52 protein-coding genes (2 of these 52 only partly in view) are annotated in these 57,671 nt (G+C 60.5%); 30 read left to right on the top strand and 22 right to left on the bottom strand.

Translation table 11 applies throughout. The features are described from left to right. On the bottom strand, positions 1–3,321 hold the 5' end (the start) of the coding sequence (locus tag HKK53_RS30265; RefSeq protein WP_169373779.1) for a non-ribosomal peptide synthetase. The gene continues 9,663 nt to the left of window position 1, outside the view; only the first 3,321 of its 12,984 coding nucleotides appear in the window; its start codon is at positions 3,319–3,321; its stop codon lies off the left edge, out of view. Between the two features lie 370 nt (positions 3,322–3,691). On the opposite strand from HKK53_RS30265, the gene HKK53_RS30260 reads away from it, so the two are divergent. Then, a complete protein-coding gene (locus HKK53_RS30260) occupies positions 3,692–4,240 on the top strand; it encodes an RNA polymerase factor sigma-70 (RefSeq protein ID WP_133838209.1) in 549 nt (182 codons plus the stop codon). Positions 4,241–4,375: 135 nt separating this feature from the next. Here HKK53_RS30260 and HKK53_RS30255 read toward each other — a convergent pair whose 3' ends face one another. The 3 genes from HKK53_RS30255 to HKK53_RS30245 form a co-directional block, all read right to left on the bottom strand. Then, positions 4,376–5,389, bottom strand: coding sequence for a GNAT family N-acetyltransferase (locus HKK53_RS30255; protein WP_169373778.1), 1,014 nt, complete (start codon positions 5,387–5,389; stop codon positions 4,376–4,378). 100 nt (positions 5,390–5,489) lie between these two features. After that, positions 5,490–6,284 carry a substrate-binding periplasmic protein gene (locus HKK53_RS30250; RefSeq protein WP_178117471.1) on the bottom strand — a complete coding sequence of 265 codons (795 nt, stop codon included), beginning with the start codon at positions 6,282–6,284 and terminating at the stop codon, positions 5,490–5,492. A gap of 93 nt (positions 6,285–6,377) precedes the next feature. Beyond that, positions 6,378–7,004: a TetR/AcrR family transcriptional regulator gene (locus tag HKK53_RS30245; protein ID WP_202027614.1), complete on the bottom strand. Its 627-nt coding sequence runs from the start codon at positions 7,002–7,004 to the stop codon at positions 6,378–6,380. Between the two features lie 190 nt (positions 7,005–7,194). Here HKK53_RS30245 and HKK53_RS30240 point away from each other — a divergent pair, with 190 nt between their 5' ends. The 8 genes from HKK53_RS30240 (at position 7,195) to ppnP (ending at position 16,556) form a co-directional block, all read left to right on the top strand. Further along, complete coding sequence (locus HKK53_RS30240; RefSeq protein ID WP_169374317.1) at positions 7,195–8,985, top strand: acyclic terpene utilization AtuA family protein; 1,791 nt, start codon at positions 7,195–7,197, stop codon at positions 8,983–8,985. A gap of 12 nt (positions 8,986–8,997) precedes the next feature. After that, on the top strand, positions 8,998–9,867 hold the full coding sequence (locus HKK53_RS30235; protein ID WP_169373777.1) for an SDR family oxidoreductase: 870 nt from the start codon (positions 8,998–9,000) through the stop codon (positions 9,865–9,867). A gap of 3 nt (positions 9,868–9,870) precedes the next feature. Then, on the top strand, positions 9,871–11,487 hold the full coding sequence (gene atuC / locus HKK53_RS30230; protein ID WP_169373776.1) for a geranyl-CoA carboxylase subunit beta: 1,617 nt from the start codon (positions 9,871–9,873) through the stop codon (positions 11,485–11,487). A gap of 128 nt (positions 11,488–11,615) precedes the next feature. Further along, complete coding sequence (atuD, locus tag HKK53_RS30225) at positions 11,616–12,773, top strand: citronellyl-CoA dehydrogenase (RefSeq protein WP_169373775.1); 1,158 nt, start codon at positions 11,616–11,618, stop codon at positions 12,771–12,773. Continuing rightward, a complete protein-coding gene (locus HKK53_RS30220) occupies positions 12,770–13,567 on the top strand; it encodes an enoyl-CoA hydratase/isomerase family protein (protein ID WP_169373774.1) in 798 nt (265 codons plus the stop codon). The genes atuD and HKK53_RS30220 overlap by 4 nt, the downstream gene beginning before the upstream one ends. Positions 13,568–13,626: 59 nt before the next feature. Next, positions 13,627–15,588: an acetyl/propionyl/methylcrotonyl-CoA carboxylase subunit alpha gene (locus HKK53_RS30215; RefSeq protein WP_169373773.1), complete on the top strand. Its 1,962-nt coding sequence runs from the start codon at positions 13,627–13,629 to the stop codon at positions 15,586–15,588. A gap of 71 nt (positions 15,589–15,659) precedes the next feature. Then, complete coding sequence (locus tag HKK53_RS30210; protein WP_149661812.1) at positions 15,660–16,202, top strand: exonuclease domain-containing protein; 543 nt, start codon at positions 15,660–15,662, stop codon at positions 16,200–16,202. 69 nt (positions 16,203–16,271) lie between these two features. Further along, complete coding sequence (ppnP, locus tag HKK53_RS30205; RefSeq protein ID WP_054614024.1) at positions 16,272–16,556, top strand: pyrimidine/purine nucleoside phosphorylase; 285 nt, start codon at positions 16,272–16,274, stop codon at positions 16,554–16,556. A gap of 70 nt (positions 16,557–16,626) precedes the next feature. On the opposite strand, the gene HKK53_RS30200 is transcribed toward ppnP, so the two are convergent. Both HKK53_RS30200 and HKK53_RS30195 read right to left on the bottom strand, forming a co-directional pair. Then, positions 16,627–17,433, bottom strand: coding sequence for an MOSC domain-containing protein (locus HKK53_RS30200; RefSeq protein WP_169373772.1), 807 nt, complete (start codon positions 17,431–17,433; stop codon positions 16,627–16,629). 91 nt (positions 17,434–17,524) lie between these two features. Next, positions 17,525–18,460 (bottom strand): chemotaxis protein CheV, encoded by a 936-nt coding sequence (locus tag HKK53_RS30195; RefSeq protein ID WP_133838221.1) that lies wholly within the window; start codon positions 18,458–18,460, stop codon positions 17,525–17,527. Positions 18,461–18,901: 441 nt separating this feature from the next. On the opposite strand from HKK53_RS30195, the gene HKK53_RS30190 reads away from it, so the two are divergent. The 3 genes from HKK53_RS30190 (at position 18,902) to HKK53_RS30180 (ending at position 21,438) form a co-directional block, all read left to right on the top strand. Then, positions 18,902–19,372, top strand: coding sequence for a hypothetical protein (locus HKK53_RS30190; protein WP_169373771.1), 471 nt, complete (start codon positions 18,902–18,904; stop codon positions 19,370–19,372). 516 nt (positions 19,373–19,888) lie between these two features. Next, positions 19,889–20,782, top strand: a complete 894-nt coding sequence (locus HKK53_RS30185; RefSeq protein ID WP_169374316.1) for a sensor histidine kinase — start codon at positions 19,889–19,891, stop codon at positions 20,780–20,782. Beyond that, entirely contained in the window at positions 20,779–21,438 is a 660-nt protein-coding gene (locus HKK53_RS30180; RefSeq protein ID WP_169373770.1) for a response regulator, read from the top strand. Before HKK53_RS30185 ends, HKK53_RS30180 begins: the two co-directional genes overlap by 4 nt. Here HKK53_RS30180 and yegS read toward each other — a convergent pair. After that, entirely contained in the window at positions 21,422–22,339 is a 918-nt protein-coding gene (gene yegS / locus HKK53_RS30175) for a lipid kinase YegS (protein ID WP_169374315.1), read from the bottom strand. The genes HKK53_RS30180 and yegS overlap by 17 nt on opposite strands. Positions 22,340–22,572: 233 nt before the next feature. Here yegS and HKK53_RS30170 point away from each other — a divergent pair, with 233 nt between their 5' ends. Next, positions 22,573–22,839 carry a hypothetical protein gene (locus HKK53_RS30170; protein WP_237150815.1) on the top strand — a complete coding sequence of 89 codons (267 nt, stop codon included), beginning with the start codon at positions 22,573–22,575 and terminating at the stop codon, positions 22,837–22,839. Positions 22,840–22,903: 64 nt separating this feature from the next. Here HKK53_RS30170 and HKK53_RS30165 read toward each other — a convergent pair whose 3' ends face one another. Next, positions 22,904–24,091: a molybdopterin molybdotransferase MoeA gene (locus HKK53_RS30165; protein WP_169374313.1), complete on the bottom strand. Its 1,188-nt coding sequence runs from the start codon at positions 24,089–24,091 to the stop codon at positions 22,904–22,906. A gap of 22 nt (positions 24,092–24,113) precedes the next feature. Beyond that, positions 24,114–24,653 (bottom strand): molybdenum cofactor biosynthesis protein B, encoded by a 540-nt coding sequence (gene moaB / locus HKK53_RS30160; protein ID WP_133838225.1) that lies wholly within the window; start codon positions 24,651–24,653, stop codon positions 24,114–24,116. Positions 24,654–24,734: 81 nt separating this feature from the next. Between moaB and mobA the strand changes: the two genes are divergently transcribed. Then, complete coding sequence (gene mobA, locus HKK53_RS30155; protein WP_169373769.1) at positions 24,735–25,337, top strand: molybdenum cofactor guanylyltransferase MobA; 603 nt, start codon at positions 24,735–24,737, stop codon at positions 25,335–25,337. A 76-nt stretch (positions 25,338–25,413) separates the two neighbouring features. Beyond that, on the top strand, positions 25,414–25,635 hold the full coding sequence (locus tag HKK53_RS30150; RefSeq protein WP_169373768.1) for a YgdI/YgdR family lipoprotein: 222 nt from the start codon (positions 25,414–25,416) through the stop codon (positions 25,633–25,635). A gap of 80 nt (positions 25,636–25,715) precedes the next feature. Here the strand turns inward: HKK53_RS30150 and HKK53_RS30145 are convergent, their stop codons facing one another. The 3 genes from HKK53_RS30145 to HKK53_RS30135 form a co-directional block, all read right to left on the bottom strand. Next, positions 25,716–26,606 (bottom strand): pseudouridine synthase, encoded by an 891-nt coding sequence (locus tag HKK53_RS30145; protein WP_169373767.1) that lies wholly within the window; start codon positions 26,604–26,606, stop codon positions 25,716–25,718. Positions 26,607–26,678: 72 nt separating this feature from the next. Next, positions 26,679–26,999 (bottom strand): transcriptional regulator, encoded by a 321-nt coding sequence (locus HKK53_RS30140; protein WP_149660152.1) that lies wholly within the window; start codon positions 26,997–26,999, stop codon positions 26,679–26,681. A gap of 132 nt (positions 27,000–27,131) precedes the next feature. Then, positions 27,132–27,389 carry a glutaredoxin family protein gene (locus HKK53_RS30135; protein WP_169373766.1) on the bottom strand — a complete coding sequence of 86 codons (258 nt, stop codon included), beginning with the start codon at positions 27,387–27,389 and terminating at the stop codon, positions 27,132–27,134. Positions 27,390–27,601: 212 nt separating this feature from the next. Between HKK53_RS30135 and HKK53_RS30130 the strand changes: the two genes are divergently transcribed. Then, positions 27,602–29,314: a cation:proton antiporter gene (locus HKK53_RS30130; RefSeq protein ID WP_169373765.1), complete on the top strand. Its 1,713-nt coding sequence runs from the start codon at positions 27,602–27,604 to the stop codon at positions 29,312–29,314. On the opposite strand, the gene HKK53_RS30125 is transcribed toward HKK53_RS30130, so the two are convergent. Further along, positions 29,311–30,519, bottom strand: a complete 1,209-nt coding sequence (locus tag HKK53_RS30125; RefSeq protein WP_169373764.1) for an ammonium transporter — start codon at positions 30,517–30,519, stop codon at positions 29,311–29,313. The two genes, HKK53_RS30130 and HKK53_RS30125, sit on opposite strands and share 4 nt — an antisense overlap. Positions 30,520–30,825: 306 nt before the next feature. Between HKK53_RS30125 and HKK53_RS30120 the strand changes: the two genes are divergently transcribed. The 8 genes from HKK53_RS30120 to HKK53_RS30085 all read left to right on the top strand — a co-directional run bounded on the left by HKK53_RS30120 (position 30,826) and on the right by HKK53_RS30085 (position 42,330). Beyond that, positions 30,826–31,140, top strand: a complete 315-nt coding sequence (locus HKK53_RS30120; RefSeq protein ID WP_169373763.1) for a DUF883 family protein — start codon at positions 30,826–30,828, stop codon at positions 31,138–31,140. Position 31,141: 1 nt separating this feature from the next. Beyond that, positions 31,142–31,531 carry a phage holin family protein gene (locus HKK53_RS30115; RefSeq protein ID WP_133838234.1) on the top strand — a complete coding sequence of 130 codons (390 nt, stop codon included), beginning with the start codon at positions 31,142–31,144 and terminating at the stop codon, positions 31,529–31,531. Further along, a complete protein-coding gene (locus tag HKK53_RS30110; protein WP_149660148.1) occupies positions 31,528–31,869 on the top strand; it encodes a hypothetical protein in 342 nt (113 codons plus the stop codon). Before HKK53_RS30115 ends, HKK53_RS30110 begins: the two co-directional genes overlap by 4 nt. Before the next feature lie 125 nt (positions 31,870–31,994). Continuing rightward, the gene (locus HKK53_RS30105; RefSeq protein WP_169373762.1) at positions 31,995–33,158 is read left to right on the top strand and encodes an EAL domain-containing protein; all 1,164 of its coding nucleotides are present in this window, start codon (positions 31,995–31,997) and stop codon (positions 33,156–33,158) included. A gap of 68 nt (positions 33,159–33,226) precedes the next feature. Beyond that, positions 33,227–34,558: a deoxyguanosinetriphosphate triphosphohydrolase gene (locus HKK53_RS30100; protein WP_169373761.1), complete on the top strand. Its 1,332-nt coding sequence runs from the start codon at positions 33,227–33,229 to the stop codon at positions 34,556–34,558. Positions 34,559–35,052: 494 nt separating this feature from the next. After that, positions 35,053–35,679, top strand: a complete 627-nt coding sequence (locus tag HKK53_RS30095; protein ID WP_169374312.1) for a response regulator transcription factor — start codon at positions 35,053–35,055, stop codon at positions 35,677–35,679. 8 nt (positions 35,680–35,687) lie between these two features. Then, on the top strand, positions 35,688–39,332 hold the full coding sequence (locus HKK53_RS30090; protein WP_169373760.1) for a transporter substrate-binding domain-containing protein: 3,645 nt from the start codon (positions 35,688–35,690) through the stop codon (positions 39,330–39,332). A 49-nt stretch (positions 39,333–39,381) separates the two neighbouring features. Further along, positions 39,382–42,330 carry an HD domain-containing phosphohydrolase gene (locus HKK53_RS30085; RefSeq protein ID WP_169373759.1) on the top strand — a complete coding sequence of 983 codons (2,949 nt, stop codon included), beginning with the start codon at positions 39,382–39,384 and terminating at the stop codon, positions 42,328–42,330. Here the strand turns inward: HKK53_RS30085 and HKK53_RS30080 are convergent, their stop codons facing one another. Next, positions 42,331–42,813: a GAF domain-containing protein gene (locus HKK53_RS30080; RefSeq protein WP_169373758.1), complete on the bottom strand. Its 483-nt coding sequence runs from the start codon at positions 42,811–42,813 to the stop codon at positions 42,331–42,333. Continuing rightward, positions 42,810–43,700 carry an ATP-binding protein gene (locus HKK53_RS30075; RefSeq protein WP_169373757.1) on the bottom strand — a complete coding sequence of 297 codons (891 nt, stop codon included), beginning with the start codon at positions 43,698–43,700 and terminating at the stop codon, positions 42,810–42,812. Before HKK53_RS30075 ends, HKK53_RS30080 begins: the two co-directional genes overlap by 4 nt. Positions 43,701–43,854: 154 nt before the next feature. On the opposite strand from HKK53_RS30075, the gene HKK53_RS30070 reads away from it, so the two are divergent. After that, positions 43,855–46,176, top strand: coding sequence for a hybrid sensor histidine kinase/response regulator (locus HKK53_RS30070; protein WP_169373756.1), 2,322 nt, complete (start codon positions 43,855–43,857; stop codon positions 46,174–46,176). Here HKK53_RS30070 and HKK53_RS30065 read toward each other — a convergent pair. The 3 genes from HKK53_RS30065 to msrB form a co-directional block, all read right to left on the bottom strand. Further along, positions 46,160–46,621 (bottom strand): MarR family winged helix-turn-helix transcriptional regulator, encoded by a 462-nt coding sequence (locus HKK53_RS30065; RefSeq protein WP_169373755.1) that lies wholly within the window; start codon positions 46,619–46,621, stop codon positions 46,160–46,162. The two genes, HKK53_RS30070 and HKK53_RS30065, sit on opposite strands and share 17 nt — an antisense overlap. Beyond that, positions 46,618–47,103: a glutathione peroxidase gene (locus tag HKK53_RS30060; RefSeq protein WP_149660139.1), complete on the bottom strand. Its 486-nt coding sequence runs from the start codon at positions 47,101–47,103 to the stop codon at positions 46,618–46,620. Before HKK53_RS30060 ends, HKK53_RS30065 begins: the two co-directional genes overlap by 4 nt. Positions 47,104–47,300: 197 nt before the next feature. Then, the gene (gene msrB, locus HKK53_RS30055; RefSeq protein ID WP_169373754.1) at positions 47,301–47,696 is read right to left on the bottom strand and encodes a peptide-methionine (R)-S-oxide reductase MsrB; all 396 of its coding nucleotides are present in this window, start codon (positions 47,694–47,696) and stop codon (positions 47,301–47,303) included. A 225-nt stretch (positions 47,697–47,921) separates the two neighbouring features. Here msrB and HKK53_RS30050 point away from each other — a divergent pair, with 225 nt between their 5' ends. Both HKK53_RS30050 and htpX read left to right on the top strand, forming a co-directional pair. Further along, the gene (locus tag HKK53_RS30050; protein ID WP_054052048.1) at positions 47,922–49,133 is read left to right on the top strand and encodes a pyridoxal phosphate-dependent aminotransferase; all 1,212 of its coding nucleotides are present in this window, start codon (positions 47,922–47,924) and stop codon (positions 49,131–49,133) included. Positions 49,134–49,449: 316 nt separating this feature from the next. Continuing rightward, positions 49,450–50,337 (top strand): protease HtpX, encoded by an 888-nt coding sequence (gene htpX, locus HKK53_RS30045; RefSeq protein WP_169373753.1) that lies wholly within the window; start codon positions 49,450–49,452, stop codon positions 50,335–50,337. A 67-nt stretch (positions 50,338–50,404) separates the two neighbouring features. Here the strand turns inward: htpX and HKK53_RS30040 are convergent, their stop codons facing one another. After that, entirely contained in the window at positions 50,405–51,058 is a 654-nt protein-coding gene (locus tag HKK53_RS30040; RefSeq protein WP_169373752.1) for a thiopurine S-methyltransferase, read from the bottom strand. A gap of 103 nt (positions 51,059–51,161) precedes the next feature. On the opposite strand from HKK53_RS30040, the gene HKK53_RS30035 reads away from it, so the two are divergent. After that, positions 51,162–51,929 (top strand): DODA-type extradiol aromatic ring-opening family dioxygenase, encoded by a 768-nt coding sequence (locus HKK53_RS30035; RefSeq protein WP_169373751.1) that lies wholly within the window; start codon positions 51,162–51,164, stop codon positions 51,927–51,929. A 178-nt stretch (positions 51,930–52,107) separates the two neighbouring features. Here the strand turns inward: HKK53_RS30035 and HKK53_RS30030 are convergent, their stop codons facing one another. Continuing rightward, positions 52,108–53,781, bottom strand: coding sequence for a DEAD/DEAH box helicase (locus HKK53_RS30030; RefSeq protein WP_123510266.1), 1,674 nt, complete (start codon positions 53,779–53,781; stop codon positions 52,108–52,110). A gap of 421 nt (positions 53,782–54,202) precedes the next feature. Between HKK53_RS30030 and HKK53_RS30025 the strand changes: the two genes are divergently transcribed. Next, the gene (locus HKK53_RS30025) at positions 54,203–54,994 is read left to right on the top strand and encodes a crotonase/enoyl-CoA hydratase family protein (RefSeq protein WP_169373750.1); all 792 of its coding nucleotides are present in this window, start codon (positions 54,203–54,205) and stop codon (positions 54,992–54,994) included. 137 nt (positions 54,995–55,131) lie between these two features. Here HKK53_RS30025 and HKK53_RS30020 read toward each other — a convergent pair whose 3' ends face one another. Beyond that, positions 55,132–55,887 (bottom strand): spermidine synthase, encoded by a 756-nt coding sequence (locus HKK53_RS30020; RefSeq protein ID WP_169373749.1) that lies wholly within the window; start codon positions 55,885–55,887, stop codon positions 55,132–55,134. A gap of 162 nt (positions 55,888–56,049) precedes the next feature. Between HKK53_RS30020 and HKK53_RS30015 the strand changes: the two genes are divergently transcribed. Further along, positions 56,050–57,396: a class II 3-deoxy-7-phosphoheptulonate synthase gene (locus HKK53_RS30015; protein ID WP_092279550.1), complete on the top strand. Its 1,347-nt coding sequence runs from the start codon at positions 56,050–56,052 to the stop codon at positions 57,394–57,396. A gap of 51 nt (positions 57,397–57,447) precedes the next feature. Here HKK53_RS30015 and HKK53_RS30010 read toward each other — a convergent pair whose 3' ends face one another. After that, positions 57,448–57,671: the 3' end of a winged helix-turn-helix domain-containing protein gene (locus HKK53_RS30010; RefSeq protein ID WP_169373748.1), read on the bottom strand. 1,000 nt of this gene lie beyond the right edge of the window; the window shows 224 of its 1,224 coding nt (coding positions 1,001–1,224); the start codon falls outside the window, past its right edge; its stop codon occupies positions 57,448–57,450.

The raw sequence follows: 57,671 nt of genomic DNA, 5'->3' as shown, positions 1-57,671 counted from the left end.
GCCCGAAGTCAGCAGTTGCAGGTCGCCGATAGCCTGTTGTGGACGCTCGCAGACGTCGCGCAGCAGGTTGATGTAGTGCTCGGCCAGACGCTCGATCGTCGCTTTTTCAAACAACTCGTCGGCGTAGTCGAAGGACAGGCTCAGGCGACCATTTCGGTCTTCCTCACTGTGCAATTGCAGGTCGAACTTGGCTTCGCGGCTGTGCCATGGCAGCTCTTCGGCGAGCAGCCCGGGCAAGCGGCGCAGCGCGCTCAAGTCCCGTTGCTGGTGGTTGAACATGACCTGGAACAAACCCGACTCGCGGGCTTGCGGGAAGGCTTCCAGCAGTTGCTCGAACGGCAGGTCCTGATGGGCTTGCGCGCCCAGTGCGGCTTGCCGGGTTTGGGCCAACAGCTGCACAAATGGCAGACGCGAATCGACGTCGGCGCGCAGCACTTGGGTGTTGATGAAGAAGCCGATCAGCCCCTGGGTTTCCAGGCGCGGACGGTTGGCGTTCGGCACGCCAATGCGAATGTCGCGCTGGCCGCTGTAGCGGTGCAGCAGGCTTTGGAATGCCGCGAGCAACAGCATGAACGGCGTCGCTTCATGGGTTTGGGCCGTCTGGCGGATCGCTTCGCTCAAGCTCACGCCCAACCGCACGGTGTGGCGGGCCGCGCTGTGGATCTGTTGCGCGGCGCGTGGGTGATCGGTGGCCAGGCTCAACACCGGATGCTCATCGCCCAGCTGGTTTTTCCAATAGGCCAGTTGCCGCTCGCCCTCGCCTTGCGCCAGCCATTGGCGCTGCCAGCTGCCGTAATCGGCGTACTGGGTCGGCAATGCCGCCAACGTGGCTTTCTGGCCTTGGGAAGCAGCGGCGTACAGGCGCGAGAACTCGTCGATCAACACATTCAGCGACCAGCCGTCGGCGATGATGTGGTGCATCGTCACCAGCAGTTGATGGTCCTCGTCGTCGAGGCGCACCAGGGTCACCCACAGCAGCGGGCCTTTTTCCAGATCGAACTGGGTGCGGGCTTCGTCCTCACGGATTTGTTGCGCACGGACTTCACGCTTGTCGACGGGCAAGTCACTGATGTCGATCAGTTGCAGGTTGAAATCACCGGCCGCATCGACCTGCTGCAGAGCTACACCGTCACGTTCGAAGAAGCGCGTGCGCAGGGATTCGTGGCGTTCGATCAACTGTTGAAAACTGGCGCGCAATGCGTCTTCGTCCAGTTCGCCGCGCAAACGCAAGGCGCCGGGAATGTTGTAGGCGCTGCTCTGCGGGTCGAGTTGCCAGGTGATCCACAAACGGTTTTGGGCCAGGGATTGCGGGATCGCTTCAGTGCGCGACAACGCGATGATCGCGCCTTGGGCCAGGCCGCCATCTTGTTGCTGTTGCGCGACTGCTGCGGCGAAGGCACCAAGGGTCGGCGCTTCGAACAGCAGGCGCAGGTTCAGCTCCAGGCCCAGCTCTTCACGCAACCGCGCGACCACTTGCGTGGCGGCGATGGAGTTGCCGCCGAGCAGGAAGAAGTGATCGTCGGTGTTGACCTGTTTGACGTTGAGTTGCTCGCGCCAGATCGTGGCGATCAGGGTTTGCAGCTCGGAAGCGGATTGCGCGGTGGTTTCAGTTTCCACGTCTGCCGACGGGAACAGCGCATAGCTGTCGAGGCTGCCGTCCGCCAGGCGATTGCGGCACGCCGAGCGTTGCAGTTTGCCGCTGGAAGTCTTCGGCAACGCACCGGGATTGAGCAATACAACAACGCTCGGCGCTTCCTGATACGCCTCGGCCACCGCTTGGCGGATGGCTTTGATCAGGGCGTCAGGCGGCAGGATTTTCTGCACGCTGCGGCTGATTTCCGCCGCGATGCCGATGCCTTCCTGACCGTCGATATTGACCGCGAACGCCGCGACGCGACCTTTGCGCACCACTTCCACTTCGCGCTCGACGGTTTGCTCGATGTCTTGCGGGTAAAGGTTGTGGCCGCGCACGATCAGCATGTCTTTCAGGCGCCCGGTGATGAAGAATTCACCGTCACGTTTGAAGCCCAGGTCACCGGTACGCAGCCAGGTGCGCCCGTCGTGCTGGACGAAGGTCTTGGCGCTGGCCTCGGGGTTGCGCCAGTAGCCGTGGGCGATGCTCGGCCCGGTAGCCCAGACTTCGCCGACGAGGTTGTCGGCCAGTTCCGTGAGTGCATTTGGCTCGACAATCAGCACCGCATGATCCGGCTGGCTGATGCCGCAGCTCATGATCGCCGCGCCCTCGCCCGCTTCGGCACGGTTTTGTGCCAAGGCCTGATCGTCGACCCGCAGGTTGCCGATCCCCTGGCCACGAGGCGTGCCAGCGACAAACAGCGTGGCTTCCGCCAGACCGTAAGACGCCATGAAACTGTCCGCGGTAAAACCGCACGGGGCGAACTTGTCGGTGAAGCGCTCGAGGGTGTCGAGGCGAATCGGCTCCGAGCCGGAATAGGCCACGCGCCAACCGCTCAGATCGAGGCGTTCCAGCGCCGAATCACTGACCCGCTCGCTGCACAAGCGATAAGCGAAGTCCGGCCCGCCGCTGATGGTGCCGCCGTATTCGCTGATCGCTTCGAGCCAGCGTAACGGCCGGCCGAGGAAGTAAGCCGGCGACATCAACACGCACGGCACACCGCTGAAAATCGGTTGCAACAGGCCGCCGATCAAACCCATGTCGTGGTACAGCGGCAACCAGCTGACGATCACGTCGTCCGGGTTCAGATCAATGCCGAAGCCGTGACGGATGAGCAACTCATTGGCCACCAGGTTGCCGTGGCTGACTTGCACGCCTTTGGGCAATGCGGTGGAGCCGGAGGTGTATTGCAGGAAGGCGATGTGGTCGTCTTTCAGATCCGGCAACACCCAACTGTCCGCCAGCGCGCTGTCGAGGGTATCGACGCAGAGCAACGGCGGCGCGCCTTCGATTTGCTGCAAGGCGTCGCGCAGGCCGGCGCTGGTCAGCAGCAGACGCGGTTCGGCATCGCTGATGATCGACAGAAGACGTTCCTGATGATGACGCTTGGTCGATTCCGGCGGGTAAGCCGGCACCGCGATCACACCGGCATACAGGCAACCGAAAAACGCCGCGACGTAATCCGGGCCGCTGGGAAACAGCAGCACCGCACGATCGCCGAATGCGGCCTGAGCCTGCAACGCGCCGGCAATGGTCCGCGCGCGCCGATCCAGATCGCGATAACTGAGCACCACCGTTTGATCCGCGGTCTCGGCGAGAAAACGCAAAGCCACTCGGTCCGGCGTCAGGGCCGCGCGGCGCTGGAGGGCTTGGACCAGTGTGCTGGGGAGTTCGAACGCGTCGGTCATGAGGTTTCCTGCCTGAATTCGGCTTACAAGTTGGAATCGGTTTTCCTACGTCACGCTCATAAAAATGGCGTGCAGGGCGCGGTCTTCGCCGACCGCGCAAGGCTTGGGAATGCGGTTATGGCCGGGTCGTGTCCGGAACCATTCACCAATGAGAACGATTGATGTCTTGAAATAATTAGTCGGCAAGCTCCAACCCCAACAGGGCCGGGCGCGACAGCGTGTCGCAGTTCACACGCTGCACTTTTGTGGCGCATTAATTCTCTTTCTCAATTGACAATCATTATCATTCAACATAATTTGTCGCTCGATGTGTAGGACGGCTCCCAAACGCTTGTCGTCCCGCAACCCTATTTGCAGCAAGGTGATTTCCATGACGGAACAAGTATCCACAAGCAGGTGCGATTCACCGCTACTTCAGGCCTTTGTCGACAATCGACTGATTCTGGTCAAAATTGCAGCCCGCATTACGGGCTGCCGGTCGCGGGCTGAGGACGTGGTGCAAGATGCGTTTTTCCGGCTGCAATCGGCGCCGCAGATCACGTCGTCGTTCAAGGCTCAGCTCAGCTATCTGTTCCAGATCGTGCGCAACCTGGCGATCGACCACTACCGCAAACAGGCGCTGGAGCTGAAGTATTCCGGCCCTGAAGAGGAAGGCCTGAACGTGGTGATCCAGGGCGCTTCACCGGAAACCTCGCACATCAATTTCTCGACCCTGGAGCACATCGCCGACGCGCTGACCGAGCTGCCGAGCCGCACGCGCTACGCGTTCGAGATGTACCGTTTGCACGGCGTGCCGCAAAAGGACATCGCCAAGGAACTTGGCGTCTCGCCGACCCTGGTGAACTTCATGATTCGCGATGCGCTGGTGCATTGCCGCAAAGTGTCGGGCAGTCGCGCGGATACATTTGCCCGTCGTTAAGAGTTGAATTTTTCGTCGCCCCCGTTCGCGGGCAAGCCTCGCTCCTACAGGTTTTGCGCCAACCGCACACCTGTAGGAGCGAGGCTTGCCCGCGAAGGCTGGCTCAAGACCGCAACGGATCTTGCGCCTTACACCTCACGCCAACGTGCACCGATCAAAAAACCGCTCACGCCCCAACACCATCAACGCCGCGCGCTTGTGCGGGAAGTCGAATTCTTTCTCGCAGTGGAAACACTGGTTGTGCATGTGCCCGATCATCTTCGCGTTATCAGCGCGCGGCTCGGCCACCACGCGCTGGGTGCGCGGATCATCCAGAAACAGGTAATGCACCAGCGCCGATAACCAGCTCGCCACCTTGTGCGGGCCACGGTGCGCTTCTTCACCCACCAGCATGTGAATGCCGCGGTCGTAATCGCCGGCGTCGTAGAACGGCGCGATGCGATCTTCCTTGGCCCAGTAGGCTTCGAAGTAAGCGAACGGCTGATCATCGAAACAACCAATCAGCGTCAGGGTGTGCGGGTCGGCGTCGAGCTTGCTCAGGTATTCGCGATGCTTTTCGAGACTGCCCTCTTCCTGCCAGAAACTGGCCACCCGCGGGCTGTTCTGCCAGCGATTGAAACGCGTCAGGTCCTGTTCGATTTCTACCGTGCGCAACGACACCCACGCGCCGAGACGCGCGTCGAAACGTCGATAGACTTCGCCGCGCGGCTTGGCCGGGCGCAACGGATGACGCTTGCCGCCGCTGATGACCATCTGCTGCGGATAGCTGCCGGTCAGCGATTCGCCGAGCCACGGCTGTGGCAATTGCCAGAACAGCGTGCGTTCGCAGCGGTACTCGCCCGCCGTTTCGGTCGGGATCAGCAAACCGCTGAACAGGGCTTCGGTGGGCGCCTCGTCCAGGCGCCAGGTCAGGCGCTGGCAAGCCGGATCCCGGGCAAACAACCAATAGCAAGACGCCCAGAAGGCTTGACCGGCGGGCAAGCCGAAGCGTTCGTCGACTTCGATGTGCAACTCGGGTTCGCGGCTCAGGCGCAAGCGGATCAGCGGCTGGCCTTCGAGGCTGAGGCTCAGGCGGCTTTCGGTTTCATCGGCTACAAGACTGCGCCCTGACGGCAAGGCCAGGGCAGTCAGGTCATTCAGATTGGACATGGGTCGGGCTCACAGTAATCGTCGACAGTTCAACGATGTGACGTGAGCCGGGGCGGGAAATTTAAGCGAACTCGTTAAATCCGCGACCTGCGGCAGGTTTTCAGGACTTTGGCACCGGCACCACCGCGATCTTGTACGGCTCAAAAATCTTCAACAGTTGGCCGTTGTCGCGCAAGCCTTGCAGCAATTTGCTGAATGCCGGGCCGCTGATCGGCGCGGCCGGGCTGAGCAGCGCGTAGTGGTGATAGACCTGATCGATGCGCTGGGACACCAGCAACTGATCAGCGACTTGCTCGTTGCGCAGCAGGTAATCACTCAGATAGGAGCGCGTAACCAGGGCGATATCGGCGCGATCCCGCAAGACCATCAGCAAATTGCTGTCATGAGAATAGGTCAGCGTGGCATTGAAATTCTGCGCGAGGAATTTCGGGTCGGCATTGAAGTTGGCGAATTCGTAGTGGTACCCACTGAACAAGGCCAGACGCTTGCCCGCGAGGTCGGCAAAATAACTCTCGCGGCGCTCGGGCTTGCGTTGCGCGACAAAAATCTCGGCGTCTTCCAGGCCCATGTCAACGGTGGTGTGAGGAATGTCCTTCCAACCCCAATCCGGGTTTTCGAAGATGGCCATGTCCACTCGACCTTGCTTGAAATCGCCGAAACGCCGGGGAATCGAGGTGGGCACCAGCACGAACTGGTAATCGGTTTGCAACTGGTTCAGGGCTTCCACCAGTTGCGGCAACAGGCCAGTATCGGCGCCGGACTCCGGGCGCACGGTGTAAGGCGGGAAATGCGCGGCACCGACCCGTACCTGTTGCGCCGCCTGGGACGGCAACACCCATAGCACCGCAAATGCCGCCAGCAAAAGCCGCGACACCGTCCACATTGGCGAAGACATCAAAACAACCCACTCCCCAAATAAAATACGCATCAATGCATTCAAGCTAGGCGGTTTCGCCTACTTAGCCAGTTTATCGTCGAGATAGACGGCTCATGGCTTCTCTTCAAGCACCAGAATCAACGCCTCTTCGGCCAATTGCTCCAGGCTCATGCTGCCGCCGGCGCGAAACCAGGTGGTGGTCCAGGACAAGGCGCCCGTCAGGAACCGCCGGGTGATGAACACATCACCCCGGATAAAACCGGCGTTCTTGGCCTCCCCCAGCACCTGCAGCCAGATCGCTTCATAAATGTCTCGCAGCGCCAGCACCTGCACCTGCCCGTCTTCGGACAGCGAACGCCATTCGTAGACCAGCACCGCCATGGCTTCGCCGCTACCGCCCATGATCGACTGCAATTCGCAGCGAATCAGCGCCAGCACCCGTTCGCGCACGCTGTCGGCCTCGGCCAGGGCGGCGTGCATCAACGCGGTGTTGTAGCGAATGGTTTCCTCCATCACCGCGCGCAGGATTTCGTCCTTGCTTTTGAAGTGGTGGAAAATACTGCCCGACTGAATGCCCACCGCACTGGCCAGGTCGCGCACCGTGGTGCGTTCATAGCCTTTATTGCGGAACAGGTGAGCCGCCACTTGCAGCAGTTTGCCGCGGGCGCTGTCCGGGTCGGTCAATTGGCCGTTGTCGACCAATTCGCGCATCACCCCCAGGGCTTTTTGCTCGTCCACCCGTTCTCTCCTACAGTCGTTCAGTCAAATGCGCCCTTCGCCGCTAAAACAGCGGGGTTGCGCGGGCAATTTAAGCTGGCGAGAGCGACCAAGCAAGCGCTTGGGGCGAAGATATTTCAGGCGTTTACAAACCAAGCGCTTGCTTGGTAGTCTCGAGCCACTTCTGTCGGAGCTGAGCATGGGGTTGACTGTGCCAAAAACAATCCGCATCGGTTGCGCCAGCGCCTTCTGGGGCGACACCTGCACCGCCGCCGCGCAACTGGTGCAAGGCGGGCGCCTGGACTATCTGGTGTTCGATTACCTGGCCGAAATTACGATGTCGATCATGGCCGGCGCGCGGATGAAAGATCCCCAGGCCGGCTACGCCAGCGACTTCATCGAAGTCCTCAGTCCTTTGTTGTCGCAACTCGCCGAACAGAAGATTCGCGTCATCAGCAACGCCGGCGGGGTCAACCCGCAGGCTTGTGCCGCCGCCCTGCAAACGGCGTGCGACAAGGCCGGGGTGGCACTGAAGATTGCCGTGCTGCTGGGCGACGACCTGCAACCGCAATTCAAACCACTCGGTAGCCAGGGCATCCGCGAAATGTTCAGCGGCGCGCCGTTGCCGCCGCTGTGTGTGTCCACAAATGCTTATCTCGGTGCGCCGGGCATCGTCGAAGCCCTGCGCCTGGGAGCGGACATCGTCATCACCGGCCGGGTGGTTGATAGCGCCGTGGTCAGCGCCGCGCTGGTGCATGAGTTCGGCTGGTCGTGGCACGACTACGACAAACTGGCCCAGGCTGCATTGGCTGGGCACATCATCGAATGCGGCGCCCAGTGCACCGGCGGCAACTTCACCGACTGGCGCGAGGTGCCCGACTACGAGCACATCGGTTTCCCCATCGTCGAAGTCAGTGCCGACAGCCAGTTCCTCGTCAGCAAACCCGAAGGCTCCGGTGGGCTGGTCACGCCACTGACCGTCGGCGAGCAGATGCTCTATGAAATCGGCGATCCGCAGGCCTATCTGTTGCCGGACGTGGTCTGCGATTTCAGTCAGGTCAAACTTCAGCAACAGGGCAAGAATGTAGTGCAAGTCCACGGCGCCAAAGGCCTGCCGCCGACCGATCAATACAAAGTCAGCGCCACCTACCCCGACGGTTTCCGCTGCACCGCCAGTTGCCTGATCGCCGGCATTGACGCGGTGGACAAGGCGCGACGGGTCAGCGAAGCGATCATCAACAAGACGTCGCAGATTTTCAGCCAGCGCGGCTGGGCGCCCTACAGCGAAGTGAACATCGAGCTGCTCGGCAGCGAGGCCACCTACGGTGCCCACGGCCAACGCCAGGACAGCCGCGAAGTGGTGATCAAACTTGCCGTGCGCCACCCGAGTAAACAGGCGTTGATCGTGTTCTCCCGGGAAATCGCCCAGGCCGCCACTGGCATGGCCCCGGGATTGACCGGGATCGTCGGTGGACGACCGACCGTGTATCCGTTGATCCGGCTGTTCTCGTTCCTGATCGACAAAACGGCCTGCACGCTGGAAATTGACCTGAACGGCCAGCGCCATCCCTGCACCCTGCCCGCCCTCGATACACTCGATCCCGCTGATCTGCCCGTGCCGATTGAACCACCCCAACCCACCGAGCGGGCCGACGCCAGCGTGGCACTGATCAAACTCGCGGTGGCGCGCTCCGGTGACAAGGGCAATCACAGCAACATCGGGGTCATGGCACGGCAGCCGCAATTCCTGCCATGGATCGCCGAAGCACTGACGCCGGAGGTGATCGTCGACTGGATGAGCCATGTGCTCGACCCGGTCCACGGCCGTGTCGAGCGCTGGTACCTGCCCGGCACCCACAGCTTGAATTTCCTCCTGGAAAACGCCCTCGGCGGTGGCGGCGTGGCCAGCCTGCGGATCGATCCGCAAGGCAAGGCCTTCGCCCAACAACTGCTGGAGATCCAGATTCCGGTGCCCCAGGGCATCGCCGACCAGGTCAACTAGAGGACCGCTGCCATGGCTTACGACTCGATTTTCAAAGCCGATCTGTTTGCCGGCCAAACCATCATCGTCACCGGCGGCGGCAGCGGCATCGGCCGTTGCACCGCCCACGAACTGGCGGCCCTCGGCGCCCATGTGCTGCTGGTGGGGCGCAACGCCGACAAACTGCGCAACGTCGCCACCGAGATCGCCGAGGACGGCGGCAAGGCTGACTGGAAGACCTGCGATATTCGTGAGGAAGAAGCGGTCAAGCATCTGGTCAGCGAGTTGATCCGCCTGTTCGGACCGATTCATGGCCTCGTCAACAATGCCGGCGGCCAGTTCCCGTCGCCGTTGGCCTCGATCAACCAGAAGGGTTTCGAAACCGTGATGCGCACCAACCTGGTCGGCGGTTTTCTGATGGCCCGGGAAGTGTTCAATCAATCCATGAGCAAGCACGGCGGGGCCATCGTCAACATGCTCGCCGACATGTGGGGCGGTATGCCCGGCATGGGCCATTCGGGGGCGTCACGCTCTGGCATGGACAACCTGACCAAGACCGCCGCGTTCGAATGGGGTTATGCCGGGGTGCGGGTCAATGCCGTGGCGCCGGGCTGGATTGCCTCCAGTGGCATGGACACCTACGAAGGCGCGTTCAAAGCGGTGATCCCTACGTTGCGCGAACACGTGCCGCTCAAGCGTATCGGCACCGAATCGGAAGTGAGCGCGGCGATTGTGTTCCTGCTCAGCCCGGCGGCGGCATTTGTCAGCGGCAGTACGTTGCGCATTGATGGGGCCGCGAGCCTGGGCGGTCGGGCGTGGCCGATTCACAAAGCGCAAAACAGTGAGTCGTTCAATGGTTTTCATCGCGCGTACTTGCCCGATGTATTGAAAGACAAGGAATAAGCCATGCCGGTGATCCAGTCGCAAATCGACCCTTTCAGCGAACAGTTCGCGCAAAACCGTGCGGCGATGCTGGTGGGTATCGAGCAGGTCCGTGAGCTTGAACAGAACCTGCTGAACAAGGCCGCCGAAGCCAAGGCCAAATTCGACAAGCGCGGCCAACTGCTGCCCCGTGAACGCCTTAATTTGCTGCTCGACCCCGGCGCACCGTTCCTCGAACTGGCGAGCCTGGCCGGCTACAAGCTGCACGACGACAAGGACGGCAGTTCGGCCGGCGGCGGGCTGATTGCCGGGATCGGTTACGTGTCCGGCGTGCGGGTACTGGTGGTGGCGAACAACAGCGCGATCAAGGGCGGGACCATTTCCCCCAGCGGTTTGAAAAAATCCCTGCGCCTGCAACAGATCGCCCTGGAAAACAAACTGCCGGTGATCACCCTTGCCGAGAGCGGCGGCGCCAACCTCAATTACGCCGCCGAGATTTTCATTGAGGGTGCGCGCAGCTTTGCCAATCAGGCGCGGATGTCGGCCATGGGCTTGCCGCAGATCACCGTGGTACATGGCTCGGCTACGGCGGGCGGCGCCTATCAGCCGGGGTTGTCGGATTACGTGGTGGTGGTGCGCGGCAAGGCCAAGCTGTTTCTCGCCGGCCCGCCGTTGCTGAAAGCCGCCACGGGTGAAGTGGCCACCGATGAAGAACTGGGTGGCGCCGAAATGCACGCACAAACCGCTGGCACTGCGGAATACCTGGCTGAAAACGATGCCGACGGCGTGCGCCTGGTGCGGGAGATTGTCAGCCTGTTGTCATGGAACGAGCAGTTGCCCTGGCTACCCGAACCGCAGTGGAAGGAACCGCTCTACCCCATCGATGAGCTGCTGGGGCTGATCCCGGATGACCCGAAAAAACCCTACGACGTGCGCGAAATCATCGCCCGGATTGCCGACGCTTCGAACTTCCTTGAATTCAAGGGCGAGTTCGATCAGCAGACGATCTGCGGCCACCTGAAAATCCAGGGTCGCGCCTGCGGCTTCATTGGCAACAACGGCCCGATCACGCCGAAGGGCGCGAGCAAGGCGGCGCAGTTTATCCAGCTGTGCGACCAGAGCCAGACGCCGTTGCTGTTTTTCCACAACACCACCGGGTTCATGGTCGGCACCGAGTCAGAGCAGCAAGGGGTGATCAAGCATGGCGCGAAGATGATCCAGGCGGTGGCCAACGCCAGGGTGGCGAAACTGACCATCGTCGTCGGCGGTTCCTACGGGGCCGGCAACTACGCGATGTGCGGTCGCGGTCTCGATCCACGCTTCATCTTCGCCTGGCCCAACAGCCGCACCGCCGTGATGGGCGGTGCGCAGGCCGGCAAAGTGCTGCGGATCGTCACCGAGGCCAAGCAGCTCAAGGACGGCTTGGTGCCGGACCCGAAAATGCTCGACATGCTGGAGCAGGTCACCGCACAGAAACTCGACAGCCAGTCCACCGCGCTCTACGGCAGCGCCAGTTTGTGGGACGACGGGCTGATCGATCCGCGGGATACCCGGACATTACTCGGCTATTTGCTGGACATTTGCCACGAGGCCGAAATGCGGTCGCTGCAAGCCAACAGTTTTGGTGTAGCCAGATTTTGATCGTTCCCACGCTCTGCGTGGGAATGCAGCCCGGGACGCTCCGCGTCCCAAAGCGGACGCAGAGCGTCCATAGAGGCGTTCCCACGCTGAGCGTGGGAACGATCATGGATATAAGGAGAACAATAAAAATGATCTTCACCCAGGAACACGAAGCACTGCGCCGTACCGTTCGCCAATTCGTCGATCACGAGATCAACCCGCACGTCGAGGAATGGGAAAAGGCCGGACGTTTTCCGATCCATGAGATTTTCCGCAAGGCCGGCGACCTCGGTTTGCTCGGCATCTCCAAACCAGAGAAGTTTGGCGGCATGGGCCTCGACTACAGCTATTCGATCGTCGCCGCCGAAGAGTTCGGCACCATTCATTGTGGTGGGATTCCGATGTCCATCGGCGTGCAGACCGACATGTGTACCCCGGCCCTCGCCCGCTTCGGCTCCGATGAACTGCGTGAAGAATTCCTGCGCCCGGCGATCAGCGGCGAGCAAGTCGGTTGCATCGGCGTCTCGGAAGTCGGCGCAGGCTCCGATGTCGCCGGACTGAAAACCACCGCGCGCAAGGACGGCGACGACTACGTGATCAACGGCAGCAAGATGTGGATCACCAACTCTCCAAGCGCCGATTTTATCTGCCTGCTGGCCAATACCTCGGACGACAAACCCCACGTCAACAAGTCGCTGATCATGGTGCCGATGAACACGCCAGGCATCAGCCTGAGTTCGCACCTGGACAAGCTCGGCATGCGCAGTTCGGAAACTGCCCAGGTGTTTTTCGACAACGTGCGCGTGCCCCAGCGCAATCGCATCGGCCATGAAGGCGCGGGGTTCATGATGCAGATGTTGCAGTTCCAGGAGGAACGCCTGTTCGGCGCGGCGAACATGATCAAGGGCCTGGAGTACTGCATCGACAGCACCATCGAGTACTGCAAGGAACGCAAGACTTTCGGCAATGCACTGATCGACAACCAAGTGATTCACTTCCGTCTGGCCGAGCTGCAAACCGAAATCGAATGCCTGCGGGCGCTGGTCTATCAGGCCACCGAGCAGTACATCAAAGGCCAGGACGTCACGCGCCTGGCGTCGATGGCCAAACTGAAGGCCGGTCGTCTGGGGCGGGAAGTCAGCGACAGTTGCCTGCAATATTGGGGCGGCATGGGCTTCATGTGGGACAACCCGGTGGCCCGGGCCTATCGCGATGTGCGGCTGGTATCGATTGGCGGCGGCGCCGACGAAATCATGCTGGGGATCATCTGCAAACTCATGGGCACCCTGCCGGGGAAAAAGAAATGAATAGCCTGCCGGTTTGCCAGACGCTGTTGCTCGAACTGCACAACGGCGTGCTGCACATCACCCTCAATCGCCCGGAAAGCCGCAATGCCATGAGCCTGCAGATGGTCGCCGAATTGCGAGAAGTGCTGGCGACGGTACGCGATGACCAGGCCGTTCGGGCCTTGGTGATCGGAGGTGCCGGCGGGCACTTCTGCGCCGGCGGCGACATCAAGGACATGGCCAACGCCCGAGCTCAAGGGCCGGAAGCTTATCGCGACTTGAACCGCGCGTTTGGTGCGCTGCTGCAAGAGGTACAACACGCGCCGCAAGTGGTCATCACCGTGCTGCAAGGCGCAGTGCTCGGCGGTGGTTTCGGCCTCGCTTGCGTCAGCGACGTCGCGCTGGCCGATCATCTGGCGCAATTCGGTTTGCCAGAAACCAGCCTCGGCCTGCTGCCGGCGCAGATCGCGCCCTTTGTGGTCCAGCGCATCGGCCTGACCCAGGCTCGACGGCTGGCCCTGACGGCGGCGCGGTTCGACGGCACCCAGGCAAAACGCCTGGGTCTGGTGCATTTTGTCGAACACGATCCGCAAGCCTTGGCCGAGCGCCTCGAAGAGGTGTTGGCCCATGTATTGTGCTGCGCACCAGGGGCAAATGCATTGACGAAAAAACTGTTGCTGGCGAGTGCCGGGCAACCTGCCGATGCGTTGCTGGATCAGGCGGCGCAGTGGTTCAGTGAAGCGGTGACCGGGGTTGAAGGGGTCGAGGGGACGATGGCCTTCGTGCAAAAGCGTAAACCGGGGTGGGCTTTGTAGGAGCAAGGCTTGCCCGCGAAGAGGCCATCACATCCACCGCAAAAACAAGGGAGTAAAACATGCCCGGACTGAGCAAAATCCTGATCGCCAACCGCGGAGAAATCGCCTGCCGCATCCAGCGCACCGCCCAGGCCCTGGGTTACCGCACCGTCGCCGTCTTCAGCGATGCCGACGCCGATGCCCTGCACGTACAAATGGCCGACGAAGCCGTCAACATCGGTCCGGCCCCGGTGCAGCAGTCGTACCTGAACATCCCGGCCATCATCGATGCCGCCCGCCGCACCGGCGCTGATGCAATCCACCCCGGCTACGGTTTTCTCTCGGAAAACGCCGGCTTCGCCCTCGCCTGCCGAGAGGCCGATATCACCTTCATCGGCCCCAGCCCCGACGCCATCGAGTTGATGGGCAGCAAGCGCCTGTCGAAACTCGCCATGCTCGCGGCCGGTGTACCTTGCATCAAAGGCTATCAGGACGCTGAACAGGACGACGCCACCCTGAGTCGCGAAGCCGAACGCATCGGCTATCCGCTGATGATCAAGGCCAGTGCCGGGGGTGGCGGGCGCGGCATGCGCCTGGTACACGACGCCAGTGATTTGCTGGCGCAACTGCGCACCGCGCGATCTGAAGCCCTGCACGGGTTTGGCAGCGATGAACTGATCCTCGAACAGGCGCTGATCGATCCCCGCCACGTCGAAATTCAAGTGTTCGGCGACCAGCATGGCAACCTGATCTACCTCGGCGAACGCGACTGTTCGATCCAGCGCCGGCACCAGAAAATCATCGAGGAAGCGCCCTGCCCGGTGATGACCGCCGAACTGCGCCAGGCCATGGGCGAAGCGGCGCTCAAGGCGGGCCGCGCGGTGAACTACGTCGGCGCCGGCACGGTGGAGTTCCTGCTCGATGCGCGCGGGCAGTTTTACTTTCTGGAGATGAACACCCGGCTGCAAGTGGAACACCCGGTGACCGAACTGATCACCGGCCTCGACCTGGTGGCCTGGCAGCTCCATGTTGCCGAAGGCCTGCCGCTGCCGCTACGCCAGGAGGAGGTGCAGCTCAACGGACATGCCCTGGAAGTGCGCCTGTACGCCGAGGACCCGGCGCAGGGTTTCCTGCCGCAGACCGGGCAGATCAGTGCCTGGGAACCGGCGTTGCACGGTGACGTGCGCATCGACCATGGCCTGATCGAAGGCCAGCACATCAGTCCTTTCTACGACCCGCTGCTCGGCAAGCTTATCGCCCACGGCGCCACCCGCGAAGAAGCCCGGCGCAAATTGTTGCGGGCGGTGCAAGACAGCGTGCTGTTGGGCGTGCAAAGCAATCAACGTCTGCTCGCCAGCCTGCTGCAACACCCGCAATTTATCAGTGGCGAGTTCAGCACCGGGTTTATCCCGACGCACTTTGTCGACCATCCTTGCCTGCAAGCCCACGTCCCGAGCGCCGAAGAACTGGCCATCGCGGCGGCGCTGCTCTATCAGGCCTCAGCGCAACATCACCCTGCTCCGCTGGCAGGGTGGCGAAACAACGCCAGCGTGCCGCTGCACTATCGCCTCGGCATGGAAGATCAGGACTGGACAGTGGAGCTGAACGCGATACCGGGCGAGCCCTACCGGCTTCAGGTGGGCGCACGGACGCTCGAACTGAAGCTCATCCACTGCGACACAAGCCAGGCCACCCTGGAAATCGACGGCATTCGTCAGTGTCATGCCTATCGCCTCGACGCCGGGCAACTGTGGTTGTTCACCCGACCTGGCAGCCTGCGACTGGAAGATCGCACTCAGGCGCCGGTCAGCAGCCAGGCCAGCGTCAGCTCCGGCACGCTCAAGGCGCCGATGGACGGGGCGATCGTCGATGTGCTGGTCAGTGAGGGCAGCCCGGTCAGCAAGGGTCAGCTCTTGGTGGTGCTGGAGGCGATGAAAATGGAGCATCCGCTCAAAGCCGGCATCGACGGCGTGCTTAAACGGTTGCAGGTCCGGGTCGGCGATCAGGTAAAAAATCGTCAGATTTTGTTGGAGGTCGAATAAGGCGCTAGGCGGATCCGCCGGGTTTGGCTACGCTCAAGCCCTATCAGCACGCGGATACCAGGAACCCTGCGATGCCTCACTGGTTGGTCATTGATCTGGAAGCCACCACCGATGAGGGCGGCTGGCCAGTTACAGAAATGGAAATCATCGAAATCGGCGCCACCCTGGTGGACCGAAAAGGTCGAGAGCTGGACCAGTTCCAGCGCTTCGTACGCCCGACGCGCCGGCCTCTGCTGACGCCGTTTTGTCGGGAGCTGACCCACATCACCCAGGCCAATATCGATACCGCGCAGCCCTTGACCGAGGTCTGGCCGGCGTTCGAACGCTGGCTCGGCCAGCATCATTCGCGCCTGGAAGGCTGGGCCAGTTGGGGCGATTACGATCGCAAACAACTGCTACAGGAATGGCAACGCCTGCAACTCGACAGCTTCCTGAGCCAGGTGCCGCACATGAACCTCAAGCAGCGTTTCGCCAAGGCGCGACGGCTGGAGCGCCCGCTGGGGCTCAACGGTGCGCTGCAACTGGCGGGCATGCAATTCAATGGGCAACAGCATCGAGCGCTGGAAGATGCGCGCAATACCGCGCGGCTATTACCGCTGGTGCTGCCCCTCTAGGAAGGTGACGGCGCCAGGGGTGTTGTGCATACTGGCCGGCCCTTTTCAGCCCTTTTCGAGGAATCGCCCATGTTTAAAGTCAACGAGTACTTCGACGGCACCGTCAAGTCGATCGCTTTCGGCACCGCTGAAGGTCCGGCGACCATCGGCGTCATGGCCCCGGGCGAATACGAATTCGGTACCAGCCAGCGTGAAATCATGCACGTGGTGACCGGCGCGCTGACCGTCAAACTGCCGGACAGCAGCGACTGGGAAACCTTCGCCGCCGGCAGCCAGTTCAACGTGCCGGCCAACAGCAAATTCCAGCTGAAAGTGGCCGTCGACACCGCTTACCTGTGCGAATACCGCGGCTAAACCCCCGGGTTTCACAGCGACAAAAAAATGCCCGTGTCCAATGACACGGGCATTTTTCATTCAGGGACGGCTATTCGAGGATCGTCACCGGCATGCCGACTGCCAGTCGACCATTGCTGTCGTTGACCAGGTTTTGGCCGAACATCGCACCGTCCGCCTCGGCCCGATACTTTTGCAGCGTGGCCAGGGGCTCACGATCATCGCTACGCACGCCGGTCTGCGGATCGATGGTGGTCAGGATGCATCGCGAACACGACTTGACCACGCGGAACTCGACATCACCGATGCGAATGCGTTTCCAGCCATCCTCCGCGTAGGCTTCGCTGCCCTCAATCACCAGGTTCGGCCGGAAGCGCAGCATTTCCAATGGTCGCCCAACCTTCTGCGACAGGTCTTCCAGTGACGCCTGGCCGATCAACAACAGCGGAAAGCCATCGGCGAAGGCCACCTGATCGTCTTCCTTGCCGTAGCCTGACTGGGTGGTGCGCGCGCGATCCAGCGGCACTTGCACCAATCGCGTCGGCTTGCCGATGAACTCACTGACCCACGCCCCCGCCGCGTCGCCAGCATCGGGCACGCGCAAGGTGTCGCGCCAAATGGTCACGCCGCGCAGTTCGGCGTCGCTGCCGGGCAAGGCGATATCAATCGGTGAATGGCCTGGGGCGTTGAGGGTCAAGCCTCCGTCGGCATTCCACAGCGCCGACAGCTGGCTCATCTGCGCCACCGCGCGTTGGGTCAGGAAGCGCCCGCTGGCTTCGTCCACCAGCATCCAGCGTCGATCCCCGTCCAGACCCAGTTTGTCGAGGCTGACCTGTTGCAGGGGCTCGCCCTTGCCGGATTTCAACGGATAACGGTAAAGCGCGCTCAGACGCAACATGGCCAGCTCCCTGGTGGGCAAAAAACGCCACCCTATACGAGCTTGATCGCTGAATCAAAGGCTGACGCGATGCCAGCCTTCGGCGTCGGGATCAGGCCGGCACTTCGTCGAGCATCAGGCGCTGGCGCACCACGTCGACGAGTTTGTCCGGCTGGAACTTGGAGAGGAAGTTGTCGCAGCCGACCTTCTTCACCATCGAGTCGTTGAAACTGCCGGACAACGAGGTGTGCAGGACCACGTAGAGACCTCGCAGACGCGGGTCGTTACGGATCTCGGTGGTCAGGCGGTAGCCGTCCATTTCCGGCATTTCGGCGTCGGTGAAAATCATCAGCAGTTTGTCGGTCATGACCACGCCGGTATCGGCCCAGGCCTTGAGCATGTTCAGGGCCTTCAGGCCGTCGCTGGCGATGTGCATCTTCACGCCCAACTGACCGAGGGTGTCGCGCAATTGCGAGAGCGCCACGTTCGAGTCGTCCACCAGCAGCACTTCACGGCCACGGGCGCGTTCCAGCACCGGGTCATCCAGTTTTTCCTTGGACACCTTGGCGTTGTACGGGACGATTTCGGCGAGGACTTTTTCCACGTCGATGATTTCCACCAACTGGTCATCGACCTTGCTGATGGCGGTCAGGTAGTGCTGGCGACCGGCGCTGGTCGGCGGCGGCAGAATGGCTTCCCAGTTCATGTTGACGATGCGGTCCACGCCACCGACCAGGAACGCCTGCACCGAGCGGTTGTACTCGGTAACGATGATGGTGCTGGTGGGGCTGGGCACCAACGGACGCATGCCGATGGCCTGGGACAGGTCGATCACCGGCAGCGTCTGGCCACGCAGGTTGACCACACCGCAGACAAACGGATGGCGCTGGGGCATCAGGGTCAGCTTCGGCAGTTGCAGCACTTCCTGGACTTTGAAAACGTTGATCGCGAACAATTGCCGCCCGGCCAGCCGGAACATGAGAATTTCCAGGCGATTCTCACCCACCAGTTGCGTGCGTTGGTCTACCGTGTCGAGAATGCCGGCCATCAATGACTCCTGGGCTTGTTCTGATGAATTCACTAAAGAGGGTTATCGGCTGTTATTGCTAGAGCTTGACCCCCAGACAAAATGCCACGCTCAGGCATTGATGTCACATTAACATCATGCTTTACTGGCCTCGTGATTTCATCTGCTTCATTCCCTGTCGCGCGACCTCGGTTTGCACGTTAGGTTCCCCTGTGTAAGGGATTCCCCTAGTAACAATCAGGCCCAACCTGATATTCGCAATATCCAATAGCCATTAATGTGACGCCATTCTCATTGCATGAACGGAGTCAGGCTTTTGTGTGCGATCGCAGGTCAGTGGCCCCCCACCCTCTCAAGTTCTCCAGCGCGCGCAAAAGCGGGCCGGAGCGTGCTCGGGCAACAACGCGTGATCATCGACACACACGACATTCCCTCATCAGACGTGACGTGGTGGAGATAAGCATGCCGAACGACCATAAAGAGGGGGCTCAGCGCCTTCCCGAGTTTCTCGTCGAGGCTGAAACACTCCTGGCCAAGTCCGAGGAATGCCTCAGTCATCTGCAACTGATCAGCAACGATACAGATGCCATCGACTGCATGCTCAGCAGCCTGCTTAAACTGGCAAACAAGGCCGATGCCCTGGCGCTGGAAGCGGTTTCGGAGTTTTCGCTGCACATCCATGGTCTGTTGAACCATGCCCAACATCACATGGCCCTGAACAAACAGGCCCTCGATGCACTGAAAGACTGCTTCACACTGATGGCCTGGCAACTCGAACTCATCGATCCCAAAACCGGTCAGTTGAGCCTGGATGACAGCGAACAGGCGTCGCTGATCGAAGCCTTTGCCTTTCAGGTCGGACAAAGCCGGTTTCAGCCTCCAGCCCACGCCAAACCGCTCACCCTCGTCGCCTTCTCGGAACGGCAAGCTTAAATTTGCCGGGTAACTGTGCGTCGCCTGGTTCTTGTATTGCCCGGCCCCGACTCAGTAACTTGAATGCCCATGTCGCAATTGAATATTTCATACCTGTCAACGACAGCTCAATAAACATTATTTGATCTTGTCGAGCGCGGACTCTCTGTCCCGGGCTCAGGTATCGCCTGACTTTAAAAACAACACCTCAGGCGTCCTCACTATATTCGAGCGACAAGCAACCCAACTTTTTCCATTATGGAACCAACGTCCAAACTCCATAATTCCTGACTGCGTGGACATATATACCAAACGCGACCAACGGTATCTTAAGTGGTATTATCCCGGCCATTAGTTGGCTTCTAATAATGGCACTGTGATTCAAGACGAGAGCAGCCCGCTAAACTTCATGGCTGGATTTCATCTTCTGGTCAGCCCCATTGAAGTCGGTGATTCACCCAACAGTTTTTCAGACAGAGACCCGTCAGCCATCATGGCCGGTCTGCCCGCAGCGAACATCCATTGGCTCCATCTGCTATGTACGCCAGCCTCAAGTCAATTACCACGTGGCCCCCTTCCCGAGAAAACGCGCGCCGGTTCACGCTGTTGCTGTGCACCTGCTCGGCGCTTGGCAGTCTGCTGGTCTATGGCTTCTCCACTCTCCTGCCGGTGAGCCTGCTGATACTCAATATGGCAGCACTGACCTGTGTCTGGGTCGGGCATCGCCTGTCGCGCAAGTCGATCAAGTTTCAACCGCAAGAGTTGGCCGACCGTCTGCTGCAAGTACAGGAAAACGAACGCCATCGGCTCAGCCGCGAGTTGCACGACGACATCGGCCAATTGCTGACGGCGGCCAAACTGCAAAGCGAATGGCTCAAGCGCCGTCTGCCCGAAGAGCTACAGGGCCAATGCTCGGTGCTCTGTGAAACCCTGGAAGAAACCCTGACCAAGGTGCGTGACGTCTCGGCCATTCTCAACCCCCGGCAGTTGACCAGTCTCGGGCTGGAAGCCAGCCTGCGGGCACATTTGCTCAAGACCCTGGCCAATACCTCGGTGCACTGGAGCCTGGAATGCCATCAGCGCCTGACCGGCATTCCGGAAGAAATGGCCGTGGCGGCTTTTCGGATTACCCAGGAAGCGGTGACCAATATTCTGCGCCATGCCGATGCCAGGAACCTGTTGGTGCGCGTGCAACGCCTGCCGCAGGGCCTGACTCTGCTGATCAGCGACGACGGCCTGGGCTTTGCGCCCGCCGCCAACCCGGGGCGCGAGGGGCAACGCGGCATGGCCGGGATGTCGGAACGGATCGAACAATTGGGCGGGACCTTGGCCGTGACCAGCGAGCCGGGCAAAGGCACTCAAATCGAAGCACTTTTCCCCTGGGCGCCCCGCGCGCTCGAACGGGCCAGTACGAATAAGGTTATGCGTTGACTTGTAACTTACTCCTGGTGGATGACCACTCGCTTATCCGGGCCGGCGTACGCGCTCTGGTGCTGGATATTCCCGGCTACGCGGTAGTTGGCGAGGCCAATGACGGCTCGCAACTGCTGGAGATGGTGGAGCAACTGTCCCCGGACATCGTCCTGCTGGACATTTCCATGAAGGAGACCGGCGGCCTCGAAGCCTTGCAGCGCCTTAAAAAGGTTCGCCCACAAAGCAAGGTCCTGATCCTGTCGATGCACACCGACCCGGCGCTGATCATGCAGGCCCTGGAGTCCGGCGCCCATGGCTACTTGCTCAAGGACACCACCGCCACCGAGCTCGAACACGCCCTGGACGCCCTGCGCAACAACGAACGCTACCTGAGCCCGGCGATTGCCCACACGGTGATCAATCAGGCACTGACCCGCACCCAGAAAAACCAGGCGCCGATCCCGGACTCCCACAACCTGACCGCTCGCCAGCTGGAAATCCTGCGATTGATCGTACGTGGCAAATCCACCCGGGAAATCGCCAACGGCCTGGGCCTGAGTATCAAGACCGTCGAAACCCACCGCTCGCAGATCATGAAACGCCTGCAGATCTACGACGTGGCGGGCCTGGTGCTATTCGCCGTGCGTGAACAAATCATCAGTCTGGATGATTGACGGCCCGGGATGAGCCCAGCAGCGGTGAGTCCGCTGGCAAGTGCACGCGCAATGCCGCCGGACGCGCCTCGAAACGCAGGTTGTCACCCTCCAGGGGTTCGCCGTCGAGGTTGATGTGCAGGCCTTCCGACACCTTGATCTCGACCCACGGCAAACGGGCGCGCACGAACATGTTGTCGAAGCCGAAGCCCTCGGTCAGCAGATTTTTCAACGTGCCGACCACCTCCTGCGGTGCCGGCAGAATGCTGATATCCAGCAGTCCATCGTCCGCCAGCGCCTCCGGGCACAACACTCGGCCGCCGCCGGCCTGTCGGCCATTGCCGATTCCCAACGCCAGCAGCTCGCCACGCCAGTGAAAGTCCGGCCCCTGCAATTCGCCATAGGCGGCATGCAATTCGCTGAAACGCGATAAACCGGTGAACAGGTACGCCGCACCGCCCAGGATCTTTTTCAGGTCTTCCGAGGTATTGGCCGTAACGTTACTGCCAAAACCGCCAGTGGCCATATTCAGAAACACTTGTCCGCCGACCTCGCCCAGATCGATCGGGACTGGTGCGCTGTCCAGCAGCTCCAGGGCTTGGGCAGGTTCCAGAGAAATACCGGCGGCACGTGCGAAATCGTTGGCAGTGCCCAAAGGCAACAGCACCAGGCTGGCCTCGTTCGGATGCGCCGCCATGGCTTCGGCGATATCGCGCAACGTGCCGTCGCCACCACCGGCAATCACTTGCGGGTAACCGGCGGCCAACGCCTCATCCACCAGGCGCCGGGCATCACCGGCCTCCCAGGTCACCCGAACGGCCAGCTCCCACCCCTGCTTGCGCTTGCCTTCAACTGCCGCGCGGACATCCTCATTGAGTGCCTGCTTGCCATGCAGAATCAACAGCGCCTTGCGCTCACCCATAGCGATCACTCCCATAATTGGCATCCGTATGAGAGATGTTGACCTCACAGGCAGGCAAAAAAGTCAGGTGAACTTGAATAAATTCAAAGTCACAGCGTTTTGCGTCCTACAGAGCGGTACTTTTTCTTACAAAACATGAGGAATCGGCTCAATTGACCGAACCAAGTGATTGGTACACCTTGGCGGCCTGTGGTCTCAATCATCAACTACAAACACACAAGGATGTGCACGCAATGAATGCAAACGCCCTAAGGGCTCATCAAGCCGAGTTCAAACACGGTGCAAAAACCGGTGGAGAAGTGGATTTGGAACCTCGCGTCGTCGAACTGGAAACTCACCTCAAATACATCCGCCGGGACATGGACGAAGTGCGTGGCGACGTCAAATCCATCAAGCACCGACTGGCCTACTCTGCCGGTGCATTCGGCGTGATCCTGGGACTTCTGGGGTGGATCGCCAACAGCCGGTTCGAACAGGTCGTGACACTTCTGTCTCATTAACCGGCAGGGGTAGAGGCAGGCCCGGCTCGATCAACCGGGCTTGCAGGGCAGTCGATGACAGGTATCAGCTCAAGACTTCACTCAAGGGAATGAAGTTGACGAAATCGCCCTCGACCAGGGTGCGGCCTTCCAGCACTTCCACAAGGCCTTCGGCCCACGCGGCGCTGCGCAGTACGCCAGAACTCTGATTCCGGTAAGTGGTTGCCCGACCCTGTTCGAGACGCCCGCGCAGGTACTCGCGTCGATTGCCAGCCTTTGGCCAGACAAACCCTGCCGGCACCTGGAATTTCAACGGCTCGACGTCTTCGACACCTTGACGCCGCAGCAGATAAGGCCGGGCCAGCAACGCGAAGGTCACCAGCGTCGAGGCCGGGTTACCCGGCAAACCGATCACCGGCACGCCCCGGAAATGCCCGAATGTCAGCGGCTTGCCGGGCTTGATGGCGAGCTTCCACAGGGTCAGCTCACCCTCCTCACGCAAGGCGATGCCAAGGAAGTCGGCTTCGCCCACCGAGACACCGCCAGTAGAGAGAATCAGGTCGACATCGGTCAGTTCACCCAAGCGAGCGCGAGTCACCGCCAGGTCATCCACCAGGATGCCGGCGTCGATCACTTCACACCCCAAGCGTTGCAACCAACTGCACAGCAACACACGGTTACTGTTGTAGATCTGCCCAGGCCCCAGGGCCTGCCCGGGTTCGATCAGTTCATCGCCGGTGGATAGCACCGCTACACGCACCTTGCGCACAACCTCCAGCTCGGCACATCCCAGGGATGCCGCCAGGCCCTGCTCGATGGGCCCCAGGCGCGTGCCCGCCGTCAGGACCAACTCGCCGACCGTGGTTTCCTGGCCTTGCGGCCGAATGTTCTGGCCGGGGGTCATGGTTTCGGTGAACACCACACGCTCGTCCACCTGGACTTCGGCGTTCTCCTGCATCTGGACACAATCGGCGCCTTCGGGCACCGGCGCCCCCGTGAAGATGCGTGCGCAGGTTCCCGGCTGCAAGGGTTGTGGCGCCTGGCCAGCGAAAATCTTCTGGCTGACCACCAACGGTTCACCGGTCCAGTCGGCCACGCGCAAGGCATAGCCGTCCATGGCACTGTTGGGCCAGGGCGGCAAATCGAGTGTCGAGACCAGATCCTCCGCCAGCACGCGCCCCTGAACCTGCGCCAACGGCAAACGCTCACGTTCACGAATCGGCGCCGCTTCGGCCATTTCCAGCAAACGTGCCAGCGCCACCTCGACAGGCATCAAGCTGCCGGTCTTGCCGGGCTTACCCGCGGGATTCACAGGGTGCCGCCTGTTTCAGATGAGGGACGAAATTGCACGGACGGTGCCGCGAATCCAGCTGCTCGGCAAGAATGCCATCCCATCCGGTACGCACAGCGTTGGTCGAACCCGGCAAGCAGCACACTAGCGTGCCGTTGGCCAAACCGGCGAGTGCGCGGGACTGCACGGTCGAGGTGCCGATGTCGGCCACGGAAATCTGCCGGAACAGCTCGCCAAATCCGTCGACCTGCTTATCCAGAAGGCAACTCACGGCTTCCGGCGTGCTGTCGCGGCCGGTGAACCCGGTGCCACCGGTGATCAACACCACCTGAACTACGTCGTCGGCAATCCAGGTGGCGACTTGCGCGCGAATTTTGTAGAGGTCATCTTTAAGCAGCACCCGCGCCGCCAGGTTATGCCCGGCAGCGCCCAGGCGGTCGACAAAGACCTGGCCGGAGGTGTCGGTTTCCAGGGTCCGGGTATCACTGACAGTCAGCACCGCGATGTTGAGCGGAGCGAAAGGTACATCAGCCTTGGCTTTCATAGGCTCGTCCAGTTGTAGGGGAAACAGCCCGGTGTTATATCACAGCGCCTCATTTTTTCGCCGCCCCCATGGAGAGCTGCCATGACTTCCAATACATCGTTGCCCCCCTGTTCAATTCTGCTCCTGGCGGGTGGGCGCGGCCAGCGCATGGGCGGCCAGGACAAGGGACTGATCGAGTGGCATGGCGAACCGCTGATTGCGCATCTGCATCGCAAGACCCGCGCGCTGAGCGATGACCTGATCATCTCCTGCAACAGAAACCAGGAAACCTACGCGCCTTATGCCGACCAATTGGTGGTTGATGATCACGCCGGTTTCCCCGGCCCCCTGGCCGGTATCCGTGCCGGCCTGAAGGCCGCCCGCCATTCCCATCTGCTGGTCCTGCCCTGCGATGTGCCGCGCATCGACGACGCCCTGTTGCAAGGCATGCGCGAGACCGCCGCACAGCATCCGGAAAAACCGTTGATGCTGCGCCACGGCGATCATTGGGAACCGCTGCTATGCGTTATCCCCGTGGCTCTTTCGGAGGCGTTCGAAAATGCCTGGAACGAGGGTGAACGCAGTCCGGGCCGAATCATGCGGAAACTGGGCGCCACCGCCCTGCAATGCCCCGATAATGACCCTCGATTGGCCAACCTGAACACACCGGAACTGTTAAGTGCACACAACAGTGTGTCAGACTGACACGAGAAGGAACTTGCACGCGTTGCATACGTCTACAAGCTCAGTAACCAAAAGAATTCATATCGGAGACACACTCATGACTCAACGGACCCTCGCCACTTTCATGCTCGCACTGGGCCTCGCCACCCTCGCCGGTTGCTCATCGCCAACAGTGATCACCTTGAATGACGGTCGTGAAATCCAGGCCGTCGACCAGCCTAAATACGATGAAGAGTCGGGTTTCTACGAGTTCGAACAGCTGGACGGCAAGCACACCCGCGTGAACAAGGATCAGGTGCGTACCGTTAAGGATCTGTAATCCTCGCGGCTATAACCGGATACAGAAAAGCCCGCTATCAAGCGGGCTTTTTCATGGCTGGAGAAAAGTGCGGTGAGCGATCACCACTGCAAGGTGATGGTGCTCTCGAAGCTACGCTCCTGACCGGTAACCGGGTCAACAAAACGCAGCCCCTGGGCCAGCAGTTTCAACGGGTTGGCGTAGTCATCCTCGACATCCTTGAGCACCTGCGGATAGAACGGATCATTGCAGATACTGGCGCCCAACGCCGTCATGTGCACCCGCAACTGGTGCTTCTTGCCGGTCACCGGGTAGAGCCCGTAACGCCAGAGCTCGCCGTTTTTCTCCCTGACTTCGACCGCTGTCTCGGTGTTGCTGGTGCCCGGCCCTTCCTGCATGCGAAAGAACGGTTCGCCATCCACCAATCGGCTTTTATGCACAAGCGGAAAGGACAACTCAGGCAATGCCCGGGCAATGGCCTCGTAGCGCTTCTCGATCTGCCGCGTCGGAAACAGCGACTGATACGCCGAACGCGTCTGGGGATTGGCTGAAAACAGCACCAGCCCCGCCGTATGCCGGTCGATGCGATGCAAAGGCACCAGATGCGGGTTATCCAACCGGCGGATCAGCCGCCGCAGCAGGGTTTGCTCCACGTATTCGCCAGCGGGCGTCACCGGCAGAAAGTGCGGTTTGTCGGCGACCACCAGGTGTTCGTCGGCGTAAAGGATCGTCTCGATCACCGGGATCGGTTTTTCGTCCGGCACCTCGCGAAAATAGTGTATCCGCAGGCCTTCCTTGTACGGCAGGCCAACGGTAATCGGCTGCCCTTGGCCATCAAGGACCCGACCACGGGCGATCCGGTCCAGCCATTGCTCACGACCGATCGCGCGAAAATGTTCGCACAGGCAATCGAGTACGGTCTGCCACGAGCCAGGCGGCAGGTAGAGCGTGCTGGCCTGGCTGTGTGCAGCGGAAAACGATGAAGTGGACATACGAAAAACTCTAACCCTCAATGCAGGGCGGCATTATCCAGCAGTGACCGGAACGAACCTAGCGCAGAATCCTCACGCCGGTATCGACTGTGCCCGCGCAGCCGCCTCGGTGAACTCCTTGAGCCAGCGCAACACATCCACCGCTTCCCAGCGGCCGGGATCGTAAAGCGCATACATCAAGCCCTGATAACCCACGACATCCAGTTGCCGGTGATAACCCGCGCGCTGGAACAAGGCTTCGATTTCGGCGAAGCAGGTGTTGAAATGCAGCTTGTTGAAGGGGGTCTTGCCTTCGGTGACCAGGCCATCCAGACGCAGCTCGATCACCGCCTCGCGCACCACGTCGATCGACATCCGGTTCACGCTGTTCTTCAATTGTTCGACATTGACCACGGTTCATCCCTCTGACTAGCGGGATCACCTGGCCAAATCCGGAATAGGAGGATGCAAGGCAGGCAATCCGAATAACTGTATGAACATACAGTAACCGAATAACCTGTTTTTCGCCAATGGATGAACATGTCACTACGATAAGTGGGAATTCTCTAAATCCAAGAACCTGACGACCTGAGCGGCGTCGAAGGGCCAATCGAGTTCAGCCCCGGTATCCATGCGTCGCAGTACCGGGATACGCAGGCCGTAGTCTTCGACCCAATCCTCGTTTTCCGCAATATCCACCAACTCCACCAACAGACCGTGCTCGACCAAGGGCATCAGTTCTTCTTCGGCCACTTCACAGAGATGGCAACCCAGGGTGCCGAACAGCTGACATTCAGGAGGCATGACAAACAGACCCGATAAAGTAAGGGTTCATTCTAGGCCCACAAAAGCCGTCGGGCCAATGAGCGCAGGCATGGGGACGCCCCGCCAGTCGATTTCAAAAAGTTTCGGCAATTTCCTGATGCATATCATTTCCCCTGAATGCCGTTTACGCGATGCTCTGGCCTTTTTTGCCTCTACGCTTGGGTTGCCCGAACCCGTCACCGGAGTTTTTAGTGTTTGCCAATCTGCTGATCATCCTCGCCTCCTCCCTGGTGGTCATTGCCCTGTTCCGGCGCCTGCGCTTGCCGCCGGTGCTGGGTTACCTCTGCGTGGGGCTGATGGTCGGGCCCACGGCGCTCGATTGGGTGAACGAAAGTGACGAACTCCCGGACCTCGCCGAGTTGGGCGTGGTATTCCTGTTGTTCTCCCTGGGGCTGGAGTTTTCCCTGTCGAAAATGCTCGCGCTGCGCCGGGTGGTGTTCGGACTTGGCAGCCTGCAAGTGTTGATTTCCGGGATGCTGCTGGGGATCTTGCTGATGCTGTTCGGCATGTCGGTCACCCCGGCCTTGTTGCTCGGGGCCGGTCTGGCGTTGTCGTCCACGGCCATCGTCAGCAAGGAGCTGGGCAGCCTGGGGGAGATTTTCAGCAGCCACGGCCAGAATGCCATCGGCGTATTGCTGTTCCAGGACGTGGTCGCAGTGTTGCTGCTGACCCTGGTGCCGGTGTTCGCCGGCAGCAGCGATCAAGCCTGGTATTGGGCGCTGCCCCTGACACTGGCCAAGACCCTGCTGCTGTTTGTCGGCCTGCTGCTGGCCAGTCGCTGGTTACTGCCCCGGCTGTTCCACGAAGTTGCCGCGTCCCGCTCCGCAGAACTGTTCGTGCTGCTGGCGTTGGTGATTGTCCTGCTGACCGCCTGGCTCACCCATCTGCTCGGCCTCTCCCCTGCTCTCGGTGCCTTCCTCGCCGGCATGCTGCTGGGGGAAAGCCATTACCGGCATCAGATCGAGGCCGATATCCGTCCGTTCCGCGACATCCTGCTCGGGTTGTTTTTCGTCAGTATCGGCATGCTGATCGACTTGCAGCTGTTTGCCAGACACGGTTTGCTCATCCTCGGCCTGACCCTCGGGCTGTTGCTGATCAAGGGCAGCGTGGTGGCCCTGCTGGTCAAATGGCGCGGCAGTGATGGCGAGACAGCCTGGCGCAGCGGCCTGGCATTGGCTCAAGGCGGCGAGTTCTGCTTTGCCCTGATGGCGCAGATGCAGCAGAACAAGATGATGCCCGCCGACCTCGGTGGCCTGCTGCTGGCGGCGACCTTCTGCTCGATGCTGGTTACGCCGTTGTTGCTGCGCGCCGCGCCGCGTATCGCCGCCAGCCTGCACCGCAAGCCCAACGAAGAAGCGAAACTCGAAGAAATCAGCGCACTCAACGCCGGCCTGCATGGCCATGTGGTGATTTGCGGTTACGGTCGCGTGGGGCAATCCATCGCACGGTTCCTGCACAACGCGCAACAAACCTACATCGCCCTGGACAATGACCCGGTGCGAGTCCAGGAGGCTGCGGCCGGCGAAAGCAGCGTGCATTACGGCGACTCACGGCGCGGCGAGTTGCTGGCCGCGGTGGGGCTGGAACGCGCCCGGTTGCTGGTGATCGCGGTGGACCAGACCGATATCGCGCTGCTGATCCTCAAGGAAGCGCGCCGATTCAACCCGAGCGTGCCGATCCTGGTGCGCACCCGGGACGACAGTCAGTGGGCCGAACTGAAAGCGGCCGGCGCCAATGAAGTGGTGCCGGAGTTGCTGGAGTCGAGCCTGATGCTCGCCTCCCATGCGCTGATCATGCTCGGTTTGCCCGCGCATCAGGTCCAGGAACGGGTGGACCAAGTCCGGCATGACCGCTATAGCCTGCTGCACCGGTTTTACCCCGGTGCTGAAGATGAGGAGAACTAGTCCTGGCTCACGGCGCCGATCTTGTGCACCGACAAATCCGCGCCGTAATACTCTTCTTCCTGGCTCAGGCGTAAACCATGGAATGCCTTGATCGTGCCATACACCGCAAAGCCACCGGCCAGCGCCACGATCACGCCCAGCGAAGTGCCAATCAACTGGCTGATCAGACTTACACCACCCAGACCACCCAAAGCCGTCTGACCAAAAATGCCGCAAGCGATCCCGCCCCAGACACCGCACAGACCATGCAACGGCCACACGCCCAGCACATCATCGATGTGCCATTTGCCCTGGGCCGCGGTAAAGCACCAGACGAACAACACCCCGGCGATTGCACCGGTCAGCAGCGCGCCCACCGGGTGCATCAGATCGGAACCGGCGCAGATCGCCACCAGCCCGGCCAGCGGGCCGTTATGCAGGAAGCCCGGGTCATTGCGCCCGACGATCAACGCCGCCACGGTGCCGCCGACCATGGCCATCAACGAGTTCACCGCCACCAGGCCGCTGACGCCTTGCAACGTCTGCGCGCTCATGACGTTGAAGCCGAACCAGCCGACAATCAGAATCCACGAGCCCAGGGCCAGGAACGGAATGCTCGACGGCGCGAACGCCACCAGTCGACCGTCGCGATAACGTCCGTTGCGTGGCCCGAGCAACAGCACCGCCGCCAGCGCCAGCCAACCGCCCATGGCGTGGACCACCACCGAGCCGGCAAAGTCATGGAAACTGGCGCCGAAATGCTCAAGCAACCAGGCTTGCAAACCGAAGTTGCCGTTCCAGATCATGCCCTCGAAAAACGGATAGATGAACGCCACGATCAATGCGGTCGCGCACAACTGCGGGACGAAGCGCGCACGCTCGGCTATGCCGCCGGAAATGATCGCCGGGATCGCCGCGGCAAAGGTCAGCAGAAAGAAAAACTTCACCAGCGCGTAACCGTGATCGGCATTGATCACTGCCGCCGGTTGCATGAAAGTGACGCCGTAGGAAATCCAATAGCCTATAAAGAAATAGGCCAGGGTCGAAATGGCGAAGTCGCTGAGGATCTTCGACAAGGCATTGACCTGATTCTTTTGTCGAACCGTACCGACTTCCAGAAACGCGAACCCGGCGTGCATGGCCAGCACCATGACTGCACCGATCAAAATGAACAACGTATTGGAGCTATGGACCAGACTGTCCACAGCGCTTTGCAGATTTTCCATGGGGTTGGCAGACCTGAAGGCTAAAAAAGCACCAAAGCAGTTCGCGCAGGCAATCCATGCACCAAGTTGCGACCTATGGGAACCAACGCATTGATTCCAATGAACCGCTTTGGCGCACAAGGTCACGACCTTTGCGCGGGTTTTGATTATTTGAGTTATGGTTTTGCTCAAATCATGCCCAGCAACAGCGCAACGGCGCAGGCTGACGCACCATGTCATAGCAAAAGTTGTACCAGTCATTTGTACTGAACCTTCGCCCAAGGCTCATACTCGAACGCATCAGAAGCCACTTACGGAGATCCACCCATGGCCAGCATCAAGGCAAAGACTGCTCAAGAAATCCTGATGAACGATTTTCAAACCCTGGTCAGCGACACCGAACGGTTGCTGGAACACACCAAGTCCATCGCCGGCGATCAGGCCGATGAATTGCGCGAACAGATCCACGACAGCCTGCTGCGTGCCCGGGAGACCTTGAAATTGACTGAAGACTCTCTGCGCCAGCGCGGCCAGGCAGCGGTCACCGCCACCGAAGATTATGTGCAGGCCAACCCATGGCAGTCAGTCGGGATCGCTGCTGGCGTGGGCTTCCTGATTGGCCTGCTGGCCACGCGGCGCTGATATGTCTATCGGCGAATCCGGCCCGTCCGCGACGGGCACAAGCGCTTCCTCGCGGCGGCTGGGTGCGGCATTTCTAGGGTTGCTGCACAGCCATGTCGAACTGTTCGGCATTGAATTGCAGGAACAGAAAGCCCGCACCGTCAGCCTGTTGCTGTTTGCAGGCCTGGCGCTGGTGTTTGCCTTGCTGTTGCTGGTGGGGTTGTCGACGCTGGTGTTGATTCTGTTTTGGGACACCTATCGCCTGGCCGCGATCATCGGGCTTTGCGTGTTCTACACCCTGGCTGCGATTTTTTGCGGGATGCGGCTCAAAGCGGCCGTGTTCGATGAGTCCTCGCCCTTCCACGGTACGCTGGAAGAATTGGCCAACGACCGGGAGCGCCTGCTGCCATGAGCCTGCCTCAATTGCCTCACAACAGTTCGCGCACGGAAATGCGCAAGGCGCTGATCCGCCTGCGCATGGAAATGCACCGCCAGGAAATCCGCCAGGAATCCCGGCAACTGCTGCAACCTTTGCAGCGGGTGCGCGGGATGACGCAAAACCTGCAAGATGGTTTCGGCATCAAGCACGCTCCGCTCTGGGGCATGGCCGCTGTGACCCTGCTGGGTTTTCTGACCGGCAAGGGTGCGAAGAGCGGCGGCGTCAGCAGCGTGACCCGCCTGGTTCAACTGGGCACCAGCCTCGGGCCGCTGATCAAACTGGTGATGCAGGGTTCCTCGCGTAAACCCTGATCACCCCTTATCTGGCTGCATTCTTGCAATACCACCGGGATGAACCTCTTTATCGAGGGGTTCAATCCTGCGTGCCTACCTGGCGCCGGGTCTATCCAAAAACAAGACCTTACTAAGGAGGCCTCGTGATCGACGGGCAACCGCTCGCCTGCTTTCAGCCGTTCATCGATACCGCTACTGGGCGTATCGCCGGCGTCGAGGCCCTGGGTCGACTGCGCCAGGCCGATGGTCAACTGACCTCGGTGGGACCACTGTTCGCCGACCCACGAACCCCCGCCATCGCCTTGCGTCGCCTTGATCGGCAAATCCGCGATAACGCTCTGAGCCGTTTGCATGAGGCCCCAGCGGAATGGTTTCTGAGCCTGAACATGTCGCCGCGCTGGATCAGCCGCTTGCGCCCGGATCAGGCGTTGCCGAGCCTCAAGCAATTGGCCAGGCATGGGGTCGATCCGCAACGCATTGTCTTCGAGATCACCGAACTCGGTGGCGACAGCCAACGCCTGGCTGATGTGGTGGCGCGCTATCGCCAGGCCGGCGCCCGGATCGCCATCGATGACTTCGGCGCCGGGTATTCGCAACTCGATCGCGTGCTGGCCTTGCAACCGGACATTCTCAAGCTCGACATGCGTCTGTTCCAGGCGGCCGCACTGGGCGGGCCGAGCAGCGAAGTGGTCAAGGCCCTGGCGCTGATGGCCGAGAAAACCGGGTGCTGGATCATCGCCGAAGGGGTGGAAACAGAAGCACAGCTGGATTTCGCCCTGGAGTGCGGTTCGCGCTATGTGCAGGGTTTTCTGTTCGCCCGGGCGCAAAGCGATTTCTTTGCCACCGACGCCTTCGTCGCGCAGTTCGCGCAACTGCGCCAACGCTACGTTCAGCGCAAACTGATTGAACGCGGGCAACTGATGGTCATGCGCCGGCAACTCACCGAACTGATGGCGATCCTGCAGAACTGGGCGCAGACCCGCGCGCCCCTCAGCGCCTTGCCGCATCTGGACGCTTTTCCCTGGCTGTTGCGCTTCTACCAATGCGACCGCCACGGCACGCAACTGACGCCTAACCTCGAATGGCGCAACAACCGCTGGGAGGCCGACAACCGTTACCTGGGCCACAACTGGTCATGGAGGCCGTACTTCTATCACCTGCTGGCCGAGGGTTGGGATGAACGCCGGCTGACCCTTTCCAATACTTACCGCGATGCCACCAGCAACCAGTATTGCCTCACCGCCGGACAGTTTTTCGATAACGGCGAGCGCCTGCTGCTCATCGATATCGACGCTGCCGGGCTCTAGTTGTGCTTGCAGGCACTGATGCGAGACTGGACACTGGGCCATCAGTCCCTTGACGGAGAGAACCAGCCTTGGATTGGCAAACCCTGCTTACTCGCGAACGCCTCGGAAAGCCTGTGCACAGCCCGGAAGAACTCGGCCGCAGCCCTTTTCACAAAGACCACGACCGCATCATTTTTTCCGGTGCGTTTCGCCGCCTGGGGCGCAAGACCCAGGTCCATCCGGTGTCCAGTAACGATCATATCCACACGCGCCTGACCCACTCGCTGGAAGTCAGTTGTGTTGGCCGCTCCCTGGGCATGCGCGTCGGCGAAACCATCCGCAGCGCCCTGCCCGACTGGTGCGAACCGAGCGACCTGGGGATGGTGGTGCAATCAGCCTGCCTGGCCCATGACATCGGCAATCCGCCGTTCGGTCACTCCGGCGAAGACGCGATCCGGCATTGGTTCCTGCAAGCCGCCGGGCGTGGCTGGCTGGATGGCATGAGCGAGGTCGAACGCAACGACTTCCTCAACTTCGAAGGTAATGCCCAAGGCTTTCGCGTATTGACGCAACTGGAATATCACCAGTTCGATGGCGGTACGCGGCTGACTTACGCCACCCTCGGCACTTATCTGAAATACCCGTGGACCGCCAAGCACGCCGACTCCCTGGGCTACAAGAAGCACAAGTTCGGCTGCTATCAGAGCGAATTGCCGCTGCTGGAACAGATCGCCCACAAACTCGGCTTGCCGCAATTGGAAGACCAGCGTTGGGCGCGCCACCCGTTGGTGTACCTGATGGAGGCCGCCGATGACATCTGCTACGCGTTGATCGATCTTGAAGACGGCCTGGAGATGGACCTGCTGGAATACGCCGAAGTCGAGTCCCTGCTGCTGGACCTGGTGGGCGACGACATTCCGGAGACCTATCGCCTGCTCGGCCCGCAGGATTCGCGCCGACGCAAACTGGCGATCCTGCGCGGCAAGGCCATCGAACACCTGACCAACGCCGCCGCCCGCGCCTTCGTCGAGCAACAGGACGCGTTGCTGGCCGGCACGTTGCCCGGCGATCTGGTGGAACACATGCACGGTCCGGCCAAGCGCTGCGTGCTGAATGCAAAAGACATGGCGCGCAAAAAGATCTTCCAGGACAAGCGCAAGACGCTGCATGAAATCGGCGCCTACACCACGCTGGAAATCCTCCTCAACGCCTTCTGCGGCGCGGCGCTGGAACAGCACAACGGGCGCACGCCGTCCTTCAAGAGCCGCCGGGTACTGGACCTGTTGGGTAACAACGCGCCCGATCCCCACGGCCCGTTGCATACCTCGTTTCTGCGCATGATTGATTTCATCGCTGGCATGACCGACAGCTATGCCAGTGAGATGGCCCAGGAAATGACTGGCCGCTCAATCCACGGATAACAACCTCAGAATCAGCCGTGTCAGACGCTTCTGACCGGCTGATTGAAGGTGTCCGGCCTTCAACGCCATTTCAACACCCGCACAATCCCCTGCGAGGAGCGCGGAGCAGCCTGACATCGACTGAACTGAACGACCTTGAACGGCAAGCCAGCCAACATCGATCGCCGTTGCCGGGATGCTTGACCAAGCCGATGAAACAATCCGACTTTAGAAAACTGTTGACCTCGGCCGTCACATAAAAACGAGCGAACTCCCGACACTTATCATGCGCAATCAACTACCACGTATTACTTACGCAGTAAGCCGCACCCTTTTCTGATTACACAATCAGAACTTTCACATTCCTTATGCAAAACCCAGTTGATACGTAGCCCCATTCTTTTTCATTTGTAGGAAAAGTCCTATATTGCCACTACAGCCCCGTCCGTTCATGTGCCCTCTCAATTAACTGAGCTAAGGTGCGCGCTTTATTCGCGCACGTATGGGACTTGATTATGAACTCCGTTTTTATTGTCGACGATCACCCCGTTATCCGCCTTGCGGTGCGGATGTTGCTGGAGCATGAGGGTTATAAAGTCGTGGGCGAAACCGATAATGGAGTCGATGCCATGCAGATGGTTCGTGAATGCATGCCCGACTTGATCATTCTCGACATCAGCATTCCAAAGCTGGATGGACTGGAAGTTCTCTCCCGTTTCAATGCAATGAGCACACCCTTGAAAACATTGGTGCTGACAGAGCAATGCCCGACATTGTTCGGCATTCGCTGCATGCAATCCGGCGCCTCGGGGTATGTATGCAAACAGGAAGACCTCAGTGAATTGATGAGCGCCATCAAGGCCGTACTATCAGGTTACAACTACTTCCCGAGCCAGGCCTTGAACCCCGTGCGCCCGGATGATGCGCGTTACGCCGAACTGGAACTGTTCAAGTCCGTCAACGACAGGGAACTGATGGTCTTGCAACTATTTGCTCAAGGACGCACCAACAAGGAAATCGCCAAAGGCATGTTCCTGAGCAACAAGACGGTCAGCACTTACAAGAAACGCCTCATGCAAAAACTCAAGGCCAAATCCCTGGTAGCGCTCATCGAGATGGCAAAACGTAACGCGTTAGTGTGAGAGACAGGATGCCCAGTCGCATAAAGGACTATCTAATAACATTAAGTGCAGGCTTATGTCTGAGCACCTCAGTGAGCGCAGCATCGACCACCGTCGAGAACTACGCCCTGCTCAGTCGCTCAACCGGTGGACACCTGGAAGTCCAACTGGATAAACCACAACGTCAATGGGCACAGAACAAGCGCGAACTGATCCTGGGCACATCCGCCCCGGACTATCCCCCTTTCGACCTGACAGTCAGCGGCCGTGACTATGAGGGTTTCACCGCTGATTACGCCGGGATTCTCGGGCAGGCCACGGGATTGCCGGTCAAGGTCCAGCGCTACGCTTCACGCCAGGCCGCCATCAAGGCGCTGCAACAGGGAGAGATCGACCTGCTCGGTACCGCCAATGGCTTCGAAGCCCAAAACCCCGACATCCTGCTGTCTGCGCCTTATGCCGTGGATCAGCCGGTGCTGGTGACACGCGAGGGCGAAACCCGATCGCTGACCGATGGCCTCGCCGGGATGCGACTGAGCATGGTGTATCACTACTTGCCGCTGGAGGAAGTGAAGGCGCTGTACCCGAATGCGCTCGTCATCGACTACCCGTCCTACCAGAATGCAATCAATGCGGTGGCCTTCGACCAGGCGGACGTCTTCCTCGGAGACACCATTTCAACCCACTACATGATCAACAAGGGATACCTGAACAACGTCCGCATGGCCAACTTCGGTAAACACGAAGCTCATGGTTTCAGCTTTGCAGTGCGCAAAGACAATCCGCAACTGCTGCAGATCGTCAACGCCATCCTCACGGCCATCCCCTCCAGCGAACGGGACAACATCGCCAAACGCTGGAGTGCCGGCAGCGACATCCTGCTGACGGATCACAAACTGCAACTGACTGACCGCGAGCAGCGTTGGCTGGCGCAACACCCGGTGGTGCGCGTGGTGGTCAACGAAGCGTTTGCACCCCTGACGTTTTTCGACAGCGACGGCAATTTTCGCGGCGTCACCGCCGACCTCCTGGAGCTGATCCGACTGCGTACCGGTTTGCGCTTCGAGGTCCAGCGCAGCCGCGGCGATGATCAAATGATCGCGCGAATCAAAGACAATCAGGCGGACTTGATTGCCGCGCTGCTCCCCAGCGCCCAACGCCAGGCCCAGTTGAATTTCAGTCGGCCCTATCTGGAAAACTCCTTTGTGCTGCTGACGCGCAAATCCGCCGACAGCGCGACCAACCTTTCGCAACTGCAAGACAAGCGCCTGGCCATCGCCCAGGGCAATCCGCTGGTGGACTACTTGCGCCGCGAATTTCCACGGGTTCACCTGATTGAAACGCCGGACACCTTTCACGCCGTGGAACTGCTCGCCGAGGGTCAGGTAGAAGGCGCCGTCAATTCACTGGTCATCGCCAACTACTTTATTTCGTCGCACATCTTCGAACACAAACTGCAGATCAGCACCACCATCGGCACCCGGCAAGCGGCGTTCTCCCTGGCCACGGCCCGTGGCGCCACGGAGCTGAGTTCGATCATCGACAAAGCGCTGTTGAGCATTGCCCCGGAAGAGCTGGGCGTGATCAACAGCCGCTGGCGTGGCTACTCGGCAGCGTCGGAAAAAACCTGGAACAACTTTCACCGGGTGTTCTATCAGATCGTTGCCGCTGCCAGTTTTCTGCTGCTGATTTCCATGGCCTGGAATGCCTGGATGCGGCGCCAGATCAACCAACGCAAAGCGGCCGAGCGAGCGCTGAACGATCAGTTCGAGTTCATGCGCTCGCTGGTCAACGGCACGCCTCACCCGATTTATGTGCGTGACCGCCAGGGGCTGCTGCAAAGCTGTAACGACAGTTATCTGGAGGTTTTCCAGGCGAAACGCGAAGACGTGATCGGCAAAAGCGTCATGCAGGGCAAGATGAGCAATGCCTTCGAAGCCCGGGAGTATCAGGCTGATTATCAACGGGTCGTGAACGAAGGCACACCGTTGATCCTCGATCGCCCGCTGCACATCGGTGGCCGGCGGCTGACGATCTATCACTGGATTCTCCCCTACCGTGATTCGAGCGGTGAAGTACAAGGCATCATCGGCGGCTGGGTCGATATCAGCGAACGACGACAACTGTTCGACAAACTGCGGGCCGCCAAGGAGCAGGCCGATGAAGCCAACCGGGCCAAGAGTACCTTCCTGGCGACCATGAGCCACGAAATCCGCACGCCGATGAACGCGGTGATCGGCATGCTGGAACTGACCCTCAAGCGCATGGACCAAGGGCGCCAGGATCGCTCCGCGATCGAAACCGCGTACAGCTCGGCGAAAGACTTGCTGGCCCTGATCGGCGACATTCTCGACATTGCCCGGATCGAATCCGGGCGCCTGAGCCTGAGCCCCGAGCGGGTCAATCCGGGAGAAATCGTCGCCTCGGTCATGCGGATTTTCGACGGGCTGGCCCGGCAAAAAAATCTTCGCCTGGCATTGGCCTTCAATCCACCGCACCCGCCTGTCGATGTGCTGCTCGACCCGTTGCGCTTCAAGCAGGTGCTGTCCAACCTGCTCAGCAATGCCATCAAGTTTACGCAACAGGGTGAAGTCCGGATTACCGTCGACCTGCTGCCAGGTGATGAACCCGAGCGAACGCGGCTGCAAGTGCAAGTCCAGGACAGCGGAGTCGGCATCAGCGAAAAGGATCAGCAGCGCCTGTTCGAGCCCTTTGCCCAGGTCGAAAACACCGGACAATTGGCCAGGGGCGGCGCGGGGCTTGGCCTGGTGATCAGTCGCAGTCTGTGCGAAATGATGGGCGGCAGCCTGCAACTGAGCAGCCAGCCCGGGGTGGGCACCCTGGTCAGCATTTCACTGTACCTGCCGACGCTGCCACCGGAGCCGGCAAAGGACCGGGTCGAGCCCGTCATCCTCACCGGCGGCGCGTCCTTGAGCGTGCTGGTGGTCGACGATCATCCCGCCAATCGCCTGCTCATGTGCCAACAGCTGGAATACCTGGGGCATCGCTTTACCGGTGCCGATGATGGCCGTGCGGGACTGGAAGCCTGGCAGCGCGAGCCATTCGATCTGGTGGTGGTCGATTGCAACATGCCGATCATGAATGGTTACGACCTGGCCTGCACCATCCGCCAGCAGGAACAGCTGGAACAACGCTCCCCCTGCACCATCCTCGGCTTTACCGCCAATGCCCAGCCCGAAGAAATCCAGCGCTGCAAGCAAGCCGGGATGAACGATTGTCTGTTCAAACCCCTCAGCCTGACGGCGTTGAGCCAATGGGTCGAAGGCATCAGGCCGGCAGTCCGCGAGCAGGTGTTCAATCTGGAAGGGCTGGACATGTTGACCGGCGGCAATCCGGAAATGGCCCGACGCCTGCTGGCCGAACTGCTGAGCAGCAACCGCCTGGATCGCCAGGAGCTGCTGGGCTTATCCGGGCTTGAGAACCGCCAGGCATTGATCGACGTCGCGCATAAAATCAAAGGGGCGGCCCGCATCGCCCAGGCTTACCGATTGATTGAGTGTTGCCAGGCCCTTGAACAAGCCTGCCATGACGCAGCGCCCGCGGATGACATCGCCCTCTGCATAAAAACCATGAACCAGGTCATGCTCGAACTGGAGCAGGCATTCCTGCATCAGATTGACCGCAACGACAACGGCAAAAGGGTGGCACCTTAACTATGCTTGGACGCTGAGCAGTGCGTTTACCACTATGGAGAGCCCCGTAATGCCCAGCCCACTGCGCCCGGATCAGCGCCGGTTTCCCCTGCATGTGCATATCAGCGTCATGTTCACCTTCCTGTTACTGCTGACCGGTGTGGTGCTGGGCATTTTCAACTACAGGCAGACCACGCAGATCATACTTTCGAGCAGTGAAAAGCTCTTCAACCGCATCGAGCAGGATGTACGCCTGGACCTGCAGGCCACCTATGAACCGATTCGCCATCTGCTGAGCCTGCTGGCCGAGACGCCAGCGACCCAGGCCCCGAACCTTGAGCAACGACTGGCGCTGCTCAAGCCGTTCAGCCAATCGCTCAAGGACAACCCCAACCTGGCCTCGTTGTACCTGGGCTACGCCAATGGCGACTTTTTCATGGTCCGCCCGCTGCGCACCGAGGCGTTGAAGGCGCAGCTCAAAGCCCCCGACACGGCGGCCTATCAGGTATGGAGCATCGAGCACCCTGCCAGCGGCAATCCAGTCGCCTCGCAATCCTTGTTCTACGACCAGGCCCTGAACCTCATCAGCCGCCAGGACACGCCCGACGAAACCTATGACCCGCGAACCCGCGCCTGGTTTACCAACGCTCGCGCGCAGGCTGACCAGATCACCACCGAGCCCTACGTTTTTTTCTCCACCCATAACGTCGGCACCACCCTGGCCCGACGCAGCGGCGACGGTGCGGTGATGGGCGCCGACCTGACCCTGGCCGAGCTGTCCGCAACCCTGGCCAAACACGTGGTGACCCCGAGCACCGAGATCGTGCTGTTCGATGCCGAAGGCAATGCCATTGCCTACCCGGACAGTGACAAACTGATCATCGACGACCAAACCGCCCGCCTGAGCAAAGTCGCCGACCTGAGTCCGGCCCTCGGCACCCTGCTCGCCAGCCCATCGGCAGGCAATCGGCTGGACGTCGCCGGCCGGCAGTGGATCGTCGCCCGCAGCCACATGCAGGAAGGTGGCCCGCAGGGTTTGCAAATGGCACTGCTGGTGCCCGAGGATGAATTGCTCGTCGATGCCTACCGCATGCGCTGGCAAGGAGCGTTGATTACCCTGGCCACGTTGCTGCTGTGCCTGCCGATGGGCTGGCTGACATCGCGGATCCTGGTCAAACCGCTGCATGCGCTGGTGAAGGAAGCCGATGCCATTCGCAGTTTCGATTTCAACTTTCCCGTCAGCCGCCGTTCGCCGGTATTGGAAGTCGATCAATTGAGCCTGTCGATGGCGCGGATGAAGGACACCCTCGGCAGTTTTTTCCAGATCACCGACAGCTTGTGCGCCGAAACCCGCTTCGCGCCGTTGCTGCAACGGGTACTCTTTGAAACGGTGAAAATCGCCCAGGCCCAGGCCGGCCTGATCTACCTGCGCGAAGGTGACGGCGAGCGCATCGAACCCCACGGGTTGGTCCTCAACGGTGAGTCCCAGCCGTTGCCGTCATTCGCCATTCAAGGCCACGAACTGCAGAACCCGCAGAGCCCGGCGTGGTTGCTACAACTGGCGAATGCCGACAACGTGGTTGCCAACCTGGGCTACGAACAAGCGGGGGATTTGCAGAAAGTCTTGCTCGCCATGCAGAGCCCGCGGGTGCACCTGATCGGCATTCGCCTGCGCAACCGGCATAACGAAACCGTCGGCCTGCTGATTCTGCTGCTGGCCGACAGCGGCAACCAAAGCGACCTGGAAAAACTCCGGCCGGATCGCATCGCCTTCCTGCAAGCGGTGTCCGGCGCGGCGGCGGTGAGTATCGAAAGCCAGCGTCTGCAAGCCAAGCAAAAACAGCTGCTCGATGCCTTCATTCAACTGCTGGCCGGCGCGATCGACGCCAAGAGCCCCTACACCGGCGGCCATTGCCAGCGCGTACCGGCGCTGACCCTGATGCTGGCCCAGGCGGCTGCGGCCAGTCAGGCACCGGCGTTCAGCGGCTACCATCCCACCGAAGATGAATGGGAAGCCTTGCACATCGCAGCCTGGCTCCACGATTGCGGCAAGGTCACCACGCCCGAATATGTGGTCGACAAGGCCACCAAGCTGGAAACCCTGAACGATCGCATCCACGAAATTCGCACCCGTTTCGAAGTGCTCAAACGCGATGCCTGGATCAACTACTGGCAGGCCATCGCCCTGGGTGGCGATGAACATCACCTGGCCGAATTGCGCAACGCCAACCTCGCAGGTCTGGACGATGACTTCGCCTTTATCGCCCGCTGTAATCTGGGCGGCGAGGCGATGGCTGAGGCCGACCTCCAGCGCCTGAACCTGATCGCTCAGCGGACCTGGACCCGAACCCTGGATGATCGATTGGGGGTTTCCTGGGAAGAGAACCGTCGCCAGGCCCGTACGCCGGCACCGACGTTGCCGGTCAGTGAACCGTTGCTGGCGGACAAACCCGAACATTTGCTGGAGCGCGCCGAAGGCGAACTGATCCCGCAAGACAATCCCTGGGGCTTCAAACTCGATGTGCCGCAGCACAAATACAATCGCGGCGAGCTCTATAACCTGAGCATTGCCCGTGGCACCCTGACCCGCGAAGAGCGCTACATCATCAATCACCACATGGTGCAGACGATCCTGATGCTCAGCCACCTGCCCTTCCCCGGCCACCTCAACAACGTCGCGGAAATCGCCGGCGGCCACCACGAAAAAATGGACGGCACCGGTTATCCCAAGCAGTTGAAGCGCGAAGACATGAGCCTGCCGGCGCGGATGATGGCGATTGCCGATATTTTTGAGGCACTGACCGCGGCCGATCGCCCCTACAAGAAAGCCAAGTCCTTGAGCGAAGCGCTGGGCATCATGGCGACGATGTGCCGTGACGCCCATATCGACCCTGAGTTGTTCGGGCTGTTTATCAACGAACAGATTTACCGGCAGTACGCCGAGCAGTTCCTCGACCCGAAACAGATCGACGCGGTGGACCCGGCAAGCCTGCTGGTCAAGGCAGGCTTGCGGGCGTGATCAGCAATCGGTCAGGCGCAGGAAAATCGCGGCCAGTCGTTCGATACCGGCCTGGTCGTCGGTGGTGAAACGCGCGAGTTTCGGGCTGTCCAGATCCAGCACGCCGATCAGTCGGTCATCCTTGACCAGTGGCACCACCAACTCGCTGTTCGAGGCGCTGTCGCAGGCGATATGCCCGGGGAACGCATGCACATCCTCGACCAACTGGGTTTGCAAGGTGGCGGCTGCCGCCCCGCACACCCCGCGGCCGAACGGAATTCGCACACAGGCGATCTGGCCCTGGAACGGACCCAGCACCAGTTCTTCGTTGCGATTGAGGTAGAAACCGGCCCAGTTCAGGTCATCGAGCTGGTTGAACAGAAACGCGGAAAATTGCGCGGCGTTGGCGATGAAATCCCGCTCGTCCGCCAGCAAGGATTCCAGTTGCGCCCACAGCATCCCGTAGCCTTCGAGGCCCTGGCCGCTTTGTTTCAAATCGATCATGCCTTGTGCTCCAACAGCTTTAACCCGACCCAATAACGCGCAAATTGATAGGCGCAACGGCCATTGCGATTGCCCCGGCCTGTGGCCCAACGGACGGCGAGAATGTCGAGTTCCTCGTCGCGCTGCCAGGCCAGGCCGGCCTTGTCGGCCAGTTGCCCGATCCAGTGTTCGACGACATTAAGGAAGTGTTCTTGAGTGAACGGATAAAACGACAGCCACAGCCCGAATCGATCCGACAATGCGATCTTGTCTTCCACCGCCTCGCTGGGATGCAGTTCGCCGTCCACGCGTTTCCAGTTTTCGTTATCGCTTTCCTTTTCCGGCACCAGGTGGCGACGGTTGGAGGTGGCGTACAGCAGCACGTTGTCCGGCGCCTGTTCGAGGGAGCCGTCGAGCACGCTTTTCAGCACGCGATAATCACCTTCGCCGGATTCGAACGACAGGTCATCGCAGAACAGCACGAAACGCTGGGGCAGCTTGGCGATTTGCTCGACGATACGCGGCAAGTCCGCCAAGTGATCGCGTTCGATCTCGATCAGGCGCAAACCGGCTTCGTGATGCTCGGCCAGCAAGGCGCGAACCAGCGACGATTTACCAGTGCCGCGCGAGCCCCAGAGCAACGCGTGGTTGGCCGGCATGCCGTCGATGAATTGTTGGGTATTGCGCCCCAACTGTTCCACTTGGCGATCAACACCGATCAGGTCGGTCAAACGGGTGTCGAGGCTGACTTGCAGCGGCAACAGAAAACCACTGCGGCCCTCACGCTGCCAGCGTGCGGCCAGGCAATGCACCCAGTCGATGGTTTGCCGAGGGGCCGGCAGCAAGGGTTCGATACGGGCCAGAACGGCATCGGCGCGTTCAAGAAAAGCATTCAATCGGGAATCCACGTCTTCTCCTCGGGCACGTTTCACAGTAATGATGGTGATACGGCAACTTACACTAACCGGCCCCCTCAAACAGGGGCGGCGCGGGAACATCGGTATCCATGCATGATCGACTATGCTTGAGCAGCGAAGGGAAACGGAAGTGGTTCAACACCCTATGGATATCAAGTTCACCCACCGGCTTTCATACAAACAGGCCCGGCTCACTGTGCTGGTCGGTTTCATACTGGGCACCTTGCTCAGTCTGGTGCAAATAGGCATCGATTATGCCAGCGAAGACGCCTCCATCAACCGTGAAATACTGTCTTTGCTGGAAATCAGCCACAACCCGGCCTCACGCATCGCCTACAACATCGACGCCGAACTCGCCCAGGAACTGACCATGGGCCTGCTGCGCTCGCCGGCGATCATCAGCGCGCAACTGACCGATAACAACAATACCGTGCTGGCCAGCGTCAAACGCCAGGGCCTGCAAAGCGGTTACCGACTGATCAGCGACTTCCTGTTCGGCGCCAACCGCCAGTTCGAAGACCGCCTCTTCCTCGATCATTTGCCCGACGAATCCCTCGGCACCTTGCAGCTGGAGGTCGACACGTATTCCTTCGGCAGCCGTTTCCTGCGCCGGGCTGAAGTGACGTTGCTCAACGGCTTCGCCCGCAGCCTGATCCTCACCGGCATCCTGCTGGCGCTGTTTTACGTGATGCTGACCAAGCCACTGGTGCGGGTCATTCGCGAACTCAGCGGCCGCGATCCGCGCAGCGCCGAGCCGACGTGGCTGGAGTACCCGACGGGGCATGAAAACGATGAAATCGGCGTGCTGGTCAAGGTCGCCAATCAGCAGTTCGAAAACATCGCCACCGAAATCCAGCAACGGCGCAACGCCGAAAACCGCCTGACCGATTACCTTGGGCAACTGGAAAACATCGTCTCGGCGCGCACCGCCGAACTCAAGGCGATCAACACCCGGCTCAGCCAGTCCAATGAAGAACTGGAAGCCGCCCGCCGGACCGCTCTGGACATGGCCGAAGCGCGCTCGGCGTTCCTCGCCAACATGAGCCATGAAATCCGCACGCCGCTCAACGGCCTGCTGGGGATGATCGCGCTCTCGCTCGACGGCCCGCTGAATGCCGAGCAGCAGCAACAGCTGTCCATCGCCCATGATTCGGGCAAGGTGCTGGTGGAGCTGCTCAACGATATTCTCGACCTGTCGAAATTCGATGCCGGCCAGCTGGAGCTCGAACACATTCCATTCGACCTCGGCTCGCTGATCGAGGACACCGCCAACCTGCTGTCGCAGAACGCCGCGCCCAGCGTCGAACTCGCCTGCCTGATCGATCCGCAATTTCCGGCGCTGGTGCTGGGCGACCCGACCCGGGTCCGGCAGATTGTCAGCAACTTGCTGTCCAACGCGCTCAAGTTCACCCGTTTCGGGCGGGTCGATGTGCGGCTATCGACGTTTGAAGATGGCGTGCGCATCGAGGTCTGCGACACCGGCATCGGCATTGCCCAGGATGCGCAGGTGAAAATCTTCCAGCCCTTCACCCAGGCCGGTGCCGGCATTACCCGGCAATTCGGCGGCACCGGGCTGGGCCTGGCGCTGACGTTCAACCTCTGCGAAGCCATGCAGGGACGGCTGACGATCAGTTCCGAAGCCGGGTTCGGCAGCCAGTTCTGCGCTGACCTGCCGCTGCCGAGCCACACCCGCGCCATTGTCCCCCAACCGTTGCAGGGCAAGGTCATTGCGATTACGGCGGCCAGCAGCGGCCTGGCGGAACTGTTGAAAGGGTTGTTGCCGTTGTGGGGACTCGACTATCAGCAGCGCTCCATCGAGGACTCGTTGCTCGGCCTGGAACCGGATGTGTTGATCACCGACTGCCCGGAATGCCTGTTCGGCCTGCGTCCCACGCTCAGCGCACCGATCCTGCTGGTGACGGCCTACGGCAGTTTCATGCCCAGCGAAGAAGCCGCAGCCCTGGCGCCGTTGCAGCAACAGGCGCGGCCATTGGCCCGTAACGCGTTGTACCAGACGTTGCGCCGGATCCTGCAACCGGACACCGCGACGATCAACGACGCGCGCCTCGACGCCCTCACCCCCCAACGCCGCGGCCGGGTACTGCTGGTGGAGGACAACCCGGTCAATCAATTGGTGGCCAAAGGCATGCTCGGCAAACTCGGCTGCGAGGTGATCGTCGCCGCCCACGGCGCCGAAGCCCTGGATCAACTGGAACTGAGTGAGTTCGATCTGGTGCTGATGGACTGCAACATGCCGGTGATGGATGGCTACGAAGCCAGTCGGCATATCCGCCGCAGCGGACGCTGGCCACAGCTGCCGATTGTTGCCCTGACCGCCAACGCCATGTCCGAAGAACGCGAGCGCTGCCGTGCGGCGGGCATGAGCGACTACCTGGCCAAACCCTTCCGCCGGGAAGAATTGGCCGCCCTGCTCGATATGTGGATACCGACTACGCCAGTGCTTTGATCTGCCCCAACAACTGATCAAGGCCCTCGCGCAGTTCGTTCAAGCGGTTGAGGTCAACGCCGCTGTCGCAGAGCAGGCGCGCCTTGAGCGGCCCGACCTGTTCGCGCAAGGCAAGGCCTGCTGGCGTCAGGCTCAGGTGCACTTCACGCTCATCCCGCGCCGAACGCTGACGCTGGACCAATTGCAGCTGCTCAAGCCGCTTGAGCAACGGCGTGAGCGTGCCGGAATCCAGCGCCAGGCGTTCGCCCAAGGCCTTGACGGTTGGCTGCTCCGGCGCCGCTTCCTGCCATTCCCACAACACCAGCATCGCCAGGTATTGCGGGTAGGTCAGGCCAAGCTGATCGAGCATCGGCTTGTAGCCACGGATTACCGCCCGGGAAGCGGCATACAGCTTGAAACACAACTGGCTGTCGAGCTTTAACGAATCGGCGGACAAGGAGTTCATTTCAGCAGGGCTTCAATCTCGGCACTCAGGTCCTGCGGCTTGGTGGCCGGGGCGAAGCGCTTGACCAACTGGCCGTCCTTGCCGATCAGGAATTTGGTGAAGTTCCACTTGATGCCTTGGGAACCCAGCAGGCCCGGCGCGCGTTTTTTCAGTTGCACGAACAGCGGATGGGCGTCGGAACCGTTGACGTCGATCTTCTTGAACAGCGGGAAGCTGACCCCGTAGTTCAACTCGCAGAACTCTGAGATTGCCCCTTCATTGCCCGGCTCCTGCTTGCCGAACTGGTTGCAGGGGAAGCCGAGCACCACCAGGCCTTGATCCTTGTAGGTCTGCCACAGTGCTTCGAGGCCTTTGTATTGCGGGGTGAAACCGCACTTGCTGGCGGTGTTGACCACCAGCACGGCTTTGCCGGCGAAGTCGGACAGGGTTTTCTGTTCACCCTTGATGGTGGTCACCGGGATGCTCAGCAGGTTGTCGCTCATGATTGGGGTTCCAGATATAGGAAGAAGGTCCAAACATAGCGAGCAATTGAATTGCGTGCAATTTAATAAATCAATAGAACGCCCGCCAATCCCTGTAGGAGCGAAGCTTGCTCGCGAAGACGTCGGATCAGTCAACATCATTGTTGAATGTTAAAACGCCCTCGCGAGCAAGCTTCGCTCTTACAGGGGGATTCGGGTTATCCGCGGGGAACCAGGTCCAGGCACACCGAGTTGATGCAATAACGCAAACCGGTCGGTGGCGGGCCATCCGGGAACACGTGGCCCAGGTGCGCGTCGCACTTGGCGCAGACCACTTCGGTGCGGATCATGCCGTGGCTGACGTCGCGGATCTCGACCATCGCACTGTCGCCGATCGGCGCGTAAAAGCTCGGCCAGCCGCAGCCGGAATCAAACTTGGTCTTGGAATCGAACAACGGCTCGTTGCAGCAAATGCAGTGGTAAACGCCATCGGTCTTGGTGTCGTTGTACTTGCCGGAGAACGGGCGTTCGGTGCCCTTGAGGCGGCAAACGTTGTACTGCTCCGGGTCGAGCATCGCCTTCCATTCTTCCAGGGTTTTATCCAACTTTTCCATCGTCACACCTCAGCAGCTGAAAAAGCCCGATCTGTACCTTTTCCAAGGATCGGGCGGCACGTATGATTGCGCCTCGTCAAACGCCAGTCTGGCAGCCAGACACCGCGCATTCAAACGGATTATGAGTGTCGCCATCACGGGCGTCAGGCCTGTGTGAATACGCAGGATTCCCAGTACGGTAGTTCACACGCCGCCTGGATCGTTCATTTTCGGGAACACATCGCCATGCAGGTCAGCAAATCGAACAAGCTCGCCAACGTCTGCTACGACATTCGCGGCCCAGTGCTCAAGCACGCCAAACGCCTGGAAGAGGAAGGCCATCGCATCCTCAAGCTGAACATCGGCAACCCGGCGCCCTTTGGTTTCGAAGCGCCGGATGAAATCCTCCAGGACGTGATCCGCAACCTGCCGACCGCCCAAGGCTATAGCGATTCCAAAGGCCTGTTCAGCGCGCGTAAAGCCGTGATGCAGTACTACCAGCAGAAACAGGTCGAAGGCGTCGGCATCGAAGACATCTACCTGGGCAACGGCGTTTCCGAGCTGATCGTGATGTCGATGCAGGCCCTGCTCAACAACGGCGACGAAGTGCTGGTGCCGGCCCCCGACTATCCGCTGTGGACCGCCGCGGTCAGCCTGGCCGGCGGCAATCCGGTGCATTACCTGTGTGACGAAGGCGCCGACTGGTTCCCGGACCTGGCCGACATCAAGGCCAAGATCACCCCGAACACCAAGGCGCTGGTGATCATCAACCCGAACAACCCGACCGGCGCGGTGTATTCGAAGGAAGTGTTGCTGGGCATGCTCGAACTGGCCCGCTCGCACAACCTGGTGGTGTTCTCCGACGAAATCTACGACAAAATCCTCTACGATGACGCCGTGCACATCTGCACCGCTTCCCTGGCGCCGGACCTGCTGTGCCTGACCTTCAACGGTCTGTCCAAGTCCTATCGCGTGGCCGGTTTCCGTTCCGGCTGGATTGCCATTTCCGGGCCGAAACACCACGCCCAGAGCTATATCGAAGGCATCGACATGCTGGCGAACATGCGCCTGTGTGCCAACGTGCCGAGCCAGCACGCGATCCAGACCGCACTCGGCGGCTATCAGAGCATCAATGACCTGGTGTTGCCGCAAGGTCGCTTGCTGGAACAGCGCAATCGCACTTGGGAACTGCTCAACGACATCCCGGGCGTGAGTTGCGTCAAGCCGATGGGCGCGCTGTATGCGTTCCCGCGGATCGACCCGAAAGTGTGCCCGATTCATAACGACGAGAAGTTCGTGCTCGACCTGCTGCTGTCCGAAAAACTGCTGGTGGTGCAAGGCACGGCGTTCAACTGGCCGTGGCCGGATCACTTCCGTGTGGTCACCCTGCCCCGCGTCGACGAACTGGATCAGGCCATCGGCCGGATCGGCAATTTCCTCAAGACTTACCGCCAGTAAGCTGACGGGTACCGTGCGACGCTGGTCCGGGTCGCACGGTGATTGATTCAGCAACACATCTCTGCGCCCTGCCGCACATCCTTGCCGTCACCACCGCCTGCTGACCGATTTCGTGCTCACGTCTAACAAAGACGGGGGCCCCGCAGTCCAGCGACTGACAACCCCTTCCTGCATCAGCGTCGGAAATTGCCTGCGCGCGGCTAAACTGTTGCTGTAGGACACAGTTTGAAATAGTCACTCGGTTGAATAGCACGGTGCAGCACCTTATATACCCCGCAGTACGCTACATCTTTAGCATGAGGAGATTTCTACAACCATGATGCGCATCCTGCTGTTTTTGGCCACTAACCTGGCGGTCGTGCTGATTGCCAGCATCACCTTGAGCCTTTTCGGCTTCAACGGGTTCATGGCGGCCAACGGGGTTGATCTGAACCTCAATCAGCTGCTGGTTTTCTGTGCGGTCTTTGGTTTCGCCGGTTCACTGTTCTCGCTGTTCATCTCCAAATGGATGGCGAAGATGAGCACCAGTACGCAAATCATCAGCCAGCCGCGCACCCGTCACGAGCAATGGCTGCTGCAAACGGTCGAGCAACTGTCTCGCGAAGCCGGGATCAAGATGCCCGAAGTCGGGATTTTCCCGGCCTACGAGGCCAACGCCTTCGCCACCGGCTGGAACAAGAACGACGCACTGGTCGCGGTCAGCCAGGGCTTGCTCGAGCGGTTCTCGCCGGATGAAGTCAAAGCCGTGCTGGCCCACGAGATCGGTCACGTGGCCAATGGCGACATGGTGACCCTGGCGCTGATCCAAGGCGTGGTGAACACCTTCGTGATGTTCTTCGCGCGGATCATCGGCAACTTTGTCGACAAGGTGATCTTCAAGAACGAAGAAGGCCAGGGCATCGCCTACTACGTGGCGACCATCGTCGCCGAACTGGTGCTGGGCATCCTCGCCAGCTCGATCGTCATGTGGTTCTCGCGCAAACGCGAATTCCGTGCCGACGAAGCCGGTGCACGCCTGGCCGGTACCAGCGCGATGATCGGTGCCTTGCAGCGCCTGCGGGCCGAACAAGGACTGCCGGTGCACATGCCGGACACCCTGAACGCGTTCGGCATCAACGGTGGCATCAAACAGGGCTTCGCCCGCATGTTCATGAGCCACCCGCCGCTGGAAGAACGTATTGAAGCGTTGCGTCGCCGGGGCTGATAGCCCGGCGCAGAAAACGAAGGGGCGATCAATTGATCGCCCCTTTTTTATGTCTTTTGCTTTTGAATCAACTCATCAAACGATAAACCCGCTCTTCAAGTCGCGTGACCCCGCTCTCGACAAACTTCCAGCTCTCGCCGAGCACGTCCTGGTCTTCCAGGATCTTCAACTCCCAGGTTGCCCCGAACAACCGCTGCACTTCATCGTCCAGCACGGCGAACGGTGGCCCATCCTTTTGCGCCTGATCGTAATCCAGGGTAATCAACAGCCCCAGGGAATCCTTCGGCAGGATCCGCTTCAGGTGCTCGGCGTACTGCTCACGCATCTTCGGTGGCAAGGCGATCAGCGCCGCGCGGTCGTACAGCGCGCTGCAATCGGCGACATCGCCGGCGGTCAGGGCGAAGAAATCACCACACCAGATCTCGATCGAACCGGCGCGATAGACCGTGAACGGCCCCTGATCGCTGACGTCCGGGTCAAATTGATGCTCGTGAAAAAAGTCCTCCACGGCTTTTTCCGACAACTCGACGCCCAATACCTCGTGACCGCATTTGGCCAGCCACAGCAGGTCCAGGCTTTTCCCACATAACGGCACCAGTACCCGCGCGCCCTCTTCCAGGCCGAGTTGCGGCCAGTACCGTTGCAGATATGGATTCACTTCCGGCAGGTGAAAGCCGATCTGATTCGACGTCCACCGCTTGTGCCAAAACTCCGGCTGCATAATTAATCCCGAAAATTCGATCAAAAGACGCTAAAACTTATATTAGATTTAGATCAATGATCTGACTGAAGATGACGCCATCTTACCCCTCAGGAGCTCTTTCATGTTCCCCAGCCTGTACATATCCCATGGTTCGCCCATGTTGGCACTGGAACCGGGTGCCAGTGGTCCCGCCCTGGCGCGTCTGGCGGCAGAAATGCCCAAACCCGAAGCGATCGTGATTGTCTCGGCGCACTGGGAAAGCAACGAGCTTCTGGTCAGCGGCAACCCACAGCCTGAAACCTGGCATGACTTCGGTGGTTTCCCGAAGGCTTTGTTCGAGGTGCAATACCCGGCGCCGGGCGATCCGCAACTGGCGGCCGAGGTTGTCGAATTGCTCAAGGCTGATGACCTGCCAGCGCGCATTGACGCCAAGCGGCCGTTCGATCACGGGGTGTGGGTGCCGTTGTCATTGATGTACCCGCAGGCCGACATCCCGGTGGTGCAGGTCTCACTGCCGACCCGTGGCGGCCCGGCCCTGCAAACCCGTGTCGGCCATGCGCTGGCCAAGCTGCGCGAGCAAGGTGTGCTGGTGATCGGCTCCGGCAGCATCACCCACAACCTGCGAGAACTGGACTGGCATGCCGGCCCGGAAAGTGTCGAGCCGTGGGCCAAGGCCTTCCGCGACTGGATGATTGAAAAACTTGCCGCCAACGATGAAGCCGCACTGCACGATTATCGCCAGCAGGCTCCGAACGCGGTGCGCAACCATCCGAGCGATGAGCATTTGCTGCCGTTGTACTTTGCTCGCGGGGCTGGGGGGAAATTCGGGGTTGCACACCAGGGGTTCACCATGGGCGCCTTGGGCATGGATATTTACCGCTTTGGTTAACTGATCGTTCCCACGCTCCGCGTGGGAATGCAGCCCGGGACGCTCCGCGTCCCTTTAAAAGCCGAACGCAGAGCGACCGATGAGGCAATCCCACGCAGAGCGTGGGAACGGTCAGGCAAAAAAAATCCCCGAACCAGTCGGGGATTTTTTATGTTCGATCAATCAGCCCAGAGGCGGATTAATCTTCGCGATAGCGACGCAGCTTCAACTGCTTGCCAGCAACGCGAGTGTCCTTCAGTTTGGTCAGGAGTTTTTCCAGACCATCTTCCGGCAGCTCGACGAGGCTGAAGCTGTCACGCACCTGGATGCGACCGATTGCTTCGCGAGCCAGGCCACCTTCGTTGAGGATAGCGCCCAGCAGGTTCTTGGCAGCGATACCATCACGCGCACCCAGCGCGGTACGGCAACGAGCACGGCCTTCGGCCAATGCAACCGGAGCACGACGCTCACGATCACCACGGTCCGGACGATCACCGGTACGCTCTGGACGATCGCCACGCGGTGCGTTGTTCGGCACCAATGGACGCTCTTTCTCGATCGCAGCCAGGGTCAGCGCCTGAGCGTTGGTGGCCTTGCGCAGCAGCGCAGCGGCCAGGGCACGCGGGGTGCAACCGATGTCGGCGGTCAGGCGATCGAGCAGATCACCGTGAGTCGATTCGGCATCAGCGACCAGCGGCGACAGGCTGTTGGTCAACTTCTTGATGCGCGCATCGAGAACAGCTTGGGCGTCCGGCAGGCGAACTTCGGCAACCTTTTGACCGGTTACACGCTCGATCACTTGCAGCATGCGGCGCTCACGTGGAGTCACCAGCAGCAGTGCACGACCTTCGCGACCGGCACGGCCAGTACGGCCGATACGGTGAACGTAGGACTCTGGATCGTACGGCATGTCAACGTTGAACACGTGAGTGATGCGCGGAACGTCCAGGCCACGGGCAGCAACGTCAGTCGCCACAACGATGTCCAGACGGCCATCCTTGAGGGATTCGATCACGCGCTCACGTTGGTTCTGAGCAATGTCACCGTTCAGCGCAGCGGCTTTGTAGCCTTTGGCTTCCAGGGCACTGGCCAGGTCCAGGGTCGCTTGCTTGGTGCGCACGAACATGATCAGGGCGTCGAAGTCTTCGACTTCCAGCAGGCTCAATACAGCCGAGGTCTTCTGGTCAGCGTGAACCAACAGGTGAGCCTGTTCGATCGCGGTAACGGTCTGAGTCTTGGTCTGGATCTTCACGTGCTGCGGATCACGCAGGTGACGCTCGGCGATCGCACGGATCGACTGCGGCAGGGTCGCCGAGAACAATACGGTCTGACGGGTCGGTGGCAGAGCCTTGAAGATAACTTCGAGGTCGTCCATGAAACCCAGTTTGAGCATTTCGTCCGCTTCGTCGAGAACCAGGTGGTTCACGGTCGACAGGACTTTTTCGTCACGACGCAGGTGGTCGCACAGACGACCCGGAGTGGCGACAACGATCTGTGCGCCATTACGGATTGCTTTCAGTTGTGGGCCCATCGGGGCGCCGCCGTAAACGGCCACAACGGTAACGCCCGGCATTTGCTTGGCGTAGGTTTCGAAAGCGGTTGCTACTTGCAGCGCCAACTCACGGGTTGGCGCCAGGATCAGGGCTTGCGGCTCGCGCTTAGCAGGATCGATGCGATGCAGGATTGGCAGGGCGAACGCGGCGGTTTTACCGGTACCGGTTTGCGCTTGGCCAATCATGTCGTGGCCGGCCATGATGATCGGGATCGATTGCTGCTGAATAGCCGAAGGCTCTTCGTAGCCAGTCGCGATGACGGCTGCAAGAATATTCGGATTAAGATTAAAAGCGGCGAAGCCGCCGGTTTCCTGGGTCATGGGTCTGCCTCTAAGTGCATCCGCAAAGACCCATGCTCCAAAGCTGCGCATGCCGTGTAAGACTCAAGAGTCGCCCTGGCTGCTTTGTCGGCGGGGATTTGCGAAAACGAATGAATGAAAAAGATTCGTCAAGGAAGAGTCCGCTGTGCGGACGTGCAGCCGAAGCTGACTTCGGGGAATTGCGCTACCTAAACGCGGCCCGGTTAAAGGCCGGCGCGCACTATACCGGAATTCGCCCAAAAAGGGAGCATTATTTGTCGGAAAACTGACGTATATACCGTTCTGTAACAGGCTTTGCGGATAATCGTGCAACGGTCTATTTTTCAAAGGCCCGGCCCTGCTGGCGATAGCGCTAAAACGGTTCACCCCGGTGACCCGGACCTTTGGTCTGGCACCCCCTTCCCGCCCGAGGAAATACCTCATGAATCAGCCTGTTTCCAGTCGTGTCAGCCGCGAACAGCGCGGTCATGTCTTGTTACTCGGCCTGGACCGGGTCGCCAAGCGCAACGCCTTCGACCTCGATCTGCTCAACGACCTGAGCCTGGCCTATGGCGAGTTCGAGGCCGACAGCGAGGCGCGAGTGGCGGTGGTGTTCGGCCACGGCGAGCATTTCACCGCCGGGCTCGACCTGATCAATGCCAGCGCGGCGCTGGCCGAAGGTTGGCAGGCACCGCCCGGCGGTTGTGATCCGTGGGGCGTATTCGCCGGGCCGAGGGTGAGTAAACCGGTGATCGTCGCCGCGCAAGGTTATTGCCTGACCATCGGCATCGAGCTGATGCTGGCCGCCGACATCAACCTCTGCGCCAGCAATACCCGTTTCGCCCAGATGGAAGTGCAGCGCGGGATCTTCCCGTTTGGCGGCGCCACGCTGCGCCTGCATCAAGTGGCCGGCTGGGGCAACGCCATGCGCTGGCTGCTGACCGGCGATGAGTTCGACGCTCATGACGCGTTGCGGCTGGGGTTGGTGCAGGAGGTCATGGCCAGTGAGGATCTGTTGCCGAGGGCGCTTGAACTGGCGGAACGTATTGCAAGGCAGGCGCCGCTGGGGGTTCAGGCGACGTTGATGTCGGCCAGGCAGGCGCGTTATGAAGGAGAAACCGCGGCGGCGCAGGCGTTGCCGGCGATGGTGAAGAAGCTGTTGAACAGTGAAGATGCCAAGGAGGGGGTGCGGTCGATGGTCGAAAAGCGGCCCGGCATCTTCAAAGGGGTTTGAGGTTTGCGGTGGGGCGAATAATGTCTTCGCGGGCAAGCCTCGCTCCTACAGGATTTGTGTCGTTTGCCGGAAATGCGAACGACACAAAACCTGTAGGAGCAAGGCTTGCCCGCGATGAGGCCACTACAAATAACGCATTACGTCGCCGGCCGAATCGCCTTGATCAACGACAACAACGAATACCCCAACCGCGGCGCCAGCCCTTCGGCCCGGGCGATCAATCCGTCCATGTCCAGCTCCTGATCCAGTTCCGACGGCACGATCAAAATCACGTTGCCCTCCTTCACCGGCAGTTCCCAGTAATGCCGGTGATAGAGCCCGCGAAACAATGCCGCGCCCAGCGGTTTGCCGTCATCGGTGGCCCATTGGTTGATCACCAGCCAGCCCCCCGGATTCAGTCGTTTCTGACAGTTTTCCAGAAAGCTCCAGGCCAGATGCCCGACGCCCGGCCCGACATCGGTATAGAGGTCGACGAAAATCAGGTCCGCCGGTTCTGCCGTTTCCAGCAACTCCAGCGCATCGCCGACGCGGATGTACAGCCGTGGATCGTCATCCAGCCCCAGGTATTCAATGGCCAGACGCGGTACATCGGGGCGCAACTCGATGGCTTCGACATCTTCCAGCGGCAGAAACTTGAGGCAGGCCTGGGTCAACGTGCCAGCGCCGAGGCCGAGGAACAGCGCGCTTTCCGGCTGCTCATGGCACAACGCACCGATCAGCATGGCGCGGGTGTAGTCGTACTCCAGCCAGCTCGGGTCGGCCGTGAACACGCAGCTTTGCTCGATGGCATCGCCGAATTCGAGAAAACGGTAATCGGCCACTTCCAGCACGCGAATCACGCCGAACTCATCCTGTACCTCGGCGAGCAAATGCTCGACGCGCTCCTCAGTCATTTCGTCTCCTGATCGTCGCCGGACCAGCAACCTGGCCAAACAGCAACGCGACAAGCCGCAACACAAAGCGGCAAAGGCGCGATTGTCCGCGAAGCGACGGGAACAGGTCACGCACTAATTGCTGATAACATAAGCGCCCGTGCGTAAACACTAGAGACCGTGATGAGCCAACCCTGGAGCCCTGACAGCTGGCGTGCCTTGCCGATCCAGCAACAACCCCGCTACCCCGATGCCGCGCATTTGGCGCAGGTCGAGCAAACCCTGGCCAGCTATCCGCCGCTGGTGTTTGCCGGTGAAGCCCGGGAATTGCGCCGTCAGTTTGCCGAAGTGACCCAGGGCCGAGCGTTTCTGTTGCAGGGCGGCGATTGCGCCGAAAGCTTCGCCGAGTTCTCCGCCGCGAAAATCCGCGACACCTTTAAAGTGCTGCTGCAAATGGCCATCGTGATGACCTTTGCCGCCGGTTGCCCGGTGGTCAAAGTCGGACGCATGGCCGGCCAGTTCGCCAAACCCCGTTCGGCCAACGACGAAACCATCGACGGCGTGACCTTGCCCGCCTACCGTGGCGACATCGTCAACGGCATCGGTTTCGACGAAAAAAGCCGCGTCCCGGACCCGGAACGCCTGCTGCAGTCCTATCACCAGTCCACCGCGACCCTGAACCTGCTGCGCGCTTTCGCCCAGGGCGGATTTGCCGACCTGCATCAAGTGCACAAGTGGAACCTGGACTTCATCGCCAACTCGGCCCTGGCCGAGAAATACAGCCACCTTGCCGATCGCATTGATGAAACCCTGGCCTTTATGCGCGCCTGCGGCATGGACAGCTCGCCGCAATTACGCGAAACCAGTTTCTTCACCGCCCACGAAGCGCTGTTGCTGAACTATGAAGAAGCCTTCGTCCGTCGCGACAGCCTGACCAACGATTACTACGACTGCTCGGCGCACATGCTGTGGATCGGCGACCGCACCCGTCAGCTCGACGGCGCCCACGTGGAGTTCCTGCGCGGGGTGAACAACCCGATTGGCGTCAAAGTCGGCCCCAGCATGAATCCGGAAGATTTGATTCGTCTGATCGACGTGCTCAACCCGGACAACGACCCCGGCCGCTTGAACCTGATCGCGCGGATGGGCGCGAACAAGGTCGGCGATCACCTGCCGCAGTTGATTCGCGCCGTCGAGCGTGAAGGCAAGAAGGTGCTGTGGAGCTCCGACCCAATGCACGGCAACACCATCAAGGCCAGCAGCGGCTACAAGACCCGCGACTTCGCGCAGATTCTTGGCGAAGTGAAGCAGTTCTTCCAGGTGCACGAAGCGGAAGGCACCTATGCCGGCGGTATCCACATCGAAATGACCGGGCAGAACGTGACCGAGTGCATCGGTGGCGCGCGGCCGATTACCGAGGATGGGTTGTCGGACCGTTACCACACCCATTGCGATCCGCGGATGAACGCGGATCAGTCGCTGGAATTGGCGTTTTTGATTGCTGAGACGTTGAAACAAGTCCGCCGCTAAGTCAGTGATCGTTCCCACGCTCTGCGTGGGAACGATCAGGTTAAGGCCCGCTTACTCAATCTGCGCCATTACCACCCGCAACCGCCCCGCACTCTCCCGCTGACAATTCAACTGAACCCGCTCCAGCCCCAACCAATCCGCCATCCGCCGCAAATTCACCGCCAACGCCAGCATTCCCGCCCCATCCAGCCCCGGCTCTTCTTCGTGCACCGCATGCACCGCCAACCGGCCCAGCGCCCGTTCGGCCCGCAAATCCACCCGCGCGGCAATCCGTT

Origin of the sequence: Pseudomonas sp. ADAK7 (assembly GCF_012935675.1) — a bacterium.
Classification (GTDB): domain Bacteria; phylum Pseudomonadota; class Gammaproteobacteria; order Pseudomonadales; family Pseudomonadaceae; genus Aquipseudomonas.
Note: the sequence above shows the minus strand (reverse complement) of the source record. Positions and strands in the feature narration are given on the sequence as shown.

Coding starts and splice junctions, on each gene's coding strand:
- HKK53_RS30260 (WP_133838209.1), top strand. CDS start 3,692: ATGACGGAACAAGTATCCACAAGCAGGTGCGATTCACCGCTACTTCAG.
- HKK53_RS30255 (WP_169373778.1), bottom strand. CDS start 5,389: ATGTCCAATCTGAATGACCTGACTGCCCTGGCCTTGCCGTCAGGGCGC.
- HKK53_RS30250 (WP_178117471.1), bottom strand. CDS start 6,284: ATGTCTTCGCCAATGTGGACGGTGTCGCGGCTTTTGCTGGCGGCATTT.
- HKK53_RS30235 (WP_169373777.1), top strand. CDS start 8,998: ATGGCTTACGACTCGATTTTCAAAGCCGATCTGTTTGCCGGCCAAACC.
- atuC (WP_169373776.1), top strand. CDS start 9,871: ATGCCGGTGATCCAGTCGCAAATCGACCCTTTCAGCGAACAGTTCGCG.
- atuD (WP_169373775.1), top strand. CDS start 11,616: ATGATCTTCACCCAGGAACACGAAGCACTGCGCCGTACCGTTCGCCAA.
- HKK53_RS30220 (WP_169373774.1), top strand. CDS start 12,770: ATGAATAGCCTGCCGGTTTGCCAGACGCTGTTGCTCGAACTGCACAAC.
- HKK53_RS30215 (WP_169373773.1), top strand. CDS start 13,627: ATGCCCGGACTGAGCAAAATCCTGATCGCCAACCGCGGAGAAATCGCC.
- HKK53_RS30210 (WP_149661812.1), top strand. CDS start 15,660: ATGCCTCACTGGTTGGTCATTGATCTGGAAGCCACCACCGATGAGGGC.
- ppnP (WP_054614024.1), top strand. CDS start 16,272: ATGTTTAAAGTCAACGAGTACTTCGACGGCACCGTCAAGTCGATCGCT.
- HKK53_RS30200 (WP_169373772.1), bottom strand. CDS start 17,433: ATGTTGCGTCTGAGCGCGCTTTACCGTTATCCGTTGAAATCCGGCAAG.
- HKK53_RS30195 (WP_133838221.1), bottom strand. CDS start 18,460: ATGGCCGGCATTCTCGACACGGTAGACCAACGCACGCAACTGGTGGGT.
- HKK53_RS30190 (WP_169373771.1), top strand. CDS start 18,902: ATGCCGAACGACCATAAAGAGGGGGCTCAGCGCCTTCCCGAGTTTCTC.
- HKK53_RS30185 (WP_169374316.1), top strand. CDS start 19,889: ATGTACGCCAGCCTCAAGTCAATTACCACGTGGCCCCCTTCCCGAGAA.
- yegS (WP_169374315.1), bottom strand. CDS start 22,339: ATGGGTGAGCGCAAGGCGCTGTTGATTCTGCATGGCAAGCAGGCACTC.
- HKK53_RS30170 (WP_237150815.1), top strand. CDS start 22,573: ATGAATGCAAACGCCCTAAGGGCTCATCAAGCCGAGTTCAAACACGGT.
- HKK53_RS30165 (WP_169374313.1), bottom strand. CDS start 24,091: ATGCCTGTCGAGGTGGCGCTGGCACGTTTGCTGGAAATGGCCGAAGCG.
- moaB (WP_133838225.1), bottom strand. CDS start 24,653: ATGAAAGCCAAGGCTGATGTACCTTTCGCTCCGCTCAACATCGCGGTG.
- mobA (WP_169373769.1), top strand. CDS start 24,735: ATGACTTCCAATACATCGTTGCCCCCCTGTTCAATTCTGCTCCTGGCG.
- HKK53_RS30150 (WP_169373768.1), top strand. CDS start 25,414: ATGACTCAACGGACCCTCGCCACTTTCATGCTCGCACTGGGCCTCGCC.
- HKK53_RS30145 (WP_169373767.1), bottom strand. CDS start 26,606: ATGTCCACTTCATCGTTTTCCGCTGCACACAGCCAGGCCAGCACGCTC.
- HKK53_RS30135 (WP_169373766.1), bottom strand. CDS start 27,389: ATGCCTCCTGAATGTCAGCTGTTCGGCACCCTGGGTTGCCATCTCTGT.
- HKK53_RS30125 (WP_169373764.1), bottom strand. CDS start 30,519: ATGGAAAATCTGCAAAGCGCTGTGGACAGTCTGGTCCATAGCTCCAAT.
- HKK53_RS30120 (WP_169373763.1), top strand. CDS start 30,826: ATGGCCAGCATCAAGGCAAAGACTGCTCAAGAAATCCTGATGAACGAT.
- HKK53_RS30115 (WP_133838234.1), top strand. CDS start 31,142: ATGTCTATCGGCGAATCCGGCCCGTCCGCGACGGGCACAAGCGCTTCC.
- HKK53_RS30110 (WP_149660148.1), top strand. CDS start 31,528: ATGAGCCTGCCTCAATTGCCTCACAACAGTTCGCGCACGGAAATGCGC.
- HKK53_RS30095 (WP_169374312.1), top strand. CDS start 35,053: ATGAACTCCGTTTTTATTGTCGACGATCACCCCGTTATCCGCCTTGCG.
- HKK53_RS30090 (WP_169373760.1), top strand. CDS start 35,688: ATGCCCAGTCGCATAAAGGACTATCTAATAACATTAAGTGCAGGCTTA.
- HKK53_RS30085 (WP_169373759.1), top strand. CDS start 39,382: ATGCCCAGCCCACTGCGCCCGGATCAGCGCCGGTTTCCCCTGCATGTG.
- HKK53_RS30080 (WP_169373758.1), bottom strand. CDS start 42,813: ATGATCGATTTGAAACAAAGCGGCCAGGGCCTCGAAGGCTACGGGATG.
- HKK53_RS30070 (WP_169373756.1), top strand. CDS start 43,855: ATGGATATCAAGTTCACCCACCGGCTTTCATACAAACAGGCCCGGCTC.
- HKK53_RS30065 (WP_169373755.1), bottom strand. CDS start 46,621: ATGAACTCCTTGTCCGCCGATTCGTTAAAGCTCGACAGCCAGTTGTGT.
- HKK53_RS30060 (WP_149660139.1), bottom strand. CDS start 47,103: ATGAGCGACAACCTGCTGAGCATCCCGGTGACCACCATCAAGGGTGAA.
- msrB (WP_169373754.1), bottom strand. CDS start 47,696: ATGGAAAAGTTGGATAAAACCCTGGAAGAATGGAAGGCGATGCTCGAC.
- HKK53_RS30050 (WP_054052048.1), top strand. CDS start 47,922: ATGCAGGTCAGCAAATCGAACAAGCTCGCCAACGTCTGCTACGACATT.
- htpX (WP_169373753.1), top strand. CDS start 49,450: ATGATGCGCATCCTGCTGTTTTTGGCCACTAACCTGGCGGTCGTGCTG.
- HKK53_RS30040 (WP_169373752.1), bottom strand. CDS start 51,058: ATGCAGCCGGAGTTTTGGCACAAGCGGTGGACGTCGAATCAGATCGGC.
- HKK53_RS30035 (WP_169373751.1), top strand. CDS start 51,162: ATGTTCCCCAGCCTGTACATATCCCATGGTTCGCCCATGTTGGCACTG.
- HKK53_RS30030 (WP_123510266.1), bottom strand. CDS start 53,781: ATGACCCAGGAAACCGGCGGCTTCGCCGCTTTTAATCTTAATCCGAAT.
- HKK53_RS30025 (WP_169373750.1), top strand. CDS start 54,203: ATGAATCAGCCTGTTTCCAGTCGTGTCAGCCGCGAACAGCGCGGTCAT.
- HKK53_RS30020 (WP_169373749.1), bottom strand. CDS start 55,887: ATGACTGAGGAGCGCGTCGAGCATTTGCTCGCCGAGGTACAGGATGAG.
- HKK53_RS30015 (WP_092279550.1), top strand. CDS start 56,050: ATGAGCCAACCCTGGAGCCCTGACAGCTGGCGTGCCTTGCCGATCCAG.